62 protein-coding genes and 1 tRNA gene (2 of these 63 running past the window's edge) are annotated in these 54,767 nt (G+C 63.5%); 33 read left to right on the top strand and 30 right to left on the bottom strand.

Annotation, left to right across the window (positions count from 1 at the left end; all coding sequences use genetic code 11):
• Positions 1–26, bottom strand: partial view of a hypothetical protein gene (locus FGL95_RS06795; protein WP_169585462.1) — the 5' end (the start) only. The gene continues 973 nt to the left of window position 1, outside the view; 26 of the gene's 999 nt are visible here — the first part of the coding sequence; its start codon is at positions 24–26; its stop codon lies beyond the left edge, outside the window.
• A gap of 174 nt (positions 27–200) precedes the next feature.
• Here FGL95_RS06795 and FGL95_RS06790 point away from each other — a divergent pair, with 174 nt between their 5' ends.
• Complete coding sequence (locus tag FGL95_RS06790; protein WP_169585461.1) at positions 201–1,481, top strand: ATP-binding protein; 1,281 nt, start codon at positions 201–203, stop codon at positions 1,479–1,481.
• On the opposite strand, the gene FGL95_RS06785 is transcribed toward FGL95_RS06790, so the two are convergent.
• The 6 genes from FGL95_RS06785 to FGL95_RS32210 are packed head-to-tail and all read right to left on the bottom strand — an operon-like array spanning position 1,466 to position 8,631.
• Positions 1,466–2,326 carry a hypothetical protein gene (locus FGL95_RS06785; protein WP_169585460.1) on the bottom strand — a complete coding sequence of 287 codons (861 nt, stop codon included), beginning with the start codon at positions 2,324–2,326 and terminating at the stop codon, positions 1,466–1,468. The genes FGL95_RS06790 and FGL95_RS06785 overlap by 16 nt on opposite strands.
• Positions 2,327–2,340: 14 nt before the next feature.
• The gene (locus FGL95_RS06780; RefSeq protein WP_169585459.1) at positions 2,341–2,490 is read right to left on the bottom strand and encodes a hypothetical protein; all 150 of its coding nucleotides are present in this window, start codon (positions 2,488–2,490) and stop codon (positions 2,341–2,343) included.
• 28 nt (positions 2,491–2,518) lie between these two features.
• Complete coding sequence (locus tag FGL95_RS06775) at positions 2,519–3,526, bottom strand: alpha/beta hydrolase (RefSeq protein WP_169585458.1); 1,008 nt, start codon at positions 3,524–3,526, stop codon at positions 2,519–2,521.
• Positions 3,523–5,316, bottom strand: a complete 1,794-nt coding sequence (locus FGL95_RS06770) for a flavin-containing monooxygenase (protein ID WP_169585457.1) — start codon at positions 5,314–5,316, stop codon at positions 3,523–3,525. Before FGL95_RS06770 ends, FGL95_RS06775 begins: the two co-directional genes overlap by 4 nt.
• Positions 5,313–6,140, bottom strand: a complete 828-nt coding sequence (locus FGL95_RS06765) for a hypothetical protein (protein WP_169585456.1) — start codon at positions 6,138–6,140, stop codon at positions 5,313–5,315. The genes FGL95_RS06770 and FGL95_RS06765 overlap by 4 nt, the downstream gene beginning before the upstream one ends.
• Before the next feature lie 28 nt (positions 6,141–6,168).
• Positions 6,169–8,631, bottom strand: a complete 2,463-nt coding sequence (locus FGL95_RS32210) for an NAD(P)-binding domain-containing protein (RefSeq protein ID WP_240962808.1) — start codon at positions 8,629–8,631, stop codon at positions 6,169–6,171.
• A gap of 90 nt (positions 8,632–8,721) precedes the next feature.
• Here FGL95_RS32210 and FGL95_RS06750 point away from each other — a divergent pair, with 90 nt between their 5' ends.
• A complete protein-coding gene (locus tag FGL95_RS06750; RefSeq protein ID WP_169585454.1) occupies positions 8,722–9,354 on the top strand; it encodes a TetR/AcrR family transcriptional regulator in 633 nt (210 codons plus the stop codon).
• 4 nt (positions 9,355–9,358) lie between these two features.
• On the opposite strand, the gene FGL95_RS06745 is transcribed toward FGL95_RS06750, so the two are convergent.
• The 3 genes from FGL95_RS06745 to FGL95_RS06735 are packed head-to-tail and all read right to left on the bottom strand — an operon-like array spanning position 9,359 to position 12,295.
• Positions 9,359–10,537, bottom strand: a complete 1,179-nt coding sequence (locus FGL95_RS06745) for a serine hydrolase domain-containing protein (RefSeq protein ID WP_169585453.1) — start codon at positions 10,535–10,537, stop codon at positions 9,359–9,361.
• Positions 10,534–11,142, bottom strand: a complete 609-nt coding sequence (locus FGL95_RS06740) for a TetR family transcriptional regulator (RefSeq protein WP_169585452.1) — start codon at positions 11,140–11,142, stop codon at positions 10,534–10,536. Before FGL95_RS06740 ends, FGL95_RS06745 begins: the two co-directional genes overlap by 4 nt.
• The gene (locus FGL95_RS06735) at positions 11,135–12,295 is read right to left on the bottom strand and encodes a lactate 2-monooxygenase (protein WP_338079740.1); all 1,161 of its coding nucleotides are present in this window, start codon (positions 12,293–12,295) and stop codon (positions 11,135–11,137) included. Before FGL95_RS06735 ends, FGL95_RS06740 begins: the two co-directional genes overlap by 8 nt.
• Positions 12,296–12,366: 71 nt before the next feature.
• On the opposite strand from FGL95_RS06735, the gene FGL95_RS06730 reads away from it, so the two are divergent.
• The 5 genes from FGL95_RS06730 to FGL95_RS06715 all read left to right on the top strand — a co-directional run bounded on the left by FGL95_RS06730 (position 12,367) and on the right by FGL95_RS06715 (position 14,562).
• Positions 12,367–12,930 carry an FKBP-type peptidyl-prolyl cis-trans isomerase gene (locus tag FGL95_RS06730; RefSeq protein WP_338079739.1) on the top strand — a complete coding sequence of 188 codons (564 nt, stop codon included), beginning with the start codon at positions 12,367–12,369 and terminating at the stop codon, positions 12,928–12,930.
• Positions 12,930–13,280 (top strand): SRPBCC family protein, encoded by a 351-nt coding sequence (locus tag FGL95_RS06725; RefSeq protein ID WP_240962807.1) that lies wholly within the window; start codon positions 12,930–12,932, stop codon positions 13,278–13,280. Before FGL95_RS06730 ends, FGL95_RS06725 begins: the two co-directional genes overlap by 1 nt.
• Entirely contained in the window at positions 13,196–13,438 is a 243-nt protein-coding gene (locus FGL95_RS32205) for an SRPBCC family protein (protein WP_240962902.1), read from the top strand. Before FGL95_RS06725 ends, FGL95_RS32205 begins: the two co-directional genes overlap by 85 nt.
• Entirely contained in the window at positions 13,438–14,127 is a 690-nt protein-coding gene (locus tag FGL95_RS06720) for a YoaK family protein (protein ID WP_169585450.1), read from the top strand. Before FGL95_RS32205 ends, FGL95_RS06720 begins: the two co-directional genes overlap by 1 nt.
• A gap of 69 nt (positions 14,128–14,196) precedes the next feature.
• Positions 14,197–14,562, top strand: coding sequence for a DUF5313 family protein (locus FGL95_RS06715; RefSeq protein WP_169585449.1), 366 nt, complete (start codon positions 14,197–14,199; stop codon positions 14,560–14,562).
• On the opposite strand, the gene FGL95_RS06710 is transcribed toward FGL95_RS06715, so the two are convergent.
• Positions 14,556–15,923, bottom strand: coding sequence for an FAD-linked oxidase C-terminal domain-containing protein (locus tag FGL95_RS06710; RefSeq protein ID WP_169585448.1), 1,368 nt, complete (start codon positions 15,921–15,923; stop codon positions 14,556–14,558). The two genes, FGL95_RS06715 and FGL95_RS06710, sit on opposite strands and share 7 nt — an antisense overlap.
• 163 nt (positions 15,924–16,086) lie before the next feature.
• Here FGL95_RS06710 and FGL95_RS06705 point away from each other — a divergent pair, with 163 nt between their 5' ends.
• Positions 16,087–16,365, top strand: coding sequence for a hypothetical protein (locus FGL95_RS06705; protein ID WP_169585447.1), 279 nt, complete (start codon positions 16,087–16,089; stop codon positions 16,363–16,365).
• Positions 16,366–16,374: 9 nt separating this feature from the next.
• Here the strand turns inward: FGL95_RS06705 and FGL95_RS06700 are convergent, their stop codons facing one another.
• On the bottom strand, positions 16,375–16,671 hold the full coding sequence (locus FGL95_RS06700; protein WP_169585446.1) for a putative quinol monooxygenase: 297 nt from the start codon (positions 16,669–16,671) through the stop codon (positions 16,375–16,377).
• Between the two features lie 69 nt (positions 16,672–16,740).
• Here FGL95_RS06700 and FGL95_RS06695 point away from each other — a divergent pair, with 69 nt between their 5' ends.
• Positions 16,741–17,547 (top strand): GNAT family N-acetyltransferase, encoded by an 807-nt coding sequence (locus FGL95_RS06695; RefSeq protein WP_169585445.1) that lies wholly within the window; start codon positions 16,741–16,743, stop codon positions 17,545–17,547.
• Here FGL95_RS06695 and FGL95_RS06690 read toward each other — a convergent pair.
• Positions 17,544–18,527, bottom strand: a complete 984-nt coding sequence (locus tag FGL95_RS06690) for an alpha/beta hydrolase (RefSeq protein ID WP_169585444.1) — start codon at positions 18,525–18,527, stop codon at positions 17,544–17,546. The genes FGL95_RS06695 and FGL95_RS06690 overlap by 4 nt on opposite strands.
• A 146-nt stretch (positions 18,528–18,673) precedes the next feature.
• Between FGL95_RS06690 and FGL95_RS06685 the strand changes: the two genes are divergently transcribed.
• Genes FGL95_RS06685 through FGL95_RS06660 form a run of 6 tightly spaced genes read left to right on the top strand, consistent with a single transcriptional unit; the run spans position 18,674 to position 24,045 of the window.
• A complete protein-coding gene (locus tag FGL95_RS06685; protein WP_169585443.1) occupies positions 18,674–19,822 on the top strand; it encodes a polyprenyl synthetase family protein in 1,149 nt (382 codons plus the stop codon).
• A 15-nt stretch (positions 19,823–19,837) separates the two neighbouring features.
• A complete protein-coding gene (locus tag FGL95_RS06680) occupies positions 19,838–20,797 on the top strand; it encodes a phytoene/squalene synthase family protein (RefSeq protein WP_169585442.1) in 960 nt (319 codons plus the stop codon).
• Positions 20,794–21,135, top strand: coding sequence for a lycopene cyclase domain-containing protein (locus FGL95_RS06675; RefSeq protein WP_169585441.1), 342 nt, complete (start codon positions 20,794–20,796; stop codon positions 21,133–21,135). The genes FGL95_RS06680 and FGL95_RS06675 overlap by 4 nt, the downstream gene beginning before the upstream one ends.
• Positions 21,132–21,479: a lycopene cyclase domain-containing protein gene (locus FGL95_RS06670; RefSeq protein WP_169585440.1), complete on the top strand. Its 348-nt coding sequence runs from the start codon at positions 21,132–21,134 to the stop codon at positions 21,477–21,479. Before FGL95_RS06675 ends, FGL95_RS06670 begins: the two co-directional genes overlap by 4 nt.
• Entirely contained in the window at positions 21,476–23,029 is a 1,554-nt protein-coding gene (locus FGL95_RS06665) for an FAD-dependent oxidoreductase (protein ID WP_169585439.1), read from the top strand. The genes FGL95_RS06670 and FGL95_RS06665 overlap by 4 nt, the downstream gene beginning before the upstream one ends.
• On the top strand, positions 23,026–24,045 hold the full coding sequence (locus tag FGL95_RS06660) for a Rieske (2Fe-2S) protein (RefSeq protein WP_169585438.1): 1,020 nt from the start codon (positions 23,026–23,028) through the stop codon (positions 24,043–24,045). The genes FGL95_RS06665 and FGL95_RS06660 overlap by 4 nt, the downstream gene beginning before the upstream one ends.
• On the opposite strand, the gene FGL95_RS06655 is transcribed toward FGL95_RS06660, so the two are convergent.
• Genes FGL95_RS06655 through FGL95_RS06645 form a run of 3 tightly spaced genes read right to left on the bottom strand, consistent with a single transcriptional unit; the run spans position 24,016 to position 30,674 of the window.
• Positions 24,016–25,290, bottom strand: coding sequence for a glycosyltransferase (locus FGL95_RS06655; RefSeq protein WP_338079738.1), 1,275 nt, complete (start codon positions 25,288–25,290; stop codon positions 24,016–24,018). The genes FGL95_RS06660 and FGL95_RS06655 overlap by 30 nt on opposite strands.
• 15 nt (positions 25,291–25,305) lie before the next feature.
• Positions 25,306–26,226 carry an alpha/beta hydrolase gene (locus FGL95_RS06650; RefSeq protein WP_338079737.1) on the bottom strand — a complete coding sequence of 307 codons (921 nt, stop codon included), beginning with the start codon at positions 26,224–26,226 and terminating at the stop codon, positions 25,306–25,308.
• 26 nt (positions 26,227–26,252) lie between these two features.
• Positions 26,253–30,674 (bottom strand): amino acid adenylation domain-containing protein, encoded by a 4,422-nt coding sequence (locus FGL95_RS06645; protein ID WP_338079736.1) that lies wholly within the window; start codon positions 30,672–30,674, stop codon positions 26,253–26,255.
• A gap of 269 nt (positions 30,675–30,943) precedes the next feature.
• On the opposite strand from FGL95_RS06645, the gene FGL95_RS06640 reads away from it, so the two are divergent.
• From FGL95_RS06640 to FGL95_RS06630, 3 genes are read left to right on the top strand one after another with little or no spacing between them, the layout of a single operon-like run.
• Positions 30,944–31,717, top strand: coding sequence for an enoyl-CoA hydratase (locus tag FGL95_RS06640; RefSeq protein ID WP_169585437.1), 774 nt, complete (start codon positions 30,944–30,946; stop codon positions 31,715–31,717).
• Between the two features lie 44 nt (positions 31,718–31,761).
• On the top strand, positions 31,762–32,955 hold the full coding sequence (locus FGL95_RS06635; RefSeq protein WP_169585436.1) for a serine hydrolase domain-containing protein: 1,194 nt from the start codon (positions 31,762–31,764) through the stop codon (positions 32,953–32,955).
• Positions 32,956–32,975: 20 nt separating this feature from the next.
• Positions 32,976–33,221, top strand: a complete 246-nt coding sequence (locus FGL95_RS06630) for a DUF2630 family protein (protein ID WP_169585435.1) — start codon at positions 32,976–32,978, stop codon at positions 33,219–33,221.
• 1 nt (position 33,222) lies between these two features.
• Here FGL95_RS06630 and FGL95_RS06625 read toward each other — a convergent pair whose 3' ends face one another.
• Both FGL95_RS06625 and FGL95_RS06620 read right to left on the bottom strand, forming a co-directional pair.
• Entirely contained in the window at positions 33,223–34,713 is a 1,491-nt protein-coding gene (locus tag FGL95_RS06625) for a flavin-containing monooxygenase (RefSeq protein WP_169585434.1), read from the bottom strand.
• A 30-nt stretch (positions 34,714–34,743) separates the two neighbouring features.
• Entirely contained in the window at positions 34,744–35,346 is a 603-nt protein-coding gene (locus tag FGL95_RS06620; RefSeq protein ID WP_206071587.1) for a hypothetical protein, read from the bottom strand.
• A gap of 308 nt (positions 35,347–35,654) precedes the next feature.
• Between FGL95_RS06620 and FGL95_RS06615 the strand changes: the two genes are divergently transcribed.
• Positions 35,655–37,184 carry a phytoene desaturase family protein gene (locus FGL95_RS06615; RefSeq protein WP_169585433.1) on the top strand — a complete coding sequence of 510 codons (1,530 nt, stop codon included), beginning with the start codon at positions 35,655–35,657 and terminating at the stop codon, positions 37,182–37,184.
• 52 nt (positions 37,185–37,236) lie between these two features.
• Positions 37,237–38,109 (top strand): aldo/keto reductase, encoded by an 873-nt coding sequence (locus tag FGL95_RS06610; RefSeq protein WP_169585432.1) that lies wholly within the window; start codon positions 37,237–37,239, stop codon positions 38,107–38,109.
• Here the strand turns inward: FGL95_RS06610 and FGL95_RS06605 are convergent.
• From FGL95_RS06605 to mbp1, 3 genes are all read right to left on the bottom strand, one after another.
• Entirely contained in the window at positions 38,099–38,530 is a 432-nt protein-coding gene (locus FGL95_RS06605) for a hypothetical protein (protein ID WP_169585431.1), read from the bottom strand. The two genes, FGL95_RS06610 and FGL95_RS06605, sit on opposite strands and share 11 nt — an antisense overlap.
• Before the next feature lie 28 nt (positions 38,531–38,558).
• On the bottom strand, positions 38,559–39,248 hold the full coding sequence (locus FGL95_RS06600) for an enoyl-CoA hydratase/isomerase family protein (protein WP_169585430.1): 690 nt from the start codon (positions 39,246–39,248) through the stop codon (positions 38,559–38,561).
• A gap of 99 nt (positions 39,249–39,347) precedes the next feature.
• Positions 39,348–39,593, bottom strand: a complete 246-nt coding sequence (gene mbp1 / locus FGL95_RS06595) for a microaggregate-binding protein 1 (protein WP_169585429.1) — start codon at positions 39,591–39,593, stop codon at positions 39,348–39,350.
• A gap of 218 nt (positions 39,594–39,811) precedes the next feature.
• On the opposite strand from mbp1, the gene FGL95_RS06590 reads away from it, so the two are divergent.
• Positions 39,812–40,465 (top strand): TetR/AcrR family transcriptional regulator, encoded by a 654-nt coding sequence (locus tag FGL95_RS06590; protein WP_338079775.1) that lies wholly within the window; start codon positions 39,812–39,814, stop codon positions 40,463–40,465.
• Positions 40,466–40,489: 24 nt separating this feature from the next.
• Here the strand turns inward: FGL95_RS06590 and FGL95_RS06585 are convergent, their stop codons facing one another.
• From FGL95_RS06585 to FGL95_RS06575, 3 genes are all read right to left on the bottom strand, one after another.
• Entirely contained in the window at positions 40,490–41,221 is a 732-nt protein-coding gene (locus FGL95_RS06585; RefSeq protein ID WP_338079735.1) for a TetR/AcrR family transcriptional regulator, read from the bottom strand.
• A gap of 39 nt (positions 41,222–41,260) precedes the next feature.
• A complete protein-coding gene (locus FGL95_RS06580; RefSeq protein WP_169585427.1) occupies positions 41,261–41,680 on the bottom strand; it encodes an STAS domain-containing protein in 420 nt (139 codons plus the stop codon).
• A gap of 199 nt (positions 41,681–41,879) precedes the next feature.
• Positions 41,880–42,395, bottom strand: coding sequence for a hypothetical protein (locus tag FGL95_RS06575; RefSeq protein ID WP_169585426.1), 516 nt, complete (start codon positions 42,393–42,395; stop codon positions 41,880–41,882).
• 80 nt (positions 42,396–42,475) lie between these two features.
• Here FGL95_RS06575 and FGL95_RS06570 point away from each other — a divergent pair, with 80 nt between their 5' ends.
• Entirely contained in the window at positions 42,476–43,240 is a 765-nt protein-coding gene (locus FGL95_RS06570) for a DUF899 domain-containing protein (protein ID WP_169585425.1), read from the top strand.
• Here the strand turns inward: FGL95_RS06570 and FGL95_RS06565 are convergent.
• The 4 genes from FGL95_RS06565 to FGL95_RS06550 all read right to left on the bottom strand — a co-directional run bounded on the left by FGL95_RS06565 (position 43,227) and on the right by FGL95_RS06550 (position 44,778).
• A complete protein-coding gene (locus tag FGL95_RS06565) occupies positions 43,227–43,736 on the bottom strand; it encodes a DUF4232 domain-containing protein (protein WP_169585424.1) in 510 nt (169 codons plus the stop codon). The two genes, FGL95_RS06570 and FGL95_RS06565, sit on opposite strands and share 14 nt — an antisense overlap.
• A gap of 25 nt (positions 43,737–43,761) precedes the next feature.
• Positions 43,762–44,223 carry an SRPBCC family protein gene (locus FGL95_RS06560; protein WP_169585423.1) on the bottom strand — a complete coding sequence of 154 codons (462 nt, stop codon included), beginning with the start codon at positions 44,221–44,223 and terminating at the stop codon, positions 43,762–43,764.
• Between the two features lie 74 nt (positions 44,224–44,297).
• Positions 44,298–44,371, bottom strand: a tRNA-Ile gene (locus FGL95_RS06555).
• An 86-nt stretch (positions 44,372–44,457) separates the two neighbouring features.
• Positions 44,458–44,778 carry a hypothetical protein gene (locus FGL95_RS06550; RefSeq protein WP_169585422.1) on the bottom strand — a complete coding sequence of 107 codons (321 nt, stop codon included), beginning with the start codon at positions 44,776–44,778 and terminating at the stop codon, positions 44,458–44,460.
• Between the two features lie 378 nt (positions 44,779–45,156).
• On the opposite strand from FGL95_RS06550, the gene FGL95_RS06545 reads away from it, so the two are divergent.
• Together FGL95_RS06545 and FGL95_RS32730 are read left to right on the top strand one after the other, a co-directional pair.
• Positions 45,157–45,588, top strand: a complete 432-nt coding sequence (locus FGL95_RS06545) for a nitroreductase family deazaflavin-dependent oxidoreductase (protein WP_169585421.1) — start codon at positions 45,157–45,159, stop codon at positions 45,586–45,588.
• A 235-nt stretch (positions 45,589–45,823) separates the two neighbouring features.
• The gene (locus FGL95_RS32730) at positions 45,824–45,952 is read left to right on the top strand and encodes a hypothetical protein (protein ID WP_277351749.1); all 129 of its coding nucleotides are present in this window, start codon (positions 45,824–45,826) and stop codon (positions 45,950–45,952) included.
• 66 nt (positions 45,953–46,018) lie between these two features.
• On the opposite strand, the gene FGL95_RS06535 is transcribed toward FGL95_RS32730, so the two are convergent.
• Positions 46,019–46,261, bottom strand: a complete 243-nt coding sequence (locus FGL95_RS06535; RefSeq protein WP_169585420.1) for a serine hydrolase domain-containing protein — start codon at positions 46,259–46,261, stop codon at positions 46,019–46,021.
• Positions 46,262–46,276: 15 nt separating this feature from the next.
• Positions 46,277–47,173, bottom strand: a complete 897-nt coding sequence (locus FGL95_RS06530; RefSeq protein WP_169585419.1) for a serine hydrolase domain-containing protein — start codon at positions 47,171–47,173, stop codon at positions 46,277–46,279.
• 54 nt (positions 47,174–47,227) lie between these two features.
• On the opposite strand from FGL95_RS06530, the gene FGL95_RS06525 reads away from it, so the two are divergent.
• From FGL95_RS06525 to FGL95_RS06485, 9 genes are all read left to right on the top strand, one after another.
• Positions 47,228–48,076, top strand: a complete 849-nt coding sequence (locus FGL95_RS06525) for a DUF3159 domain-containing protein (protein WP_240962804.1) — start codon at positions 47,228–47,230, stop codon at positions 48,074–48,076.
• An 88-nt stretch (positions 48,077–48,164) separates the two neighbouring features.
• Positions 48,165–48,560 (top strand): DUF4189 domain-containing protein, encoded by a 396-nt coding sequence (locus FGL95_RS06520; protein ID WP_169585418.1) that lies wholly within the window; start codon positions 48,165–48,167, stop codon positions 48,558–48,560.
• Positions 48,561–48,637: 77 nt separating this feature from the next.
• Positions 48,638–49,795, top strand: coding sequence for an acyl-CoA dehydrogenase family protein (locus FGL95_RS06515; RefSeq protein WP_169585417.1), 1,158 nt, complete (start codon positions 48,638–48,640; stop codon positions 49,793–49,795).
• Positions 49,792–50,763: an LLM class F420-dependent oxidoreductase gene (locus FGL95_RS06510; RefSeq protein WP_169585416.1), complete on the top strand. Its 972-nt coding sequence runs from the start codon at positions 49,792–49,794 to the stop codon at positions 50,761–50,763. The genes FGL95_RS06515 and FGL95_RS06510 overlap by 4 nt, the downstream gene beginning before the upstream one ends.
• A complete protein-coding gene (locus tag FGL95_RS06505; protein WP_240962803.1) occupies positions 50,760–51,224 on the top strand; it encodes a winged helix-turn-helix transcriptional regulator in 465 nt (154 codons plus the stop codon). The genes FGL95_RS06510 and FGL95_RS06505 overlap by 4 nt, the downstream gene beginning before the upstream one ends.
• Positions 51,225–51,427: 203 nt before the next feature.
• Positions 51,428–52,072: an ABC transporter permease gene (locus FGL95_RS06500; RefSeq protein WP_169585415.1), complete on the top strand. Its 645-nt coding sequence runs from the start codon at positions 51,428–51,430 to the stop codon at positions 52,070–52,072.
• Positions 52,069–53,253, top strand: a complete 1,185-nt coding sequence (locus FGL95_RS06495) for an ABC transporter ATP-binding protein (RefSeq protein WP_169585414.1) — start codon at positions 52,069–52,071, stop codon at positions 53,251–53,253. The genes FGL95_RS06500 and FGL95_RS06495 overlap by 4 nt, the downstream gene beginning before the upstream one ends.
• A complete protein-coding gene (locus FGL95_RS06490) occupies positions 53,250–53,987 on the top strand; it encodes an ABC transporter permease (protein ID WP_169585413.1) in 738 nt (245 codons plus the stop codon). The genes FGL95_RS06495 and FGL95_RS06490 overlap by 4 nt, the downstream gene beginning before the upstream one ends.
• Positions 53,984–54,767: the 5' portion of a glycine betaine ABC transporter substrate-binding protein gene (locus FGL95_RS06485; protein WP_169585412.1), read on the top strand. Its footprint extends 185 nt past the window's final position; the window shows 784 of its 969 coding nt (coding positions 1–784); its start codon is at positions 53,984–53,986; its stop codon lies off the right edge, out of view. Before FGL95_RS06490 ends, FGL95_RS06485 begins: the two co-directional genes overlap by 4 nt.

Here is a 54,767-nt window from a genome sequence, read left to right as displayed (position 1 = left end):
AGGATCGTCGCGACGGCGATGATCATGAACGATTCTGCCGAGACGCTCCCATATGGCGCCCGTGTCAAACGGATTCGTCCGACCCTGTTCTTCCAAGTCACCGCAGCATTATGCGCCGATTGTCCCGTTCACCTGTGCCGGATCCGGGTGTTTACTGAAACGAGCGACGCAGCGCGTGCGTCGTTGAGTAGAGGTGTGCGATGTCGGTCTGGCGATTGCGTGATTACCACGATGACGACCTGGATCAGGCGATTCGAATCTGGGACGAAAGTCGCGAGCCCGGGTCGCTCGAACCGGTGTTTCCGGTAGCCGAGGTCGTTGCGGCAGCGCGAAGCGGCCAACCGGCGGTGGTCGCGGAAGTGGGCGACGAAATTGTCGGCATGACCGTTGCCCAGACCCAAGGCGATCGCGCGTGGGTGTTGCTCGTCGCGCTCGGATCGCACTGGCGCCAACGCGGCATCGGCAGCGCACTGGTGGCGGAGTTGGAGCGCCGGTTGCGATCCGTCGGAGTTCGGCGCATCAGTGCGATCATCGCCGACGGCGCGACCGGGTCGGCGGCGTTCGAGAACTCCGGCTACCTGCGACGGGACGGTCTCGTCTACTACGAAATGGTCGATCGTTTGGGTCCCGATCAGACGAATGCACTCACCGAACTCGGCGGCCGTCTCTTACCGCACGGCCTGTGGCAAGCCCTGGCAGGCATGGAGCGCGAGAAGGACATCATCGAACGCCGGATCGTGCTTCCACTCGCGCACCCTGACGTCGCAGACCGCTACGGCGTACGTCCACCCAAGGCCGTCATCCTCTTCGGGCCACCCGGTACCGGTAAGACCAGCTTCGCCAAGGCGGTGGCCTCACGTCTCGGCTGGCCGTTCGTCGAACTGTTTCCATCAAGATTGGCAGCGACAGCAACGGGCGGACTTGCGGCGTCGCTTCGCGAAACTTTCGCCGAGTTCGCCGAGCTCGATGAGCTGGTCCTCTTCATCGACGAGGTCGAAGAAATCGCGGCCGCGCGGTCCGGGACGGCGACCAACGTCGAACTGGGCGTAACGAACGAGCTGCTCAAGCTGATTCCCGCCTTCCGCGAGTACGACAGCCGGCTACTGGTCTGTGCGACCAATTCGATTCGATCACTCGACTCGGCGTTCATGCGGCCAGGACGCTTCGACTACATTCTCCCGATCGGTCCGCCCGATCCGCCTGCACGAAAAGCGATCTGGGCACGCTACCTGAGCCCGGTCCATGACGCGATCGACCTCGTGCGGCTGGTCGCAGCAACCGAACTGTTCACCCCAGCCGATATCGAGTTCGCGGCAAGAAAAGGAGCGCAAGCCGCGTTCGAGCGAGAAGTGTTGCACAACAAGGGCCAGCCAGCGAACACCGATGACTTCATCGCCGCGATTTCGGATACCCGCCCGACTCTGACTACCGAGATTCTCACCCAGTTCGAACAGGACAACGAGCGCTACACACGAATGTAGCTCGCCTCGACTGCTGCTATACGTTCGGAGACGTCGACGCTGGACAACTCGACGATCTGCCGCAAGTCGGCATCGGCGCCGCCGTCGCGGACGACGCGAAGCAACCGAGCAATTCCTTCGTCATCGAGACTGTCGATCAAGACGTCGGCGTAACGCTGGACGAGATCAGGATCCAGCCGGCCGAGCACCGACAATCCGGTAAGCACGAGATCATCGCTGCCGTCGGCAGTCTCGATGATGATCGAGCAAAGCCGATCGGCGGGAAACAGCCGCAGGATCTCGTTGAGCCGCTTCGCGTTCGGTGTCAGCGCAGCTGTTCGGAGCAAGCCTTCGTTGTCGGCGATTCCAGTTTCGAAAGCGGCAATGAGTTCGGCATTCGCATGCTCGACGAAGTTCGCCGCGGTCGCATACTGCCGCCGAACGAGCAGTTCCTCGGCCGCGGGTACCAACACCGCTGGATCCATCGAAGGTGCCAGTGTCGCAATGACCCGAGGATCGAGGTACGGCGCGGCGGCGGCGAGATAGGTAGGCGACATGCGGCCCATCACCGAATGGATCCGCCCCGGGTACGCGACGCCCAGGGCGCCCGCTGCGAGTCCGGAAACCATTGGCGGAACGATCTTCTCCGCCAGCTTGGCGACGAGCGCGTCGGGGATGAGCGGGGCGAGTTTGGCGACCCGCGCAAACGTCGACGCCAAAGAATCGAACAACGTCGCCGAGATTTCCGACCGGAGTTCGTGAATCGTTTCCGCACCCAGCCGCTCGTAATGCCGGATTCGTTCGGTCTCGACCGACAGCACGGTCGCGAGCATCTCCAATTGGCCCTGGGTGACAAGGTCGGTCATTGTTTCGATTCCGTTCAGTCGAAGAGGATTTTTCTAGCGGGCATCCTGACGAGTCGCGGCAGGTGGTTGAGCATTTCGCCGATCGAGTCATCGATTTGCTTGCGGCGCTGAGATTTCGCTTCTTTGATCCACGCCGTCAGCTCTGCGCATTCGGCGTCGGTCAAGTCGTCCGCTAAGGATCCGATCGGGCACTCACGTCGCAGCGCCGATCTCACATCGGTTGTCATTTTGGTCTCCTGTCATTCGACGAATGAAGCCGCCGAGTTCTTCGAGCGATGTCCGTCCCTCGGGGACCACATCGGCAGCCAACTGGAACACGTGAATCTGGCCGGGCCACAGTTTCAAGCCACTTCGAACCCCGCTGTCGAGCAACCGGTCATGCAGAGCCAGTGCGTCGATTGCCAGCACTTCGGTGTCGGCAGCGTGGATCAGAAACGGTGGGAGGCGTGACAAGTCGTGGTTGATGGGTGAAACCGCTCTGGCTTCGGAGACGCTGCGCGCCAAGACGTGTTCCGCCATGAGTCGGCCACCGCTCATCGGCCACGCGCCGGCGATCGGGATAGCCGCATCTTGCTTGGCTCGCGGATCGGCGAGCTTCTCGGTGGGGTCGAAATCGACCCACGGCGACATTATGACAACGCCGGCCGGAAGGGGCAGTCCGCCGTCCCTTATCGCGATCGCACTGCCAAGGGCGACGGCAGCTCCCCCCGAATCACCGCCCAACACAACCTTCGCCGGGTCGATGCCCGCGGCCAGGATCGCTCGATACGCAGCAATTCCGTCTCGCACAGCATCCGCGAATTCGTGCTCTATCAGCAGCCGATATTCGACGCTGTACACCGGCACGTGGGCATTCGCCGACAGTCGAGAGAGCAGTCGGCGATGCGAATTGAACCCACCGGCGACCAGTCCGCCGCCGTGGAAGAAGACCACCGCGGCATTCTCGTCGAGTTCACCCGGACCACTGACCTTTTCGATCCGCGGCCAGCCAGGAAGTACCTCGACCGTGCTGCCCCTCACCGCACGCAGCGGGTATGCCAGGTGATCGCTCGACGCCACCATGGTCTGGATCCACCGTGCCTTGGCCGTACCCGGCGGTCCGGCGGCGATCAACATCCCGTACACGCTTATCAGGGCGTTCAAGGAGGGCTTGATCACGATGCGACTCGTACGCATCAGAACTCGGGATTGCCAGCTCATGGTGCGATGCCTTCGCTATCGGGGTCCAGGTCGATCGACTCGACGTCGAAGCCCGATCTCGCTTCACGAAGCACCGCCAACAGGTCGCCGACGAGTCGTGCGCGCTCTGCTCGGTCTGTCGCGTTGTTGACTCGCTCGGTGGCTCCGGACGACAGGAGCGCGACGACCGTCTCGTCGACCTGCGCGTTCGCTTGGACCGCTCGACGGTCGGCGTTGCGGAAGAGCAGCCGATATCGATCGAGCCAATGTGTTTTCGCGGTCGCCGGTGCGGGCAAAGGTTCATCGCTTCCGACGGAAGCAAATCGGTAGTCGTTGACGACGTCGAAGGTGTGATTGTCGTACCACGCCTTCAGCGTCGAACTCGGCCGGATCAGTGGGACGTCGCCGTGCGGGTCGAAGAAGTACCCCTGGTTGACGTCGCAGTTGTTGTTGAAGAATGCCGTGTACTGCATATGGTCCAAGCAGTACTGGAAGTACCGCTCGTTGGCTTCAGAAGTCACTTGAATCTCGGTGGCGCCCCGTCTGCGGGCCTCGGCAATGCACCGAATCAGGTGGCGCGCACTGAAGTCGATCGAGAGTGCATACGAATGGCCGGTGAAGCTGTAGGGACCGATCGGCAGGAAAGCGTTCGGGGCGTGCGGCACGGTCGCGCCGTGGAATGCCCGAATTCGTTCTTCTCGGAACACTTGTCGGAGATCACGACCGTCGCGACCGCGCAGCGGCAGTGGCGGCTGGTCTTCGAAGCCCTTGAACCCGGTGGCCATGACAATCAGATCGACCGGTCGGTGAATCCCGTCGGTGGTCCAGATTCCTTCGGCGTCGATGCGTTCGATACCGTCGGTGATCAGCTCCACGTTGGCGCGGTTGAACGTTGGGTAGTACTTGTTCGACACGGTCGGGAATGTGCAGCCCCAGCCGGACCGGGGACGCAGCTTTGCTCGAACATCCTTGTCTCGCGCGCCGATTCGCATGTTCAGCAGGCAGATCCATTCGATGACGCGGACGACGAACGGCGCGCGGGTGTAGTAGACCAGCCCAAGTGTTTTCACCAGCTCTGCGGCACCGTGAACGACGAGGGCAATCAGTTTGAGCACGCCGGGGAACCGGCGGAAAAGCTTGCGCACCAACTCGGGAACGCGCGGGTCAGGTCTCGGCAAGACCCAGGAGGCGGTGCGCTGGTAGACATCGAGCTGGGCGACATCCGGAGCGATGGTGGGCACAACCTGAATTGCGGACGCACCCGTCCCGATCACGGCAACGCGCTTGCCTGCGTAGTCGTAGCTGTGGTCCCACCTCGCGGTGTGCATGACCTTTCCGGCGAACTCCTCCAGCCCGGAGATGTCGGCGTTCTTGGGCTTCTGCAGCAGGCCCCAACCGCCGATGACATAACGGCAGGTCACGGTGTGACCTGTGTCGAGATGCGCCCGCCAGAGATGGTGTCGTTCGTCGTAATCGGCGCTGAGAATTTCTACGCCGAAGATCGCGTGGCGGCGAAGGTTGTACTTATCGACGCAATGGTCGATGTAGCCCTTGATCTCGTGCCCAAGTGGGAAGGTTTTCTGCCACTCCGGGTATTGCTCTTCGTGGAAGGTGTACAGCACGCCTGGCAGATCGACGGCCACACCTGGATAGGTGTTGACGTGCCAGGTTCCGCCGAATTCGGAGTCCTTGTCCACCATGACGAAGTCTTCGATTCCTGCTTGCTTCAATGCGATCGCGGTGCCGATACCCGCATAGCCCGCGCCGAGAATTGCGAACTCGAAATCCGGAGTTTCGAATTGTTCGGTCATTGCGTCGCGCCTCCAGTCAACTGCGCGTTGCGTCGTGCCAGCCCGGCGGGAAGCTCCCGCATGACCAGATGGACGGCCAAGATGACGATGAATGGGACCGGCCCGATCGTCGGACCACCGAGCGAGACAAGGCCGTTCATCGCATTGAGTGGTCCCGTCAAGGTGAGGAAGCCGAACCAGGCAAGTCCGTTCGTCACGCAGGTGTAAGCGGCAAACCAGTTGAGCCAGGACGGAAAGACGTTGCCGCGCTTAGAGATCACAATGAACGAGATGAAAAACGGAATCCACAGCGGTCCGAGCAGATACGCGGACGCGAGGGTGACGACGTGTAGAGCGTGCACGATCTCGTCGCTGACATGGTCGACGAGCAGGATGTTCGCGGCGAAGATTCCCACTTCGAACGCGAAGAAGATGATGAGCGCGAGATCGCTGGCGAAGCCGATCCAGCTCATGCGGTGCCCGGGGCTCTTGTCCGCCGGATACAGCAGGCTCGCGACCGCGCCGCTGATCACCAACAGGGCGAGGAACATCAGTCCAGCAAGGCCCATGGCGACTTTGAGGAGCAACTGGTGATCGCGGATGAAATCCGCTATGGCTGTGGTCGATTCGCCGTCGGGCAAGATCGTGACGTAGAGGGTCAACAAGCCGGCCACCGCCAGGACCGCGGTACCGCCGAACACCAGGTAGCTCAGTCGTTGTAGGCGCCCAGTTTGCGCCCAGCGGTCGAGAATTCCGATGATCGCGGGAATCGGCGGGATGCGCCACAGCGATGAAGTCGGTTGATCTTGCAGGTGACTGACGGGTTCGAGAGTGCGAGTAGACATACTTCTCCAATTTTCGTTTCGCGTGGGATCAGCTGACGTCAGCGATGAGAACCGGCATGAGCCGGGAAAGGCGTTGCACGCGAGCCGACATCGCGTAGGTCTGAGTGGCATCGACAATTCGCGGCTGGGTGATCTCTAGGATTCTGTCGGCAAGAGCGATCTGTGCGGACCCTGCAGCGAGCAGGTCGGTGATCCACAGCCTGGCCTTGCCGTAGGCGAGCGGGATCGCGATCTGGGACCCTTCGTCGAGGACGACGGCCCGGACTCGTCGGGCACCCACCACAATGTCGCCGTACGGAAGCACGCCCGTCAACAGCGGCTCGACTCGACGAAGAGCGTCTGGCAGCAGCGCGTCACCGTCGTCGGGCCGACGGGTCAGCATCAACGGCGCCCAGTTGTACCGCTTCGGCTCCGGTTGCAGGCCAACGGAATTGAACAGCATCGCAAGATGGTCGTAGAGCCCGATCACGAAGAACAATTCCGCGATGCGGCGGTTGTCGAGGAAGGGCTCCAGCTCTTTCCAGGTGACATCGCTGATCTGGTGATCGCGCTGAATGTCATCGACGGCCTGCAGTAGCGCTCGCTGCTCGTCGGTCCAGCCGGGTTCGTCGGGGCCCTTCGTCACCCGTTCGATCGTCTCCGGCGATACTCCACCCAGTCGCGACACATGGAAGTGCACGTACCACTCGTAGCGCCCGTGGGCATTCCAGACGGTGCGAAGGATGACGAGCTGGATGTTGGGATCGCGGCGCCGCCGTAACGGGGTGATCGCCGCCGAATGCACTAACCAGGTCCACAGCAGCCAGGGATTGAGCGACAACGCTTCCGCGCCTTTCACCGAAGGCGTCCCCAGGACAAGTCCGGCTGCGCGATGCGCCAACCAATTGAGCGGACCGACCTCGCTCAATTTCCCCAATTCGATTCGTCCCTCCGGGATCTCGAACTGACCGGAGTTGAGCGTGCGCTCCAGGATGCGCGAGCCGTCGGCGGTCATGCGGACAGCTCCGCACAAGTGTCGAACGAGTAGTCTTTCCAACTGAAGTAGCGGACGCTGAACCAGCTGAACACACCGAGACTGGGGCGCAGGAACGGCGCGTCGCCATGTTCGTCGGTGTAGTAGCTGTTGGACCCTGCACAGCTCGGGCTCTTGAACACCTCGCGCTCGACCTTGCGCAACGTGTCGTCGAGGAACCGGCGGTGTGCGTCCATCGTGGGAGCGACGCGCGTTGCGCCGCGCTTCCTGGCTTCCTGCAACACCTTTACCGCGTGGGTGACGCCCAGATCGATCGTGCCGAACCACGAGGCGCCGGATACCCCGTACGGACCTGGGACCAGGAACAAGTTGGGGAACTGCGGCAGCGTCGAACCTTTGGTATGCCTGTTTGCGATCACGCGCCCACACGTCCGAGAGGTCCGCGCCGTCGACACCGCGGATCGTGTACGGCACGTCGAAGACCTTGAATCCGGTGGCGAGCACGATTGCGTCGACCTCGCGGACCTGGCCGTCGACCGTCCTGATTCCGTTGGCAGTGACCTGTTCGATCGAATCGGTGACCAACTCGACGTCGTCCCGGTTGAATGCACGCAGGTAGGCATTGGAGAACGACGGGCGCTTGCAGCCGAAGGCGTAGGCAGGTGTCAGCTTCGCTCGAGTGTCTTTGTCCTTCACCTGAACTCGCAGTTGCGCGCGGCACACGGCTTCCATGGATTTCGCAATCAGCGGCAGTTGCCGGTTGTAGACCGCACCGAGAATCACCGTGCCGTCGCTACCTGCAGTAGTTGCGAGCCGGACCGCTCGTTGGGCGAGCGGTACGTTCGCGAATACCCGTTGCACAACGGGCGAAATCGACGGATTCACCTTGGGGATCACCCAGATCGGCGTGCGCTGATACACGTCGAGACGTGCTGTCTCCGGGGCGATCGTCGGAATGATCTGCAGGGCACTGGCTCCCGTCCCGATGACGGCCACGCGTTTGCCGGCGACGTCGTAGTCGTGGTCCCAACTCGCCGAGCGCAGGATCTTGCCCTCGAATCTGTCCAGACCTGCGATGTTCGGCTGCACCGGAGTGACCAGCACGCCGTGGCACGATATGAGGAACCGCGCGGTCATCTCGTCACCGGTATCGAACGTCAAGCGCCATAGATGATTTCCCTCGTCGAACTCTGCCGTGTCGACCGACGTGTTGAGTCTGAGGTGCCTGCGCAATCCGTACTTGTCTGCGATGTCGGTGGCGTACTTCATCAGCTCCGCACCAGGCGCGAAGACGCGCGACCAGTTCGGGTTCTGCTCGAAGTGATACGAGTACGTGAACGACGGGATATCTACGCCGACACCTGGGTAGGTGTTATCGCGCCAGGTGCCACCGACGTCGGCGCGACGTTCGATGATGACGAAGTCGTCGATCCCGTCGTCCTTCAGCTTGATCGCTGCACCCATGCCGGCGAACCCCGCGCCGATGATCGCTACCTCGTGGTCTGGTTCCTTCTTCATGTCGCTGACGGTACTTTTATATGGCTGACACGTCAACCATGTTATTAATTGCAGGTCAAACGCTCACGCTCAACATGTAGACTTGCCGACATGACACGCCGCGCTGGTCCGGGCCGTCCGGCCGACCCCGCCCTGACCGAGCGACGCAAGCGGCAGATCGTGGAAGCGGCGTACAAGGAATTTGCCGAGCGCGGCTATCACGACACAGGGATCACGGAGATCATGCAATCCGCCGAACTAGGGCGCGGCACGTTCTACCTGTATTTCGACAACAAGCGCGAAGTCCTCGACGGCGTCATCGATTTCATCATCGAGCAGATCATGGCTGCCATCGGCGCAGACGTGGCACCGACCAACCTCTCGTCGATCGACGATTTCGCCGACTACCTACGCAGAGTCGGCGACAATCTGTTCACGCTGCTCGATGAGCACCCGACCTTGTCGACAGTCCTGATCCGCAGCGGAATGATCGACGAGGCAGTCAGTGCGCGAATCTTCGGACTCGCCGACATGTTCACTGCGGTGACGACGATGTACGTGGCTCGAGCCAAGCAACAGGGAATTCTGGATCCGACATTCGACACCGCGGCAATAGCGAACGCGCTCACCGGTTTTGCGATCGGCGGACTCGCCAGGGGCCTGCGCGGCAATTTCGCAGTCGATGAACGAAAGACCTACGTCGAGACGGCCGTGGAACTGATGCGGTCCTTCGCTACCAAGTGACCTGCTAGGACGCGCGCCGCTCCCCTGCTCGTGCGGGCCGGGAGGCGCGGACCGCCTTGGCGATCGACGGCATCAGCCGCGGCAACAGCACCTGATCGGCGGGCAGGGTCCGCAGGTCCATCCGGTTGTGGACGAAGCCGATGGCCAGGCCGTGTTGGGGTACGACCCACCCTGTCGTTCCGGACAAACCTACGTGGCCGAATCCGCGCATGCCGGGCAGGTGGTGGAAGCCGAGTCCCCAAAGCTGGCCCAGAATTCGATCGCGCTGCCGCGACTGGAGGACGCCGATCTGCGCGTTGAGTTCCGGGCTCAGCAGAGTTCCGCTCACGATCGCCGCGTAGAAGTTCGCCAGGGCGGGTGCAGTGAAGATGCCCGACGCCGCACCGAGATTCGCGCCGATCACCAGCGGCGGGTCACCCTTGGTGAGCGGTCCGAGCACGTCGCCGAACGCATTCGGCACCAACCCGACGTAGGGAGCGCGGCCCGCGACCGACGCAACTGACAGTGCGACGCGTGAGCCCAGCGACCCGAACCGCTTGCCGACCATCTCGGCGATCACGGTCTTCGAACCTGCAGCCGGCGCACCCAGGTGCAGTCCGTCGACACCGAGCGGTTCAGCCAGTTCGGTGCGGAAGAGGTCCGGCAGCGACGAGCCGGTAACCGAGCGCGCCAGTCCGCCGAGGACCCAGCCGTAGGTCAGGCCGTGGTACGCGGGGACCCCGTGGAGACGCGGACGAGCGGCCGCAATGCGCGACTCCATGAGCTCCAGGTCGAGGAAATCCGCTGGCCGAGTTGTCAATCCGACGACCGAAGACAAGCCGGCACGATGTGTGAGAGCGTCGCGGACCGTAATCGTGCCCTTGCCTTGCTGCGCGAACTCAGGCCAGTACCGTGCGACGGGTTCGTCATAGTCGAGGAGGCCGCGATCGACCAGCCGGTGGATGACCATCGCCGTCGGACCTTTGGTTGCCGACCATGCGACCGCGCCGGTGTTCTCGGTCCAGGGCGTGGTCCGGGCGGCGTCGGCGTATCCGGTCCACAGATTCACGACCGGCTCACCGTGCACACTGATCGTGAGTGCTCCACCGCCGGGCCGACCCGGTCCGATGAGCTTCGCGAATGACGCACCGACCGATTCGAATCCGTCTGCGGTCCAGCCGTTGATACGAGCGTCGTTGCTCATTTTCGGTCCTCCGAGTAGGCGGTGATGACGTGCGTGAGCAGAGTGATGCGGCGCGCACGAACGACTGCATCGTCCGGCTCGAGCAGCACTTGTACAGTGGTGCCGTCGTGGACGGCGACGAGCGCTTGCCCCATCGCAACATGGTCGGGAATCGTGCGCCCGATCCGATTGAGCAAGGTCTCTAGAACGGGTGTGAGCGCTGCGCTGATCGCAGCTTCGCGCGCCGCCATCACCCGTCGTAACGACGGATGGCGCAACGCATGTGCGGTGAACTCGGCAGTGATGCGGTACCAGACGTCGTCGATCGGAACGACGCCGGCGAAGTGCTCGACGATATCGCCGACAGACCGCACCGCCGGGGCATCGTCGTCCAACGCAGCGCGCACGCCGGTCAGCAGTTCGGCCGATTTCCGTTCCCACATCGCGAGGAACAACTCGTCGAGCGAAGTGAAGTTCGAATAGAACGCACCCCGCGTGTAGCCGGCGCGCTCGCACACCTGCTCGACCGTCGAGCGACCGAACCCGATATCGGCGAAAGCTTCGTAGGCCGCATCGACGAGTCGTTCGCGAGTTTCTGTGCGCCGCTTGGTGACCGGCTTAGCCACGTCGAATTGCTTCGGGATTCAGGTCCGCGATGGTCGGATAGCCGTCGACCGCCATCAGCAGGTCCGCCTCCGCGAGCAACGACCGCAGCACGTGGACAAGACCGTCGACGCCACCGAGCGCCAGCCCGTAGGCGTACGGACGCCCGATGCCGACCGCCGTCGCACCGAGTGCCAGCGCCTTGACGATGTCGCTGCCGTTGCGAATTCCGGAATCGAACAACACCGGCAGACCGTCGACCGCCTCCACAACATCGGAGAGATGATCGATCGCGGCGATGCCGCCGTTCGCCTGCCGTCCACCGTGATTGCTGCAGTAGATGCCGTCGACGCCCGCGTCCTTGGCGCGTCGCGCGTCCTCGGGATGACAGATCCCTTTGAGCACGATCGGCAACTTTGTCAGCGAACGCAACCAGTCGAGGTCGTCCCACGTCAGCGAATTGCCGAACATCGAGATCCACGTCAGGATTGCGGTTTTCGGGTCGTCTTCGGGCGACTTGGCCAGCAGTCCACGGAATACCGGGTCGGAGAAGTAGTTGGCCAGGCAATGGCCCCGCAGTTGGGGGAAGTTCGACGTGGACAGGTCGCGCGGTCGCCAGCCCGGCACCCAGGTATCGAGCGTGACGACGATCGCCTTGAACCCCGACGCCTCGGCCCGGCTGACGAAGCTCTGCGCCACGTCCTTGTTGGTAGGCGTGTAGAGCTGGAACATGCCGGGCGTGTTGCCGAAATGGGCGGCGACGTCTTCCATCGGGTCGACGGTCAGCGTCGACATCACCATCGGAACGCCCGTCCTCGCGGCAGCCTTGGCCGTAGCGATATCGCCGTGACCGTCTTGCGAGCACAGCCCGATGACGCCGACCGGCGACATGAAGATCGGTGACGGCAGCGTCATACCGAACAGCTCGATCGAGAGGTCGCGCTCCTTCGACGCACGGAGCATCCGCGGAATCAGTCCGTACTTCTCGAATGCCGTGACGTTCACCCGTTGCGTGAGCTCGTCACCCGCTCCCCCAGCGACATACGACCAGATGCCCGGCGGCAGCGCATACTTCGCGCGCTCTTCCAACTCGCTGTACGTCATCGGCATGGTCGGCAGCACGCCACCCAAACCACCGAAGTAGATCTCCAGTTGAAAGTCACCGAAGTTGGGCACGAAACCTCCATTGGTCGCCGAGCACATCGATACAAAAATGTATCAGAGCCCACCGGCTACGCTGGCCAACCGTGCGCAATTCGATCAAGATCATGACTGTCGCGACGGTGCTTCTCACTGGCGCGGGCGTGGCGGGATGCAGCTCGAACGAGAGCGCATCGAACTCTTCGCCGACAACTACCGGCAGCCCAGCAACCTCCAGCGCTACCACGCCGCTTGCGGCGTGCACCGCCGACGCGATCACCGTCAGCGGGGCGGCGAACGCGAGGCCGGAAATCACGATCCCCGACAACTGCGCACCGCCGAGCGAGCTGTTGATCAAAGACATCACGCCCGGCACCGGAACCGAAGTCAAGGCAGGTGACGACGCGACCGTGCAGTACGACCTTGTGACCTGGTCGGACAAGGCCGAAAAGGACGCCTCCTGGAACCGCGGCGAGCCGTTCACCGTCGAGAACGTCGGAAAAGCGCGCGTCATCGAAGGCTGGAACCAGGGCCTCATCGGGCTCAAGGAAGGCGGGCGCAGGCTGCTGGTCGTGCCTGCCTCGCTCGGATACGGCAAGGGCGGCAACGGAATCAAGCCCAACGAGACTCTCGTGTTCGTCATCGACGCGGTCGCGGTCAAGCAGCACTGATGCCCCGCACCTTCACGGTTTCCGAAAGCATCGACATCGCAGCGGATCCGCTGACGGTGTACGCGAAGGTCAGCGACCCGACCCTGACGAGGCACTGGAGTCCCGAAAATCGCGGCGCGACGATGCAGCCATCGGCCGACAGCGCGAACACGCAGGTAGGAACGGTGTTCGACGGCCACAACGAGCGATTTGGCTTTCGCTGGACCACCGAATGCGTCGTCACCGCAGCCGAACCCGGCGAACGATTCGCATTCGAGGTCCGCGCGTGGGAGTTTTCAAGCCTCTCATCAAGGTCTCCGTCGCGTCGTGGGACTACACGTTCGAGGCGACCGACGGCGGCACCAGGGTGACCGAGACCTGGACCGACGGGCGACGTTCGTGGCCCGATGCGCTCACCGCCGTCGTCGATCCATTCCTGACCGGCACACCCAGCTTCAGCGTGTTCAATCGCCGAAATATCCGAATCACACTGAAAAACCTCAAGGCGGCGATAGAGAATGCACCTTGATGGAATCCCAGACGTCGACAACACTTCGGTTCGCGCTGCTGCTCACCGCTTCCAGCGCATTTCTTGACGGCTACACCTTCGTCAGCCGTGACGGCGTGTTCGCAAACGCCCAGACCGGCAACGTGATCCTCCTCGGCGTCAACCTCGCTGCAGCGGAATGGCAAGCCGCCGTGGGTCATCTATGGCCGATCTTGGCATTTCTGGTCGGCGTGGCCTTTGCGAATCTGCTCAAAAGTGAGCGCTCCCATCGCCTCACAGCGCATCCGATTCGATTGGCGATCGTGGCGCAAATCCTGGTCCTCGTTGCGGTTGCTTTCGTTCCACTCAGTTGGAACAACGCGTTGGTCACCGTGCCGGTCTCCTTCGTGGCGGCTATCCAGATGGGGTTGTTCCGAACGGTCGGGTCGCTGTCCTACATGGCGATTGCCACCACTGGCAACCTGCTGCGTTTCACCGAGGCGCTCTACGCCGGCGTCGTCGATCACAAACCCGAGTCCCGCAAGGTCGCCGGTGTCTATGCGCGGATCATCAGCGCATTCGCGGTCGGAGCGGTCATAGGTGCAGTCTCGACGCAGGCGCTGAGCCACTACGCGGCATTCATCCCGGCGGGGATACTCGCCGCGACTTTGGTGCTCTTCTACGTCGATGAGCGCGAGGGCCGCGGGCCCTTGCCGTTGGAAAAAGACTAGCCGTGGCGACAACAGCGAAAAGTGCCTCTGACCTCTGGACAAAGCGCCGCAGAGACGTAGCGTTAAGTCATGAATACTCCGACGCCTTCACAATTTGTCGGTTACGCGATCGGCCGCACGCTTCCTGAGTCACTGCACCCCTGGGTCGAGAACGATCTGGTCGGGCCCGGGGCTGAGCGGCGGTGGCTGTTGCGGTTCTTCGTACCGACGCTGCCCTTCTTCCTGCTCGTTTTCCTGCTACCAGGAGAGCTGTGGATCAAGGTCGCAATGCTCGCCATGATGGTCGTTCCATTCGTCATTTTCACCATTGCGCTCAGCTATGTGTGGCGGCGATTTCGGATGGAAGCTCACGGACTCGACCCGCATCTGGTCGACCGGGCAAAGCACTCCGACAACGAACGGATGAGGTACCAGCTGCGCTTCGGGCATCAATAGACGACCTTGCCCGGGTTCAAAATGCCGTACGGATCCAGGCCGCGCTTGATGCTCTGATGCATGTCGAGCACGGCGGGCTGCAATTCCTTGGCCAGTCCCGCCATCTTGAGCAGCCCGACGCCGTGCTCGCCGGTCACGGTTCCGCCGAGTTCCAGTGCGGCATCGATGATGTCGCTGAATGCGGCCTGCGCGCGGGCGCGAGCCGCGTCGTCCTCGCGCGGAGCGATAAGGAGTGGATGCAAGTTCCCGTCGCCGGCGTGTGCGATATTCGCGATCGTCGTATCACGCAGCGCGGCAACCTGTTCGATGCGCGCAAGCATGTCCGGGACGGCACGGATCGGCACACAGATGTCTTCGGTCAGTACCGGACCCAGCCGCTCCATCGCGGGGTAGGCCAATCGTCGTGCTGCGAACAACGCATCGGATTCGGCCTGATCCGTTGATTGCGCGCTCCACGTAGCGCCAGCCTCGTCGAACGCCGCTCGGACCGCGCGGGCCTCGTCGTCGCCGACGCTGCCCGCAGTATCGACTCGACCCAGCAGGACGACGTTCGCGTCGACCGACAGGCCCATGTTCTTCCACGCATCGACAGCGAGCAGGCACTGCCGGTCCACCAACTCGAGGGCTGACGGTGTAATTCCCCTCGATGCCACCGCCGCGACTGCGCGACCGGCGTCGACGAGTGTGTCGAAATATCCCGCGATGGTGCGCTCAGGCTCGCGCCTCGGCCGCAGGCGCACAGTGATTTCGGTGATCAGACCAAGAGTGCCTTCGGATCCGACCATCAGCCCCGTGAGGTCGTAGCCGGCGACGCCCTTGCGTGTTCGACGGCCGAGCCGCACAAGCTCGCCTCCTCCTGTCACGACTTGCATGCCGAGGACGTAGTCGCCGGTGACGCCGTACTTCACGCAGCACACGCCGCCCGCGTTTGTCGCGACGTTGCCGCCGATCGTCGACCACGGTGAACTCGCCGGGTCCGGCGGATACCAGAGACCCAGGTCGGCGCACGCGCGCCGAAGGTCGTCGTTGACGACACCCGGCTCTACGACGGCGAGCCGTTCCAGAGGGTCGATCTCCTTGATCGCCGTCATCGCGTCGAACGCGACGACCAGACAGTCACGGCTGGAATTAGCCCCACCGGACAGACCGGTACCGGCGCCGCGCGGGACGATCGGGGTGCCATAGCGGGCGCACAGTTGCACCGCGACCTGCACTTCTTCCGCGGTTCGAGGGCGCAAGACCGCGAGCGGGCTTTCGAAGGGTGCCCACTCGGCCTCGTCGTGCAGGTAGCGCTCGATGACCGCGGGATCGACGACAAGTCGGTCGGCTGGGAGGTTCGCTCTCAGGTCGGCAACGAGCACGAGGAAACCTCTTTCGGCCGACCGGTCCGGACGAGGTCGACTCTAGTGGCGCGCTTCGTCAGTCGCGGTTCGGTCTCGAATGGGTCCGGCTCAGGCGTGTCTTCACGACTTCACGATCTGGCGCGGCCTAACCTCGGAACTCCGCGTTCGCTGAGGGGTACCGATGGCAGTACGAATCGAAGTTGGTCTGGGACCGCTCAAGTGGTCGCGACCTCTTCGGCTCCCCCGCGCGCAGCGCACCGCGCTGAATCTCATCGGCAGCATGGCCTACCTTGCTCTGCTGACCGGGCTGTGGTTCGGCTACGCGTTCGCACTGATTTACCAATGGCGCTATGCGATCGTCGTCTTCCTTGCAATCGGCGTCGTACTCATGGCCGGCCTGTGGTGGCTCGGCCGCAATTACAGAACCCCTGGAATCAGTACGCGGCGGTCGCGCGGATAGGCGAGGGGATCAGATGTCGACGGGGGTGAGCGGGTGGACCGCAGGTGCGGCCGCGAGTCGATCGCCGACCGCCGACAACGCGGCTCGCATGTGCTGCGACTTCGCGTGCTCGGCCAAGTCTTCCTGACTACGCCACGATTCGATCGCAACGAAAGTACCGGGCGCCGCGAGAGACTCGTTCAGGTCGTACGACACGCAGCCCGGCTCGGCGCGTGATGCACGGACCAAGTCGGCCAACACGGCCCGGACTTCCTCGATCGTGTCCGGCTTGGCCTGGATGACTGCGACGACGTTCAGATTGGTCATGCTCGGACCCTACTGTGCGAATCGCAGAATTCGGTGGCACCACCGTGTCGCATCGGGGATTGTTGCCCCATGCCATTTTCCGACCTTGCCCTTGCCCGGCGGCTCGAGCTCGCCGAAGGACGCGGCTGTACCGCCTTTGCCGATGCGCATCACCGCATCGACCCGGAGTGTGGCGCCGAATGGATCGAGTCCGCGGGCGCGTACGCCATCTTCGACGGCGTCGATTCGCCTGTGACGCAGAGCTTCGGACTCGGCGTCTTCGAGACCCTGACCGCCGAGGGGCTCACCTCGATCGAGCAGTTCTTCGCCGATCGCGGCGCGGTCGCCGATCACGAGGTATGCCCGCTCGCCGGTGTCGAGGCGTTGCAGTTGCTCACCGAGCGCGGCTACTCCCCGATCGAGATCAGCCACGTGGTCTATCAGCCCATCGAGGCGCCGTCGCGCGAACCGAATTCGGGCATAACGGTACGCGCGATCGGCAAAGACGAGGCAGACGTATGGAGCAACGTCAGCGGGCGAGGATGGTCGCTCGAACACCCTGAGCTGGTCGAATTTCTGCAGCAGGTCGGCGCCATCACTGTCGAACGAGACGACAGCGTCTGCTTCCTCGCCGAGATCGATGGGGTGCCGGGTGCCGCGGGTGTGCTGACGATCAACGACGGAGTCGCGCTGTTCGCAGGCTCATCCACGGTTCCCGAAATGCGTCGCCGCGGACTGCAATCCGCGCTGCTCATCGAGCGGATGCGCTACGCCGCCGATCATGGCTGCGACCTGGCGATGATGGTTGCGGAGGCAGGGAGCGGCTCGCAGCGCAACGCGGAGCGCCAGGGTTTCCGCGTCGCCTACACGCGGATCAAGTGGCGGCGCACGCTCTAGGCGCCAATTGCACCTGCGGCGATCGGCCAGAAGTTGTGCAGGTCGTCCTGCCAGTAGGGCCACGAATGCGTGCCTGCCGGTCGCAGAGTGACCGCGGCGGGTATTCCGAGCGAACGAAGCCGGTCCACGAGCTGGCCGGTGCACTGGCTGACGACCGATTCCAACACACCGCCGACCGTTTCTCGATCGAGCAGCGCGCCGACGTTCCAGTTGATGCTCGGATCGTTGAGCGCCTCGTGCTGTCCCGGTAGTCCGTTACCGGCCGTGATGTAGAGCGCGGTGCCGCGCAAGCGGTCGGCGTGCAAGGTCGGGTCGTGATCCGCCCAACCCGGTGCGCCGGGAGGTCCCCACATATTCGCGGCGTTGCCGCCGAAGGTTGCGACCTGGGAGTACACGAGCGCCTGAGCCATCGGGTCGCTGGTTCGTGCGCACCCGCTGAACGACCCCACGGCCTGGTACCGACCTGGCTGCTCGATCGCAAGATTCAACACCGACGTTGCCGACATCGATAGTCCCGCAATCGCGCTTCTGCCGTTCGTGTTGAACGTCGAATCGATGAAAGCCGACAACTCGCGTGTGAGGAAGGTTGCCCACTTGTTCCGGCCGAGGATCGGATCGTCGGCAATCCAGTCCGTGTAGTAACTGCTTCGCCCAGCGAGCGGCACGACGACGGTGACGTCTTTGTCTGCGAAGAAACTCGCGACGTCGCTGCGACCGGCCCACGAACCCCCGCTGTCACCGCCGTCGACACCGTTGAGCAGATATACGACAGGTCGGCCAGGATCGGCCGCGCGCAACACCCAGACCGGAATCGACTTGGCCATAGCCGGCGAAAACACCGAGAGGACTTGCTCGCGGCCACCAGGAGCTGCGGACGCGCTCTGGACGAGTGCCTTCGGGATCAACGTCGTCGAAAACAGCCCGAGAGCCATGAATAGCGCCACAACTGTCGTCTTGCGCCACCGGCTCGGTTCGATCATGGGGCTGATCTTCTCCTATCGTTCGAGAATTTGTGCGAGATCGACACGAGTGCAGGACCTTTCGGTCTTGCATCGCTTTTGCATCGTTTCGGCGCTAACGTGTTGGGGTAGACGGAGACATCCGCAAAGCACGCTGGAGGGCGACGATGTCGGAAATAACCGAAGCATTTCGACCGAGCAACAACACCTTGGCTGTGTCGGGTGGAGCCGCTCGGTCGCGCGCCAACTCTCCCACAGCCATGGACTTCGACGTGTGGCGCGCTGGCTTTCGTGCCACCGTCCAGCAGCACATCGACGGTTTCGTGCGCGCGCGTTGCGAAGAGCATCTGCATGGACCAGGCGGCGAGGCCGCAGCCTCCGTCCTCACCGAGTTCGTCCGCGATGGCAAGTCTCTGCGGTCGACCTTTGCGTATCTCGGCTGGCGGTGCGGTAGCGGCGAGAACGGAGTCGCGGTGCGCGCGGCGGCGAGCTTGGAACTGCTGCATGCGTTCGCTCTTCTGCAGGACGACGTCATGGACGATTCGCAGCAACGCCGCGGCCGACCCGCTGCGCATGTGCAGCTCGCCGAGTGGCATCGCCGCCAGGGCCTCTTCGGGTCCGCGCGATTCGGCGAAGCTGCAGCGGTCCTGCTCGGCGACTTGTGCCTCGTCTGGGCCGAACAGATGCTTCGCGAATGCGGGCTCGACGAACATGCGCTGGCGCGCGCATGGTCGTCCTACGACGGGATGCGGAGCGAACTCGCTGCGGGACAGCTCGCCGATCTGCTCAACGACGTCGCAGGCACACCCCCGCTGCAGCAGGTGCTCGACATCGCGCGCCGCAAATCGGGCAACTACACGGTTCGGCGCCCGCTGGAGCTTGGCGCACACCTGGCTGGCTGCACCCCTTCGGTGCTCGCGATCCTCGGCGAATACGGAACCCTCATCGGCGAGGCATTCCAGATTCGTGACGACGTACTCGGCGTCTTCGGCCACCCTTCGGTGACCGGCAAACCCATCGGCGACGACGTCCGCGAGCGCAAAGCGACCACCGTCGTCACGCTCGCTCAGCAGTCTGCGGCACCGGGAGTAGGGGCGAAGTTGCGTGCGGTCTGGCACGAGCAAACCCTCGACGACGCCGCGGTCGAGCACGCGTGCGCGTTGATCGAGTCCACAGGAGCACGTACGCGTGCCGAGCAGATGATCGACGAGCGCGTCGACCGAGCGTTGCATCTGTTGAACGGACCCGATTTCGAACCGTGGACCCGGCACGCCCTGACCGAGATGGCGCTCATCTGCAGCGACCGAGCCAGCTGAGCGCGAGGGGAGACAATGCGCACCGAACTCGACGCGGCCGATATCACTGATGCCCGACTGCGGACCGCCTACCAAGAATGCAAGCGCCTCAACGCCACGCACGGTCGCACGTTCTTCTTGGCGACTCGATTGCTGGCGCCCGCGCAACGACCGGCCATCCACGCCTTGTACGGATTCGCCCGCCTTGCTGACGATCTCGTCGACACCCCCGCGCCCGGTTCCTCGCCCGAGGAGCGGCTCGCCGCACTCGCAGACCAGCTGAGCGACGGATTGACTCGCGGATTCAGCGACGACCCGGTCGTTGCCGCCGTGATCGACACCGCGCAGCGCTACCACATCGACGGCGCACTGTTCGACGATTTCCTGGCGTCGATGCGGATGGATCTGACCGTCACCGACTATCCCGACCGTGCCGCGCTGGACCGCTATGTGTATGGCTCAGCGGACGTGATCGGGTTGCAGGTGCTGCCGATCCTCGGCACCGTCGTCGACCCTGCGACGGCTGCGCCGTTCGCCGCCGCGCTCGGAAAAGCGTTCCAGCTCACCAACTTCCTGCGCGATGTCGCCGAGGACATCGACCGCGGACGTATCTACCTACCGGCAGACGAACTCGCGGCATTCGGCGTGGACCGCGCCCTGCTGGAGTGGTGCCGCACCAATCGGCGCACCGATGCCAGGGTCCGCGCCGCGTTGGCCGACCAGCACGAGAAGACCCGCGAGATCTATCGCTACGCGTCCCAAGGTGTCGCACTGCTGCATCCGGTTTCACGTCCCTGCGTTCAGACCGCACTGCTGTTGTACCGGGAGATCCTCGACCGCATCGAAGCTGACGACTTCGCGGTGTTCACCCGCCGCGCCACCGTCGGCCAGGGTCGTCGCGTCGCGGTCGCCGGACCGGCCTATGCGAGGGCGGTCTGGGCGCGGCGGGGGCCGCGCGCCGCCGAGCTGCAGGTCGCCCGAAAGGTCCGGCGATGAACCTGGACCGATGGCAGTACCTGATCGTGATGGCGGCCTGTCTGGTGATCACGCTTCCCCTGGAGGTGATCGGCGCACGGGTCTATCGGCGACCGATGTTGCTCGTCCGGGCCGTGCTGCCGGTGGCTCTGGTGTTTCTGCTGTGGGACGCCATCGCTATCGCGGCAGGTGCGTGGACCTACAGCCCCCAATACCTCACCGGAGTGCTGCTGCCGTTCGACATCCCGCTCGAAGAGGTCGCGTTCTTTCTCGTCATCCCGATTTGCGCGCTGCTCACCTACGGTGCAGTCGAATCGCTCCTGTCGCGCGTACGCCGGAAAGCGAAGCAGCCGCAGTGACCGGGCTCGGCTACACGGTTCCCGCGGTCCTGGCCGTGGTTGTGGTCTGCGCGTGGGAATTGGCGTTCTTGCGAACCGGACTATTCCGTCGCCCCGCCTACTGGATCGCGATGGTCATCGTTCTTGCTTTCCAGATCCCGGTCGATGGGTGGCTGACCAAACTGACCGCCCCGCTCGTCCTCTACAACCCTGACCACATCACTGGATTGCGAGCACCGTGGGACATCCCGATCGAAGACTTCTTGTTCGGCTTCGCGCTGGTCACCGCGGTGCTGCTGCGCTGGGAACGGCTGCGGACCTCCGAAGCGCCGCGGACCTCGGACAAGCAGCGAGACCCCGCATGACCGATCGCGTCGGCACCGATCGCCGCGTCGTGACCCATCGCGCCGTTCGCGGCTACCCCGATACCGAGCATCTGCCGCAGCGGCCACGGGTCGGGATTGTCGGCGCCGGCATAGCAGGACTTGCGGCGGCGACCGGCTTGGCCGAACGCGGCGTCGAGGTTGTGGTCTACGAAAAGGAACCGCATCTCGGCGGCCGAGTGGCCGGCTGGACGGAGCACGACGCCCACGGCACGCCATTGGCGCTCAACCGCGGCTTTCACGCGTTCTTCCGCCAGTACTACAACCTGCGAGCCTTGCTCGCCCGGACCGACCCGAAACTGCGCCGCTTCCACAGCGTCGAGGACTACCCGTTACGCGACGAGGACGGCCGCAGCGACAGCTTCCGCGGTCTGCCCCGCACTCCCCCGTGGAACGCCCTTGCCTTCGCGATGCGCAGCCACACCTTCCGGCTCCGAGACTTCCCGCGCCTCGATGCGCGGGCCGCGGCTCCGCTGGCGGCAGTATCGGTGCCGCGGATCTATCAGCAACTCGATCACATCGATGCCGACACCTGGCTTCAGTCGATCCGTTTTCCTTCGGCCGCAAGACATTTGGCGTTCGAGGTATTTTCCCGCAGCTTCTTCGCCAAACCTGATCGGATGTCGGCGGCCGAGCTGGCGATGATGTTCCACGTCTACTTCCTCGGCTCGTCGGAAGGGCTGCTGTTCGACGTTCCGACGGCCAACTACGACACAGCCTTGTGGACCCCACTGCAGCAGTACTTGGCCGCGCGCACCACTGAAATTCGCACGTCCACCAGCGTCACCGGAATCGAAGCAGGCGGCGAGCGCACGTTCCGCATCCACGACCACACCGGTGACAGTATCGACACCGACGGCGTCGTCGTGGCACTCGATACGGGCGGCCTGCGCACCCTCGTCGACGCCTCGCCCGACCTCGGCGACTCGAGCTGGCGCGCACGTGTCGCAGCGCTCGGATCCGCGCCGGGGTTTCTCGTCGTACGCCTGTGGCTGGACCGTGCCGTCGACGCTGACCGACCGGCGTTCCTTGCAAACGGCGGCACTCCTCCACTGGACAACATCAGCGTGCTGGACCGGTACGAGGCCGAGGCGCAGGACTGGGTCCGCAACCGGGGCGGCGAGGGCGCGGTAGTCGAGTTGCACGCGTACGCCCTCGACACCGACGACATCCCACACATCCGGACCCAGTTGCTGACCAGGCTGCAAGAGATCTATCCGGAGACGGCCCGGGCAGGCATCGTGGCCGAACGCACCCAACTCCGCGCCGATTGCCCCCTGTTCAGCGTTGGGAGCCATGCCGAACGTCCCACCGTCACCACTCCGCATCCGAGGCTCATGCTCGCAGGCGATTCGGTCCGGATCGATCTGCCAGTCGCCCTGATGGAACGCGCAGCGACAACCGGCATGCAGGCGGCGAACAATCTGCTCGCGCAATGGCAGATCAGCGGGCACGACCTGCACACCGTTCCTACCCGCGGTCGCAACATGGTGTTGCGGCGTCTCGCCGAACGACAGGACTCGCGATCATGACCCTGCGCGACCTTGTGACCCGTCATTGGCCTGCGACGCTGCCGCTTCAGCCCGTGCCACCCCATCCGTGGAAACAGCAAACTCCGACTTACCAGGACGCAGATCCCGGCCTGATCGGCGAAGCGCTGCGCCGCAGCCAACACCGCCCTTCAGGAAACTGGTACGTATTGGCAGCGAGCCGCGACGTCCGCAACGACCGTCCGTACGGCGGCACCATCGGCGGCATCGAGCTCGTCGCATGGCGCGACCGCGACGGCGAGTTGCACGTCGGTCCCGGCGCCTGCCCGCATCTCGGCGCACCGCTGAGCACAGCCGTCGTCGACTGCGACGGACTCCGCTGCCGCTGGCACGGGCTGCTCCTCGAGCCGCAAGGGCGACGCGGCTGGTCGCCGTTTCCCTGCTACGACGACGGGGTTCTTGCCTGGGTTCGGCTCGACGGCGTCGGCGGTGAAACGCCGCTCGACCGACCGGTCATGCCCGCTCGTCCTCCGCACCCGAGAATCAGCGCCGTGGCGACCGTTATCGGCGTGTGCGAACCCGTCGACATCATCGCCAACCGCCTCGACCCGTGGCACGGAGCTTGGTTCCACCCCTACTCGTTCACGCACCTCGACGTCGTCTCGACCCCGGACGACACCGACGACCGGTTCGTTGTCACCGTCACCTTCCGCGTCGTGGGTAGCTTGGGCGCCCCGAGCACGGCGGAGTTCACCAGTCCGGACCCCCGCACGATCGTGATGCGCATCATCGAGGGCGAAGGCACCGGCAGCGTCGTCGAAACCCATGCCACCCCAATGGGTCTCGGACCTGACGGCAGACCCCGCACCGCTATCGTCGAAGCAGTCGTCGCACATTCACCCCGCCCTGGATTTCGCTTCGCACGACGCGCCGAGCCCGCGTTCCGCCCACTCATGCGGCACGCAGCCGCGCGCTTGTGGCGCGACGACCTCGCCTACGCCGAGCGCCGCTACCAGCGACGCTGTGGACTAACCGGTGGTGTCGGCCGCCTGGCCTAGCGTCTCGGCGATCGTGTCGAGCGCATGCGAGGCGGCGATGTTCTTGCTCAGTCGTCGCGCTGCAGCGCGGTACTCCGGCGTGTTCAGCACGGTGCGCACCGCGGCGGCGATTGCACCTTCACTGGGCTTGCCGGTTTTGAGATCGATGCCTGCGCCGGTGTAGGCGACTCTCGCCGCGATCTCGGGCTTGTCTGCGGTATCGCCTGCGACGATCAGCGGTACACCGTTGGCCAGCGCGTAGTGCACGCCGCCGTAGCCGCCGTTGGTGATCATCACGTCGACGTACGGCATGAGCAGCGAGTACGGCACGTAATCCACGACACGAGCGTTGCCAGCTTGCACTTCTCGCCCGAGCGCTGCCTGTCGGCCCGTCGTCGCGATCACGAGACAATCCTGGTCGGCCAAGGCGCGGACCGTCGGGCCGATCAGCTGATCGAGATCGCTGTTGTCCCAGGTCCCCTGGGTGACGAGTACGACAGCACGCGCACCGTCGAGGTCATTCCACCAGTCCGGGAGCCGTGGCGTCTGAGCTGGACCGGGCAGCACCGGACCGGTGAAGACCACCGTCTCGGCCAGATCGCGACGCGGGTACTCGAATTCGGGAACGGTCAACTGCAGCAGCCGATCGGCAAGGAGCGGCCAGTCGGTGACGAACACCGGCAAACTGCGCGGCGCAGCGGCGCGCAACGTTCGATTCAGCTCCCGCTGGACATCGGCGAAGAGCACGCGATGCACGGCCCGATTCATCATGCGGTAGGTCAGGAACGTTCGCGGCTGCCAGCCGACTCCGAAAGGCGGGGAATCGGCGCTCGACAACATCAATGGGCCGACGCCGCACACCAACACTGGTGGACGCGCATCGTCGCCGAGCAACAGCGGAATCGCACCGACGAACGCGATGTCGACCAACACCGCGTCGACCGGGTCACCGCCCAGTGCCGCCCGCAATGCCTTGTGCTGCGCGAGAAGTGGTGCGATGAAGACGGACCGAATATCTGCGCGCCCTGTCAGCCAGTTCCGCAACAGGTGCGGCAAGCCGCGCGGGAAGGACAGGTCTGGAGGGTGCGCCACCGCGGCGGTAGGCAACGCGATCGCCTCGAGTCCGGCGTCGCGGATTGCGTCGCAGTAGTCGGCGCCGGACAACATGCGCACGTCATGGCCGCGACGGCGCAAATCCGCGCCGATTTGCAGCATCGGCGCGACGTGACCGGTCAGCGGACTTGCTGCGAGCAGGTATCGCCCCACGAGTTCGACCTCGGCCTACGCGCCGACCGCGGCGGCGAGAGTCGGCCATGCGTTGTGGATGTCGTCTTGCCAGTACGGCCACAAATGCGATCCGGTCGGATGCAGGTTCACTGTGGCAGGCACTCCCAGAGCACGGAGTCGATCCACGAATGGTGTGGTGCACCGATTGACGATTGCTTCGAAGAGGCCGCCGACTGTTATCCGATCGACGAGCGCCTGGAAGTTTCCGTTGATCTCGGCGGCATTGAGGTTTTCATGCGGTCCGGGTAATCCCGTTCCGGCGCTGATGTAGAGGGTGGTGCCGCGCAATCGGTCGGCGTGCAGCCACGCATCGTGATCCGCCCACGCCGGAGCACCCGGCGGACCCCACATGTTCAGGGCGTTGCCGCCGTAGTTGGCGACTTGCGAGAAGACGAGCGCTTGCGCGAGCGGGTCGCTCGTTTGGGCGCAGCCGCTGAAGGATCCGACTGCTTGATACAGCCCTGGCGACTCGATGGCGAGATTCAGCACCGAAAGGGCTGACATCGACAGTCCTGCAATCGCATTTCGGCCACTGGTGTCCAACGTCGAATCGATGACGGGCGGTAGCTCGCGAGTCAGAAAGGTCGCCCATTTGTTTCGGCCGAGGACGGGATCGTCGGCGATCCAGTCGGTGTAGTAGCTGCTCCGTCCAGCCAGTGGCACAACGACATTGACGTTCTTGTCGGCAAAGAACGACGCGATGTCACTGCGCTGGGTCCACGAACCGCCAAGCTCTCCGCCATCGACACCACTGAGCAGGTAGACGACGGGCCGCCCCGCAGTCGTCGCGGGCAGCACCCAGATCGGAATCGAGCGGCCCATCGCCGGCGAATACACGCTGATGACGTGCTCGCGACCAATCGGAACATCCGCAGAAGCAACCGGATTCAGCCCGAGCACCAGAATCAACGCCACCACTGTCCGCAATGCCCAGCGCGTACTCAGGACGCGCCGTCCCGGATGGCGCTGGTGATCTTTTCGTACCGGTCGACGATGTGCGCGACGTCGGCACCGTCGAACACGTCGGTCGAATACACGATTTCGCAGGCCACTCCCCTATCGTCGTCGGTCTCGGCGAAGTGAAAGTGCAGGTCGCATTTGGCAACGCCGAGCGGGTGTGGCTCTAGTTCGAAGCCGAGACCGTCCGCGGACAGTGTTGCGGCCGTAAAATTGTCGAACGAGACCGCAACTTGGAAAAACGGATGCCGGACAGCGCTGCGCGGGGGATCGAGTACCTGCACCAGTCGGTCGAACGGGATGTCGGCATTCGCCAGTCCACGCAAGTGCGCGGCTCGAGCCGTGTCGACGACGTCGTCGAACGATGCTGTCGGATCGACATGAACGCGCAGGACCAGCGTGTTCACGAACATGCCCACAACTCCGTCGAGTGCGCTCTCGCTGCGTCCAGCGATCGGGGTGCCGATTGCAATATCGGTGCGGCGGGTGACGTCGGCGAGCAGCATCGCGACCGACGCGAGTAGTGCGACGTACAGGCTGCTTCGGTGCTTGCTCGCGGTTGCCCGCAACGCGCCACCCAGCCCGGCGGCAAGCTTCGTGAGCCGCACGCGACCCGCACCGTAGGTCCATCGGTCAGGTCGAGAACGATTGCTGTCCAGCTCCAACGGCGCCGCGAGATCGGCTAATTCGTGACGCCAATAGCCGATTTGCCGCGCAGCAAGGCTGTTTGGATCGTTCTCGTCGCCGAGTCGAGCGTGGTGCCAGACGGTGTAGTCCGTGTAATCGACTGCCAAGGGCGCCCAGTCGGGTGCGCGATCTCCGGCCCGTGCCAGGTACGCGGCGATGAGGTCTTGGGCCATCGGGTGCAACGACCAACCGTCGGCTGCGATGTGGTGGATCGCGCAGGCGAGGAGATGGTCGTCGGGGGCTAGCTCGAACAATTGCGCACGGATCGGCGCAACGATGCGGACGTCGAACGGCGCGCTCAGAACGGGCTCGGCCAACTCCCAGACCGCAGACGCTTCACCTTGCAGAACAACAAGTTTCGGAGCGACATCGACGGCGTCGAGAATGCGTTGCACCGGACCGTCCGCAGAATCGGGATAGATCGTGCGCAACGGCGTATGCCGATTCAGGACGTCGACCAGCGCACGTCGCAGCGCGTCGATGTCGAGCGGGCCTCGCACTCGAATCGTGAACGGCAAGTTGTACAGAGCAGGGGCGTGCGCAGAACGATCGATGAACGATTGCGCAGGAGCGAGTGGAATATGTTCCGGCACCGGCACACTGCCGAGTTTCGGACCATCGTTCGAGGTGCCCTTCGGGTGTCGTCGGACGCCGTCGATCAGGTCCGCGAGCACGGGGGCGTCGAAGATGTCCCGCACGGTCAGCTCGATGTCGAATGCGTTGTTGACGAGTTCGACCAACCGTGTCGCCGACAGTGAGTCACCGCCGAGATCGAAGAACGAGTCGTCGACCGATACATCGCCGACGTGCAGGCACTCGCCGACTATTCGGATCAGCTTCTGCTCGACCTCGTCGGCGGGTTCTCGGCCAGGGCCTGAGCGTGATCCGAACGTCGGTGGCGGCAGCGCCGACACGTCGAGTTTGTTCGTCGGCGTCAGTGGGACAGTGGCAATTTCGACCACGCTCGCGGGCACCATGTACGCCGGAAGTCGGCGTCGAACCAGTTGCCGAAGGTGGCCCGGATCGAACGACTTCCCACGAGCGGGGAGCACGTAGGAAACAAGGAGCCGATCGTTCGCATCGTTCTCGTGCACGATCGTCACCGCGAACTGGACCGACGGGTCTTCGGTGAGAACGCCGTCGATCTCACCGAGTTCGATCCGGAATCCCCTGATCTTCACCTGGGTATCCCGACGACCGTGAAACTCCAATTGCCCGTCGCCGGTGAAACTGACGATGTCACCGGTGTAGAACATCCGCGTGCCTTCGTCGGCGAACGGCGCGGCGACGAACCGGGTTGCCGTCAGGTCGGCTCGGTGGTGGTAGCCACGTGCGATACCCGACGTCGCAAGGTAGAGATCGCCTGATTTGTGCGGCGGACACGGCTGCAGCCGGTGGTCGAGGACTACGGCACTGACACCACGCATCAGATGACCGATCGAGACGGAAGCCGCCGGATCCAGCGGATCGGTGAGGGTCACGCTGCACGTTGTCTCGGTGGGGCCGTAGGCATTTCGCATCGTCCGCGTACCGGCCCAGCGTCGCGCAAGCAACGGCGGGCATGCCTCGCCGCCGACGAGCACGAGTCGTAGGTGATCGGTTTCGCTGTGATCGAGAGTCGCGAGCACAGACGGCGTGCACAGCAGGTGCGTGACGCGCTCCGCGCACAACAGATCGTGCAGCTCGGTGCCGCCGTACGTCGTCGAGCCGGCGACGACGAGACAGGCAGTCGCCAGACTCGCAGCGAGGATCTCGACCAGAGCAGTGTCGAAGATCGGCGCCGCGAAATGCAGCACGCGCGACATCTCGTCGATCGCGTACTTCTCGCGGATGTCGCAGGCGAGATTGGCGAGGCCGCGGTGAGTGACCACCACACCTTTCGGCGTGCCCGTGGTGCCGGACGTGTAGATCATGTAGGCGGGATGGTCGACGCGTAGCGACGCGAGTCGGTCTAAGTCGGTGATCGTCGTGGCATCGCCGTCAGCGTCGAGATCGTCGACGAACAACCACTCCACCGAATCCGGCAGCCGGTCACTGCCGCCGCGGACAGCCAAACCAAGTCGCGCACCGGAATCCGTGATCATGAACTGCAACCGATCGAGCGGATGCGTCGGATCGACCGGGGCGAACGCGGCCCCTGCCTTGGCGACCGCCCAGACCGCGGTCACCGATTCGATCGAGCGCGGAATCGCCACGACGACAAACGATTCCGGCCCTATCCCGCGCGAGATGAGGGCGCGGGCCAGCCGGTTGCTTGCCTTGTCGAGCTCGTCGTAAGTCAGGCTGGTTCGGTCGTCGGACACTGCCGTGCGGTTTTCGTTCCCCGCGAGGCGGGACGCGAACAGGTCCGGCAGCAATTCGGGTTCGACGCCGGGCTCGCCGGACGCGGGTACGAACCGTCGGCGTTCGCCCGCCTGAAACAGCTCCAACTCGCCGACCGGGACGTCCGAGCCCAAACTCTGGGCGAAACTGCCCAGAAACGACAGGAAGCGTCGGTGGTGATCGACGAGGACGTCCTGGCTGTAGGGGTCGGCGTTCGCCTCGAAATCGATGCGCCAGGCTGATTCGTCGTAACCGGGATAGATATTGACCGACAGGTCCACCGTCGGGCCAGTGGTGAGCACGTGGACGTAACCGCGCACGCCGTCGATCGATACCTCGTTGCGAAACATCATCAGGTTGACGACCGGCCCGAAATGGACGAGTCGGTCGTCGGATGCCGAGATTTCGTGGCGCGGAAAGCGTTGGTGGCGTAGCGCATCCAGGATTTCAGTGCTGCACAACTGCACGACGTCGTCGGCGGTAGCGTCGCAGACGCCACGCAGCACGAGGGGAACGACATTCGCTGTCGAGCCCGCACCGCGTCGTAGAACGGCCGTGGTCCGGGCGGCGACAGGAAGTCCGAGGACGAGGTCGTCCACGTCCAGCATGCGCGATAGATAGGTTGCGAAGGCGGCGATCAGGGTCGCGGCAATGCGGTTGTCGCCGATCGCTTGCAGAACATTCGACGCCTCGTCCGGCAACGCGGCGCTCACGACACGAGCGTGCGCGGTCGGGCGTCCGATCGTTCCCGCGAGGCTGTTCGGCGGCGGCAGCCGGTCCGCCTGCGTCCGCCAATAATCGCCGTCGGTTTCGTACCGGCGTGACGCGCGGTAGGTCGTCTCCGCTTCGATCACGCCGTCCAACCCGGACGACTTCACCTCCGCAACGTCGTCACCGCTCACGAGACATCGGTAGACCTCGGTGGTGCGCCGCATGAGCTGCATCGCCGCATACCCGTCGAGGACAGCGTGATGGGCCCGTGCGTACCACCAGTAGTGATCGTCGGCGATGCGCAAGAGGAAGGATGCGAACATCGCATAATCCGGATCGGTCACCGGCCGCGTGTAGTCCGCCAACATGATTCGACGCGCGGCTGCCACGGGATCGGACTCGCGCTGCACATCGACGACCGGGACGTCGGCCTCGGCGCCGCCGAGAACTTGATGCGGCGCTCCTCCGATGTCGACCAAAGGCCCCGTCGCGACGTCGAATTCCCTCAGCGCACACCGAGCAGCGTCGGCCAGCGCTCCGGTATCGACCGGTCCCTTGAGGTCTGCGTACTGTGCGACGACGAAGGGGACGTCAGGATTCAACCTTTGCGCGAGCCACAACGCGGCCTGTTGCGGGCTGAGCGGCACCACCCGCTGACCCTCGTATCCCGTCGTCGACTCAATCACTCCTTATAGCTCAGTTGATAGCTCATCTGCATCAATGCTTCTGACTACTACAAAACGACCTGCATTAAACATCAAACTGCGAACGAGTCCGATTTGTCGGGCGTTTTCTCTGCCATCGACATGATCACGACGCAGCGGCGGTTCCGGTTCAATCGCAGCTACCGCGAATCCCGTCGCCGCCCCTCGTGAGTCTTTTTGGAGTCCAGGGACTCCAAAAAGACTCACGAGGGGTGGATGTGGCGTGCGTCGGCGGTGGTAGACAAGGACCTATGAGCAGCTACGTCATCAGCGAACAGTATGGGGCAATCGGCTACCTGACGCTCGATCGTCCAAAGCAGCGGAATCCGTTGTCGGTGGCGATGATGACGGAGTTCGCGGCCGCGCTGCGGGCTCTTGCGCAGCAACCTGACGTCTCGGTGATCGTCGTCCGCGCGCAGGGTCCGGTGTTCTCGGCAGGTCACGACCTGCGCGAAATGGTGGACCGCACGCTCGACGAGGAACGTGAGGTGTTCCGAGTGTGCACCGACATGATGGAAGCAGTGCAGGCGATTCGGCAGCCGGTGATTGCGTCCGTCCAGGGTCCGGCGGTCGCTGCCGGGTGCCAACTGGTCGCGACTTGCGATCTGGCGATCGCGTCGTCGAACGCTGTCTTCGGCACACCCGGTGTGAAGATCGGCTTGTTCTGTTCGACGCCGATGGTGGCCGTCAGCCGCGCGATCGGCCGAAAGCGTGCGCTGCAACTGCTACTCACCGGCGTACCGATCGACGCCGCGACCGCTGCGGACTGGGGTCTGATCAACGAGGTCGTCGCTCCCGAGGCGCTGGCAGCTCGAACCACCGAGGTTGCCGAATCCATCGCGGCGGCAAGCTCTTCGACGCTGGCGATCGGCAAGCAGGCGTTCTACCGGCAGATCGATCTCCCACAGGCCGCGGCATATGTGGAGATGAGCGAAGTGATGGCGACGAATGCGGTCACCTGCGATGCCCAGGAAGGAATGAGCGCCTTCGTCCAGAAGCGCGAACCGGTGTGGCAAGGACGTTGAGCATTCGCAGAAAGTGAACACCCGATTCCGATAGGTTCGGGTTCATGAAAATTGCCGGTTCCCAGCTGCCGCGCAGAGCTGCAGTTATTTCGATCGCGGTGGTTCTCGCCGTCGCTAGTGCGGGCTGCGGATCGGATAAGAGCAGCGACGCGAAACCGTCGGCGGCAGCGAAGGTTCCCGACATCGTGCAGTCCGACGATCCCAATGCCGCGAAAATCGTCGAGATCGTGCGCAACAGCATGAAGGACCTCGACCTGACCTCCGCGGTGTTCGGCGTGTGGCAAGGCGACAAGGAAATCGTCACCGGTGCACTCGGCGGATCTCCCGTTGGCGTACCCGCAACACGTGACATGCAGCTGCGGATCGGGCAACCGATGGAGCCGATGCTGTCGCGAGTTCTATTGGAGCTCAACGAATCCAAGACGCTGAATATCGACGAGCCGATCGCCAAGTGGCTGCCCGACTTCCCGCGTGCGGACAAGATCACGCCGCGAATGCTCGCCAACAGCACGACCGGAATCTCGGACTACGTCACCGACCCCGAGTTCTTGAAGCAGTTCTACGCGAACCCGATCAAGGGATTTACCGCCGAGGAACTTTTCGCATTGGCCAACTCGCGCCCACCGCTATTCGAGCCGGGAACCAGTTGGGCCTACGCGCACAGCGATTTGGTCCTTCTCGGCGTGGTGCTGGAAAAGGCAAGCGGTAAGTCGCTGGGTGACCTCCTCGCCGAGCACATTCTGAAGCCGCTCGGTATGGATGCGAGCAAAGTCCAGGTGACGCCGGAAATGGTGGAACCGATCCTGCATGGCTATACCAACGAACGCGGCGTGTTCGAAGATTCGACGTTCTGGAATCCGACCGCGTTCCGCAACAGCGGCAACATGAATACAACGGTCGCCGATGTCGCGAAGTGGGTCTCCGCGATGGCCGGCGGCAAAGAGGTCTCCGCTGCGGTGGACGAAGAATTGATGGCGCCGAAGACGGCCGGACTGGGCCCGCTGACGAAGGACAAGTACTTCGCATTCGGACTGTTCCACCTGGGCAGCTGGCTGATCATGAACCCGGCTTACGGCGGCTATCACGGCGTCGCGCTCTACGAGGAGAAGACGAAGACGATGATCATCGCCTACGTCACGCTCGGACCGACGTCGAACGCCAACGTCGACAACGCCATACCCATCGGGAACCAGGTCGGCGAGCTGCTCCTGCCGGACAACAAGCCGAACATCCCCTGACCGCTCCGTAAGGTGGAAGCATGAGCGAATCCGACATCCTCGCGCGCATCAAGGAATTGGTCGACAGCGAGCACGATCTCCGCACGAAAACCGAAGCAGGCGAACTCGACCCGGCGACCGAGCACAAGCAGCTAGCGCAGCTCGAGGTACTTCTCGATCAGTGCTGGGACCTGCTGCGGCAGCGTCGCGCACGCATCGACGCCGGCCTCGCTCCCGACGATGCGAAGGTGCAATCAGCAATTCAGGTCGAGGGGTACTTGCAGTGAGTCACGCGAGCCGGACGTCGTAGTCGTCGAAATCCGGTTTCGCGCGCAGTCGATCGCGGTGCCTATCCGGTGTCCACGGCCAGAGCTCGGGTAGACCGTCCTTGCCGAGGTACCAACTTGTGCAACCGGTTGCCCACACTGTGTTCGGCATCGCTTCGCGCATCTCTGCGTTGAATCGCTCGGTTGCTTCCGGAGTCGGTGCGACAGTGTCGATCACGCCGTCGCGCCAGCGCTGCACCCAACCGAGGATGTGATCGGCCTGCGTCTCGGCGATCGCCGTCAGCGCGTAATTGCCGACCGGGCTGTGTGGGCCTATCAACATGAAGAAGTTCGGGAAACCCGGCAGCCCGACGGTGAGGTGCGCCTTCGGGCCGGCGGCCCACAACGTGTCGATACTGAGCCCGTTCCGGCCGGTGAGGTTCATCGGCCGCATGAACGCGTGTGCGTCGAAGCCTGTTGCGAGAACGATCGCGTCGAGTTCGTGCAGCCTTCCGTCGACGGTGACGATGCCACGCTTCTCGACGTGGTCGATCGCAAGATCGACGAGATCGACATTGTCGCGTTGCATTGCGCGGTAGAAGCCGGCGGACACGACCAATCTGCGGCACATCGGTTGATAGTCGGGAGTGAGCTTGCGCCGCAACTCGGGATCGCGCACCGTTCGCAGATTCGCCCGGCACACCTGCTGAACAAAGGACCGCCGCCATCCCGGGCGCACCAATCCCTTTGCCAACTCCTCGAATACGTGCCTGTTGCCGTCGTAACCGAGCTGGTTCATCAAGGGCAACAGACGATGAATCGGTCCGTCGATCGCCGTGTGCGCAAGATTCGGAACCGGCAGAATCCATTGCGCGCTGCGCTGGAACAGTTCCAGCCGCCCGACGCTCTTTGCGAGTCCGCACACGATCTGCACTCCGGTGGACCCGGTGCCGATCACTGCGACCCGCTTGCCCACCATGTCGACGCTGTGGTCCCAACGTGCCGAATGCATGACTGCCCCAGCGAAGTCGGTGAGCCCGTTGATTTTCGGGTAGCGCGGCTCTCGCAGGATGCCGGTTGCGGAGATCAGGAAGTCGACGGTCTGTTCTTTGCCCGCACTGGTACGGATTCGCCACCGGGGATCATCGAACGTCGCCTGCGTGATCTCGGTGCCGAAGCGAATGCGTTCGCGCAGCCCATATCTGTCGGCAACACCCGTGAAGTACGCCTGAATTTCGGCGCCCGGCGAGAACAGGTGTGTCCAGTCCGGCTTCTTGGCGAACGTGAACTGATAGAACCGCGACGGCACGTCACAGCTCAGGCCCGGATAGGTGTTGTCGCGCCATGTTCCACCGACGTCGTCGGCCTTTTCATAGACCGTGACGTCGGTGACGCCTGCCTCGAGAAGCGTGATGGCCATACAGATTCCCGACATCCCGGCGCCGACGATCGCGACCGAGGGCATCCGCATCGTCTTCTTGCGGTCGGTGGTGGTGGATGACTCCGTTGTCATGTGCTCGACGGTACGGAGGGAGCCAGCTCATCACCAGCCGCCGTCGAAGAAAGCCGCCAACGCCGGCTCCGGGTCCGCGGCGGTCAGCACGTTCGCCACGACGACAACGATCAGGAGCAGCGAGATCACCGCAGAGAGAACACCGAACGAGGCCAACACGCGCCTCGTCAGCCAATCGGACGACGCTGTGCTCGCAAACTTCTTCCACAACCACACTGTTGTGGAGGCAATGAGGACGGCGACGACCGCACCGATAACCGCCATCGCCGCGTGATACCGAGCGAAGTCGCTGATCATCGCGTCGAGCGGCGGTGTTGTGTGCGAACCACTCAGTTGCGCTCGGACCTGATCGAGCGCTTCGGCGAGTCGGCCGTCCGCTGCACCGAAGGGAACCATCGGAAGTAACGACGAGAACGGCGCGATCACGCCCTGGACGTTGGCCATCACAAGGACCAGCGCGGTCAACGCAAATACGGTGACGAGAACGCCACCGGACGCGAGTGCGACTCCCCCGGACCGCAGGAACGCCCGCCACACGGCAAGGCCGAGTGCGACGAGCACGACCAGTAACAGGGCAGCGAATACAGCCTTGGCGGCGTGGTAGTCGCGCCAGTAATCGACAGCTCTCGCCATGCCTGGGGTCAAAGTCCGCTCGCCGGAACCCCAGTACTCCACGAACGCCGCGCGGACCGCTGCTCTGAGGTCGCGCTAATTGGCAAAGTCGCTGCTCGAGAACTGCGACGCCACTGGGCGCGGCGCGGCGACGAAGGCGACAGCAAACGCCACGGCGAGGGCGGCGAGCCCGGCAATTTTGCGAGTGGGCACGAAAAGGGTCCTTCGGCTCGATCGAGTCGGAGTACGTCGCTGCGAGCGTACTCAATAGGTCCGATGGCCAGGTGCCCGCCGTTGACACCTGTCGACGGAGGCTTCACGCTGGCGGCATGACCGAGGACGTCGTGATCGTCGGCGGCGGGCATAACGGGCTCGTCGCGGCGGCATACCTGGCCCGTGCGGGTCGCTCGGTGCTCGTCCTGGAGCGACGAAGCGAATTAGGTGGTGCCGCAGTGTCTTTCCGGGCCTTCCCGGGGATCGACGTTCGGCTGTCCCGCTATTCATATCTCGTAAGTCTGCTGCCTGCAAAGATCGCGGCAGACCTCGGCATCGACGTGGAACTACGGCAACGACACATCTCGTCCTACACCCCGTGCGGTGACGGTGGACTGCTGGTCGACACGGCAGATCGCGACCGCACCGCGCGGTCGTTCCGTAAGTTGACCGGCTCGGCGCGAGACTTTGCTGCATGGGAACGGTTCTACGACTTGACGACTCGCGTAGCAGGTCCGATCTTCGATTCGCTGACCGAACCGCTCGTCGACCGGTCCACCCTCGAAGCGATGGTCGCCGACAAGGATGCGTGGTCGGTCCTCTTCGACCGCCCGCTCGGCGAGACACTGCGAGACTGGTTCACCGACGACGTCGTACGCGGAATTGTGTTGACCGATGCGCTGATCGGCACGTTCGCCGCCGCCGATGACGCCGACCTGACCCAGAATCGGTGCCTGCTCTACCACGTCATCGGACGTGGGACCGGTCAGTGGAACGTCCCGGTCGGTGGGATGGGTGCGGTGACGGCTTCGCTCGCATCGACGGCGCAACGGGCAGGTGCAACATTGCTCACCGATGCGGAAGTACTTGCCGTCTCCCCTGACGGCGAGGTCCGGTATCGGCGGGGCGACGCCGAGCACACGGTCCATGGCCGACACATTCTGTCCAACGTCGCGCCCACCCGGCTTGCCGACCTACTCGGCGAAACGCCGACCGAGCCGCCCGAGGGAGCGCAACTCAAGGTCAACATGGTGCTGGACCGCCTACCCCGGCTCCGCGACACCACCGTCTCTCCTGCCGACGCGTTCGGCGGAACCTTGCACGTCAACGAGAGTTTCGGGCAGCTGGAAATTGCTCACCGAGAGGCGGCAGCCGGCCGCATTCCGACGGTGCCGCCGTGTGAGATCTACTGCCATTCCCTGACCGACCCGTCGATTCTGGGCGAGGCCGAACGCAGCGCCGGGTTTCAGACGCTCACGTTGTTCGGATTGCACATGCCGGCGCGGTTGTTCAAGGGCGACAACGACATCGCCCGCACGGAAGCGCTTCGCGCCACCCTCGCCTCACTCGATAGTGTGCTCGCCGAGCCGATCGAAGATCGAATCGTGCGGGCCCCGGACGGCGCGATGTGCATCGAGGCGAAGACGCCGCTCGACCTCGAAGCCGAGCTCGGTCTGCCTGCCGGACACATCTTCCATCGCGCCCTGCAATGGCCCTACGCCGGCGATCCCGTCGAGCTCGGCCGGTGGGGCGTCGAAACCGAGCACGACCGAATCCTGCTATGCGGCGCGGGAGCGCGACGCGGCGGCGGGGTAAGCGGAATTCCTGGACACAACGCGGCGATGGCCGTGCTCGATTCGGAATAACGAAGGGTGTAACGCCGGTTGTACTCCCCTGTTCAACAACAAGGGAGTCGACATGGCAGTGAACACAGTTTCCGCCGCACTTTCGGGATCGTTCTCGATCGGTGGCACCACACCCGTCGTCAGACTCGGCTACGGCACGATGCAGCTCACCGGCGAGGGCGTATGGGGTGATCCGAAAGATCCAGACGAAGCCGTCCGCGTATTACAAAGAGCGGTCGAGCGTGGTGTGACATTCTTCGACACCGCAGATTCGTACGGTCCGGTAGTTGCCGAACAGCTGTTGAAGAAGGCACTTCACCCCTACAACGACGACGTCGTGATCGCGACCAAAGCTGGACTGACACGGTCCGGGCCTGGCGACTGGCGCCCCGTCGGTCGCCCCGAATATCTGCGGCAGCAAGCCGAGCTGAGCCTGAGAAATCTTGGCTTGGAACAGATCCCGCTCTTTCAGCTACACCGCATCGACCCCAAGGTGCCACTGGCCGATCAGGTCGGCGAGCTTGCGCTCCTGCAGCAGGAAGGCAAGATCAAGCACATCGGGCTGAGTGAAGTCAGCGTCGCCGAGCTCCAAGCGGCCGCAGAGTTCGCGACCATCGCGTCCGTGCAGAACCTGTACAACCTCGCGAACCGCAGCGCCGAAGACGTGCTCGACTACGCAGAGCGCAACTCGATCGCGTTCATTCCGTGGTTCCCGCTTGCCACCGGACAGCTTGCGGCGCAAGGCGGTCCGCTGGACACGCTCGCCAAGGAACATGGCAAGTCTCCGTCCCAGCTCGCGTTGGCGTGGCTGCTGCGGCGCTCGCCGGTCATGCTTCCCATCCCTGGGACGTCGTCGGTGTCGCATCTCGACGACAACGTCGACGCTGCTGAGATCACGCTGACAGACGAGGAATTCGCGGCGCTGGAAAAAGCGGTCAGCGGTTAGCCTCGTCCGGGCGCGATGAGTGCCCTGACCGGCCGTGGGTGCGTCGTTTCTCCTTGAGTTCCGACTCGTAGACGTGCCTGCGGCCATCCATCAGGGTGTCCCGAATTTTCTTCTCGACGCTTTTGAAATTCGCGTAGTAGCCGTCGTCGTACTCTTCGACGATCTGGAATGTCCATCGACCGGCTAGTACGTTCCTGCCGATCAGTTCGGTGGTCACCAGGTCGGCGAGTTCGTCCTCGCCTTCCTCCCGGAGCAGCGACACCGCTTTGTCGAGAGTGAAGTCGGCTCCACCCGTCAGCTGATGAAACGCGTACAAGTGCCCGCGCGCTTGCTCGGTCGCTTCGAGTGCTTCCGATACCTTTCCGGCAGCAGCGACAAGCCGGTCGCTCGCTCCGGCCGGTCGCGCATGATCTGGTTCCATCCCTCTACTTACCCAAATATGGGGCAGTTCAGCGGTTGTATCCGGTGACGGGTGTGCGCAACGCCGCGACAACCGGTTCGTACAGGCCGACTTTGATTTCGCCCAGCACGGGGCCGCGAGTCTGAGCAACACCGTGCGCGTATTCGACGGCGGACTCCAGCACGCGCGAATCGGATTCGACGGCGTCGACCAAACCCGCCCGCTCAGCGTCGATTCCGCCGTAGCGACGGCCGGTCATCAACGCCTCATGCCCGGCGCGTGCCGGGAGCCGCGCAGCCGCCAGCGCAAGCACGCCCGGCGCATACGAGCCACCGAGCGTGATCCCTGGCAGGCAGAAGTATCCGCGGTCCGCGCGCATCACGGTGCGATCGTGCGCCATCGCCAAGAACGCGCCAGCGCCGAATGTGTGCCCTTGCATCGCTGCGACGGTCGGTACGGGCAAAACCAGAATGCGGGCGAGAACTGCCTGAATCTCGGTGAGCAGCCAGTCGATCCGGCCGGGATTGGCTGCACCCCAAGCCAAATCGGCACCTGTCGAATAGAACTTGCCGCGCGCGGTGGTGACCAATGCCCGCGGACCTTGCGACGCCTCGACCTCATCGAGCAGAGCGTTGACCGATGCCAACCATTCCGGGTTGAACCGATTTTCCGAATCCGACGCATCGGGTTCATCGAGGTACAGGATCGACACATCGCCGTCGTTGGTCAGGGAGGGCATGGAGCACCTTTCGGTTGAATGCAACCACTGGATTATGGGGCCCCAGGATGGCCGAGCGGTACGGGAAGCATCGTCGGTTCCCGTACCACGGGCTATGGACTAGCTGTCCTGCTCGGCTTTCTGACGCGCTTCGTGTGCTGCAGCCTCGCCGCGAGCCTTCTCGGCCTGAGCCTCTTTTGCCGCGACGTCACGCTGCGCCTCGGCCTTGTCCTGCTGCGCATCGCCCTCACGCTTGAGCGAATCGTCACCGACGACGTTGCCTGCGGCTTCCTTCACCTTTCCCTTGACGTCCTCGACGACGCCCTTGATTCCGGCTTCTACTCCGCTGTCGTTGCTCAATTGCATTCCTTCCACCAGTTGGCAGCGCGGGTTCACGCCGCTGCGGTGGAGTTACCCCGCCAGTTTACTTTGTAAACAGGCTCCATCCGATGTCGCTCTGGTTGGCATCCACCCGGTCTGGGTATTCCCAATTCACACCATCGACAAAGAGGATTTCCGTGGGTGACCCTGAGCGTTACAGCGCTCGAACGACCGACGTCCGTGCCGACGACACCGCACACCGGATCGCGGGCGACCATCGACGACAGTTGAGTCGCGACTTGATCCTCGATACCGCAATACAATTGGTGGATCAGGGCGGCCTTCACCATCTGAATATGCGTCGCCTCGGGACGGCATGCGGGGTGGAGGCTATGGCGCTCTACAGGTATGTGTCCGGTCGCGACGATCTGCTGAACGGAATCGTCGACCGAATGATGGAGACGTTGCATGCCGATCATCTCCGTACCCGCGATGCCGAAGACGGCTGGCAAGATTTCATGGTCCGCGTCGCAGACAACGTCCGAAAGGCCGCGCACGCGCATCCGCAGTTGTTCCCACTGATAGCCACCAACCCACCTCGCGAGCCGTGGGTACGCCCACCGTTGCGCAGCCTCCGGTGGTTGGACACATTTCTCGATACGCTCATTGCCCACGACTTCGACGACGAATCCGCTGCGTCGGCATACCGCTCGTTCACCACATTCCTGTTGGGTCACCTGCTCCTCGAGGTGGCTGGCGCCGACGTGCGAAGCGACACTGTGAATCTGGACGGCTATGAGCATCTGAAGCGACTGAAGGCGACTCTGTCCCGCGATCGCTCGACCGACGACTTCGACGACGATCTCGAGCAACTTCTGGCCCGCATCGATTCGACCGGACCTACTACTGAGCAGTGACGTTCGGTTGTCACGCAGTCGGCACTACGGCGTGTGCGTGTTCGTCTCGATTCGATCCAGCAGGTCCTCCAGCGCTTCCTCGAACTCGGCAAGCGAGTGATCTTCAGCGAGCATGGGGGCCAACTCGAGTAGGTTCGGGTACTGCTGCAAATCCAGCGGCAGAGGCGCTCCACCGTCGACAGCGTCCATCGCTGGGCTCAACGGAGCGCCGTGCGCAGCCACTTCGAGCAGCAATTGCCCTAAGAGGAACGTCGTGAACGACCGGTACACCCCGACAGCGGCTTCGCGATTGAACCCGAAGCCGCGCAAGGTCGCAAGAAACGTCTCCATCCATCGCAGGCTCCGCAGCGGGGGACGCACCCACGGCGCCTCCGGCGGACGTGTCGCTATGGCGGGGAACAATTGCGGGTGTTCGAGTGCGATGGCACGAACACCGTGCGCGACGCGCTGCAGATAGTCCTGCCAGCCACCGTCTTCGGCATCCCGGCTCGCGAGCTGATCCTCGTAGAGGTCGTCGATCAGATTGTCGACGACTCCATTGAGCAAATCCTCGCGACCGGAGACATACCGGTAGAGCGCCATAGCCTCTACTCCGCACCAGGTACCCAACCGACGCATCGTCAACTGCTGCAGACCGTGTTGGTCGATCATCTCGGTTGCTGCGTCGAGGATCGCGCGACGACTCAAGGCACCGGCGCGCCGCTCTATGCCCTGCCCGGAAGCGACCCGGTCACCATCGTCCACGTCCTGGCTCACATCGGGCCCCCATCCTCGGTTCGCGATCTTCGCGCTACGTCACCGCATACCCTCGCAGACTCGCAACATTCTAGGGCCGTTGGCCGGTGGCAGGCTATACGCCGACTCGGGTCCGAGCCCCTTACGGCGAGCGACTCGTCGCTGCGCTTCGTGGTGGTCGTGCACGATCGGCACGACGTGCTCGAAGCCGACCAGAGTCATGATCCGAAGGATTTGTGCTGGTACGGCGGTCAAGCAACATGACCCGCCTGCGGCCGTGGCGTCACAATGCAAGGTCTGGACGAGCGTCATCGCTGCCGCTCCGAACATCGTCACTCCGGCCAGATCGATCACGAGGTGACGCCCCGCGAGTGCCCTCGTGCCGAGTTGTTCCAGCACTTCGGGGCACGACGCCAAGTCCAGATCCCCTTGCAACGCAATAACATCCAGCGCATTGTCGCTGGCTAGTCGAATACTCACCGACATGGATTCTCCTTAGCGGACCGCAGCGTCCGTGACTGCCTCGTCGCACGACGCGAAATGCGAAACCTGCGGAGGCCACATCCGGTGGGTGCGCTCGCGTGGCGCGGACCCACCGAAATGAGGTAGACCCCAAGGGTAGCCCTGCCCGTTTACAATGTAAACAGCAAAGCGCTTACAATGTAAACGAGCTGCTGGCCTAGCCGAGACCGACGATGTCGTAGATCTCCTCGGGCCGCGCAGCCAGCACGAGCGCCGACATCTTCTGAATCTCTGCGAGGAATCGCTCTCGCTCGTCGGGCGTCGCCTTGCGCCCCAACAGCGCGAAATGCATCAGCGCCTCGGGAACGAACTCCTCGCGCGCATGCGCCGTGACGATCTTGTCGCGGTAGGTGAACTCGAACACCCACCACGACATCCGCTGCCCACCGTCCGTTCGGGCGAACGCAGGGTCGTACCGGAAGCGATCCTCGGTGACCGCTCGCGTCACCAATTCGACACCATCGCGAAGACCCGGCCCGGGATGAGCCGTCCGCACCTGGATCTCTCGTCGCGCAGGCGGACCGTCCGGCGACAGCAACGGGAACACCCGCTGCATGACTCTGAACGAATGCGCCAGTCCACCAACCGATCTGGGCCCGCTGTAGCGTCGCAGGTCGTCGAACGTGAACTGCAGCGATGTCGCGAAATCAACGACCTCGATCGTGTCGGTCACACCGACAGACTAGTAGTCGCAGCACCCAGGTTTACGGCATCGGGCGACAGGAAATCCGCACGATGAGAGGAGACGAAACCATGACATCGTCCGATCCGCAGGTCGTTACCCGGGAACAATGGCTCGTTGCGCGCCGCGAACTACTCGTCGAGGAGAAGAAGCTTTCCCGCCACCTCGACGAAGTCAACGCCGCACGACGCGCGCTACCGATGGTCGAGGTCACCAAGAATTACGAGTTCGACGGTCCCGACGGCAGGGTCACGCTGCCGGATCTCTTCGGCTCGGACAGCCAGCTCCTGATTTACCACTTCATGTTCGAACCCGACGCCGACGAAGGTTGCCCGTCGTGCTCGTTCACGATGGACAACGTCGGCCCCCTCCAACACCTGCACGCCCGAGACACCGCCTTCGCGGCCGTGTCGCGCGCTCCCCTACCCGAACTCGAGCACTACCGCCGCCGCATGGGCTGGACGTTCCCCTGGTACTCCTCGCTCGGCAGCGACTTCAACTACGACTTCCACGTCACCCTCGACGCGGGCGTCGCACCCGTCGAATACAACTACAAGGACGAGGCGGAGCTGGTCGCGCTCGACCCCGCATGGAGAGGGTGGTCCGGCGAAGAGCACGGCGTCAGCGCCTTCCTACGCCAGGGCGACCGCATCTTCCACACCTACTCCGCGTACGCGCGCGGCACCGAATCCGTTGTCGGCACTTACCACTGGCTCGACCTCACGGCCCGCGGCCGCCAGGAAGACTGGGAGTTGGAGCCGCGCCGCGGCGACGACCCCATGATGAGTTGGCTTCGCCGCCACGACGAATACGGACCAGACATCAGCTCGCACTGACCGGATGGACCTGCAACGCGCAGGTGTCTATGGTCGCCGAGACCGTCGCCACGTCAGTTGTGTTCGGTGGAGTGACGCGAAGATCGGTGTACGTCGGGCATTGGTCACCTTGGGAGTTCGTCGCCAGTCCCTCGACAACGGCGTGTGCGTCGTGGCCAGGCGAGACTGTGACCACCGGCAATTCGTCTGCGCCCGATGGCAGTCCGCCGAGATAGCCGCGAAGAGTGCGGGCGGCGTGCAACAACGGTCCGCCCGCGCCCGAGTCGACGCCGGGATAACCCGTCAGCACACAGGAATTGCCTTCCGGCAGGCTGAAATTCAGCCGCACCCCGCGATGCATCGAGCCTGGCGACATTGTCGACGCGGTCACTGTCAGTTGCCCCGACGCGCACGCCGAGTCCTTACTCGCCGGCGGGTCCGCCTGCCCGCTCGAACACGCAACAGCGCTGACGAACAGCGCGCCGGCCAACAAGGAAACCGACACCGCGGCCTTCATGCTGCACTCCTCGCGAAATACTTACCTATGCAGTAGCGGTGGCAAGCCGACCGAGCGTGTCAGCCAGCTGATCCTTCGTGACGAGCGGGAACTTCACCTTTTCGAGCAGGTTCTTATCAGTGACCTTCGACCAGTCGTAGGTGTGGCGAACCAAAGTTTCGTTCGGCCCCTGAGACTCCAACTCCCACAACCACTCCCACCCGGGCGGCTCTGTGCCCGCCGGCGCGGTCTTCCATGCCAGCAGCTTGTCCTTCGCGTAACCGGAGACGTGGTTGTCGGTTTTGTACTCGCCGCCCATGTGATCGCCCTGCATGTTCATCGTGAACACTTCGCCGACATTCTGGATCCGATCGGCATGCTCCACGCCGCGGATAAACCCCGAACCATCGAGCTCCTGATGCCGCTCGGGGTTGGAGAGGACGTCGAAAATCGCGTCGACGGGCGCCGTGATGGTGCGTTCGACTATGACTTTTGTGTTGTCGCTCATTCCTCCACAGTGTCGGAGTTTGGTCAACTGTGCAATGTTGGCCCACGCCGAGGGGTGAGCTCGAAGCTCGAAAGTGGGGCGGGCGGGGCTCGAACCCGCGACCAATGGATTATGAGTCCACGGCTCTAACCGACTGAGCTACCGCCCCTGGTCTCCGACCGAATGTCGATGACGCGAAGAGCCTACGCAAAAACGCCTCCGACCAAGCGGCCGGGGCCATAGATGTCGCGACGATCAGGGCAAGAGAATGGCTCCAGTCCCACCCAGGGCACCACCGATAGCCGCGCCGCTGACGCCGCCGATGACTGCTCCGGCAATACCGAGGCCAACACACCCGACGCCGGCGGCCGGCACGCCGATCGCACAGCCGATTGCTCCACCGATCGCAGCTCCGACAGCCGCGCCTACAACGGCTCCTGCCACAGCACCAGCGCCCTGCCCGAGCGGCGTGCTCACCGGAGTCGGCTGGGGAACATAAACCTCGGCCTGAGCGGTCGGAGCTGCGAGCGCAATCCCACCCGCAACGAGAACGGCAATAATCAGCGACTTGAGCATTGTGTGCTCCTTCGTGAGCTGGGGTGACGATCTCAATCTACGACTGGCTGCCCCTTTCCGATACGGCATCTTCCTGCGCAGAAAGGGGTGCCAGCCGGCGCCCGCCGAGAGTGCAGTTATGCAGCCTGATTTGGGCTTTTCGACCTGAACAAGTACACGCTCGACGGCAACGATAGACAACGAGCGCCGCACCCGAGCAACACACCACCTGCCCCGCGACGGCCGTCGAGCGCATAGTTTTGGTTGCGGATTCGGCTAGATTTGCCACCATTTCTATGCGCTCGATGACCTCGCCTCGGCGAGAGTGCACCTGAACAAGTACACGTTCGACGGCAGCGTGCGCCCCACGTTGCTGCGAAACTTGGGTAGGTTTCAGGGATGGCTGATCCCTTCGTGAAATTGCTCGAAGTCCAACAAGCGATCTATGAGCGCAGCGGTGGGCTGTTCGGCCACCGCCTGCTTTTCGGGATGCCGTGCCTCCTGCTGCACACGGTCGGGCGGAAGACTGGCGAGCCGCGCACTGCAGCGTTGATCTACGGCCGCGATGGCGACGAGTACCTCGTCGTTGCGTCGAAAGGCGGTTCCCCTCGCCCGCCCGCGTGGTGGCACAACCTCAATGCCAAGCCTGAGTGCGAGATCCAGATCGGACGGACCCGACGTAAGGTGATCGCGCGGTCCGTCTTGCCGGGCGACCCCGACTACGACCGCATGTGGAAAAAGATGAACAAAATCAACCACGGAACGTACGACAAGTACCAAGAAAAGACGAAGCGGGAGATCCCTGTCGTCGCGCTGCGACCGGTGAGTTGAGCCAGATGGCAGCGAGGGCCGCTCGGGTCACCCAGGTCAGGGAGGGTACGGGTTGCCGGACTATCTCCCCGTAGCGAACGGCATTGTTGTCAACGTGATTCCGGGCTTCGGTCTCGGGCAAATCTGTCCGCTTTGGAATTTCTTCGCGTCACATTCCCATAACGGTGACATCACGGGCATATAACGTGTAGCCTTCGCGGGCAAGGTTGGGAAACAACGAGAAGAGGAATCACAAATGTTGGGTGACATCGGCTTGCTTGACGGCTTGCTCGGCGGACTTCTCGGTGGGGGAACCACCGGCGGACTCCTCACCGGCCTGCTCGGAACTCTCCTCGGCACTGGCGGCGCAGCAGGCAGCAGCTAGTTCGACACGCGAAAAAGCCCCCTCGCCAACGCTTTCTACTGAAAGCTGGCGAGGGGGCCTTTTTGCTTATTTGACTTGCTCCGGATACAGCTGCTTGATCAGCTCGAGCACGATTTCGGTGGTGGGAGTCGTCTCGTTGGTCGACGAGTTACCGATAGCGACGAACGTCGCGTCTGCTTCTGGCAGCCGCAGCGCAACGGACGAGTAGCCGACGATCGCACCGTTGTGGCCGACGAGATCATTGATGGTCATCACGCCCAGTCCGTACCCCAAGTTGAGCGGCACCCCGTCGATCCGGTTGGTACGCAAGCGTTCTGCCTGCAGCTAAGGCGAGAGCAGCTTCCCGTCGGTGAGTTCTCGTGTCCAGACTTTCAAGTCGTCGACGGTCGAGGTCATCGCGCCTGCAGTCCAGCCGACCGCCGGATTGACCTCGTTCACGACGGTAGGCGGCCTACTCGGATCGTTCTCGTCGGGCAGGTAAGCGGTCGGATGTGGTTCCGGGACAGTAAATCCCGTTGGAAAATTCGTGTGTGACAAGCCCGGCAGCTTGGCCACGACGTCGTTGTTGATGACGTCGTCCGCTTTACGCCCCGTCACCTTCTCCAGAATCAATCCGAGCAGGATGTAATTGCTGTCGCAGTAGACGGTTTTTGCGCCCGGTTCGAAGTCGGCCGGATGGGCTCTTACGATGTCGACTGCTTGTTCAGGCGTCCACGCAATCGTGGGATTCGCGTCGAAAGCGTTCACGAACGCGTCGTCTGCGGTGAAGTCGTAAAGACCCGATCGCATGTCGAGCAGATCCCGAATCGAAATCTTTGCGCCGTTCACGATGCCGGGAACGAACGACTCCAGCTTGTCGTCGAGTGAGAGCTTCTTCTGGTCGACGAGTTGAAGGATCGCCGTTGCGGTAAATGTCTTGCTGATACTCGCGATTCGACCGTAGTCGTCGATTTTGTAGGGCGCCTTCGTGGTCAGGTCCGCGACGCCGAGCGATTTGACCCATTGATGGTCGCCGATCCAGATCGAGACGACAACACCCGGCATGCCGGACTTGGCAAACGCGGCGTCCAACGTCTGGTCCAGCTTCGCTCGCGTTGCGTCGTCGAGCTTCACGCCCGCCGTCTCGCTGTCGGATCCGCATGAGGCAACCACGAACAACGCGACAACGAGACTGATCAACCAACGCAGGGACGTCGTAGTTCGTCCGTTCGAAGTGCTCATAGCCCAGATACCATACGCTGGTCGGGACAGCACATCGAGCTCGTGGAGGCCGCGATGAACGAGACGAACGCAGGACCGTCCGACGACGACAATGCGAAGGCGGGCAGCACATTCGGCGGCTCCCGGATCGTGGACGCTTTCTTGCGTTCGCCGCTGGCGGGCATAGCGCCCTGGATCCTGATGTCGCTGTTCTCGGGTCCCGGCAGATTCGAAGAGGCCGTCGCGGGCGCGTTCGGACTCTCCCTGCTGTTCTTCCTTGCGGCCCGCAGCAAACATCATTCGATCAAGCTGCTCGAGGTCTTCGACGTCGTCTTCTTCGGCGTCCTGGTGATCGTCGGACTGGTCGCGAACGATGGAACACTCAGCTGGCTGGAGCTGTGGGCAGGTGAGCTGTCCAATATTGCGCTCGCGCTGTTCGCGATCGTGTCCATCGCCATCCGCGTTCCGTTCACCCTGCAGTACGCGAAAGAGCAAACACCGCAAGAATATTGGGACAGCCCGATCTTCATTCGAGTGAACTACATGATCACCTCGGTGTGGGCAGGTGCCTTCACGTTCAACGCCCTCGCGGGCCTGTACGGCGACGCTGTCCTGCACAGCTCGGACAACTTCTGGACCGGTTGGATTCTGCAACTCGGGGCCACGATCTTCGCGATCTCGTTCACCGAGTGGTACCCGGACTACGCGCCCAACAAGGCATTACAAGCCGCCGGCGAACCCACCGATCCCCCGCTGCCGGTGACCAAACTCTTCGACTGGGTGCCGACCTTCGTCACCGCGGTCGGCGTTGCCGGACTGGTCACCGATGCCACACCGGCCTCCGTCGGCATCGCGCTGATCGTGGTCGGCATAGCGGGCACTGTCGGGATGCGCCGCGTGTCTGCGCAATCGATCGCGAGCTGACGAAACCTATTCGATTCGACGCTCACCAGCGTATTCTCTGATTTGCGGCGTCGGGGATGTCAGTTCTCCCATGCGAAAGCCGAAAACAATGAAGAGGTTCACCAACTCCGTCGTCAAATCCGCGTTGGTCTCGGTGGTCGTAGCTGCCGGGTTGACCACGGGCACGGCGGGTACAGCGAACGCGGCCACCGACTACTTCGGGTCGATCGCGATCTCGGTCAAGACGGGCAACATCGGCTGGGCGTACGACACCACGACGCGCGCCGACGCTGAGGCTACGGCCGTCCAAAAATGCAATGCCGCCGATTGCGAGTCGGTCGTGTGGTTCCAGAACGGCTGTGGCGCCGTAGCGCAAGCCGACAACCTTGCCTGGGGTTGGGGCTACGGAGCGTCTCGCGCTGATGCCGAAGCCCAGGCGCTGTCACACACCAATGGCCCCAACGCCAAAGTCCTGCGATGGGTGTGCACCACGAACCATCTGTGAGCCTTGCCCGACCCACGGGCGGGTGGTAGGAAGACTGCACCGGTAAGAAAAATGAACCGTGCAGTTAGGAGCCACTTATGCCCGCTTCTGTCGTTAGCGATGCCGTAACGACTGAGGAGTTCGCGGAACTGCGAGGAGCCGCGCTGGAGTGCGCCGAGCTTGCCCGCAGTCTTGCCGACACCACCGAGCAGAACAGGGCCCTTCCACCGGAATTGGTGGAGAAGCTGGCGAAGCCGGGTTTGTTGCGGTCTGGGGTGCCGACGCGGTTGGGTGGGCCCGAGGCGCCGCCCGCCGTGGGCCTGGAGACCGCCGAAATGATCGCGCGCGGAGACGGTTCGGCGGGTTGGTGCACGTCCATCGCCATCACGAGCAGCCTGCTGTCTGGATACATCTCGCAGGCGGGCGCCGAAGAGGTCTTCGGCGACCCGATGACCGTCGCCGCGGGAGTGTGGGCGCCGCGAGGCAAAGGCCGCAGGGAAAGCGGTGGAGTCGTCTTGACTGGACGATGGGGTTTCTGTAGCGGAATCCCGCATGCGGATTGGCTTTTCGCAGGGTTCGTGTTGGATGACGAACTGAAGGTTGCCGCAATTCCCAAGGCCGACCTCGAGGTGCTGGACACCTGGCACACGGGCGGACTGCGCGGGACCGGCAGCCATGACTGCGTCGCCAAGGACGTCTACGTTCCCGAGCACCGGATCTTCGCTGTTGTCGGCGGTCCCCCACCGGGAGCCACTGCGTTGCATCGGTTTCCGATCTTCGGCTATTTCGCGCTCTCGATCGCAGCTGCTGCACTCGGGAACGCGAGAGGCGCGATCGACGACCTCGTCGAACTGGCCGCTGGACGCAAGACACTCGGGTCAAGCCGAACGCTCGCCGAGCGATCGCAGACTCAGTCCGTCGTCGCAGAGTCGGAGGCCGCGCTCCGGGCGGCTCGGGTGCTGATGTTTCAATCGATCGACGATGCATGGCAAGCCGCGCAGGGCCTCGAGCCTGTGCCGGAGAAGTTGCGGATGGGCATTCGGTTGGCGGCCACGCACACCGTGCGGACGTCCGCGAAGGTTGCCGAAGCGATGTACGAACTCGGCGGCGGCGCGGCGATCTACGAGTCGTCGCCGTTGCAGCGGCGGTTCCGGGACGCGCACACCGCCACAGCGCATTTCCAGGTGAACCCGGCAAGCTTCGAGCTGCCGGGCAAACTCTTGCTGGGACTCCCGGCCAGGACCGAGCAGCTGTGAGCGAGATCGGCGTTGTCACGCCATTCTGGCTGGACCGCCCGGACACCGAAGCCCTCGACATCGCCACCCAAGCCGACCAGTCGGGCTTCGAGACGCTGTGGGTCGGCGAGATGGTCACCTTCGACGCCTTCGTGGCGGCAACGGCAATCGCTTTGCGTACCAAGCAGATCGGCTTGCGAGTCGGTCCGTTGGCGATCGGTGTGCGCAGCCCGGTCGCGATGGCCCTCGGCCTCTCGTCTGTGGCACGCCTGAGCGACCGCCGGGTGGATATCGCATTGGGTGCGTCCAGCCCGGCGATCGTCAGCGGCTGGCACGACCGTCCGTGGGGCCATGCCGCACCGCGGATGCGGGAGACCGTGGGCGCATTGCGGCCGATCCTCGGTGGCGAGCGCGGCTCCTTCGAGGGGCAATACATTCGCACGCGCGGATTTCGCCTCCGTAACCCGTTACCCTCGCCGGCGATTTCGGTCGCCGCCTTCGGCCCGGCGATGACGAAGGTTGCCGCGGAGGTGGCCGACGAGGTCGTGCTCAACCTGGTCACCCCGGCGCACGTGGCCAGCGTTCGCGAGACTGTCGACAAACACGCGCGCAACGCCGGAGTCGCGCCGCCACGGATTGCGGTCTGGGTAACGGTCGCGCTCGATCCGGGCGTGGCGAGCATTCGGCAGATGCTGAACCAGATCGCTGTCTATTTCAGGCCGCCCGGTTACGGCGAGATGTTTGCTGCGCTCGGCTACGGCGGCCTGGTCGCCAAGGCGAGGGCAGGTACTCCCCCTTCGCAGCTCGCGACCGACATTCCCGCCCAGTTGCTTACGCAGGTCTGCGCGGTCGGGTCCGCACGCGAGATCGCCGACCAGATCGCGAAATACCACGCTGCCGGCGCCGATCACGTCGGCGTCGTACCCAGCACCGCCGAGGATCCCGGCGGCCGCGCCGTCCTGCGCGCACTCCGGGAGGCCACGGCATGACCTCGCCGAACATGGACCTCAGCCATCGCTTCGAAGGCGAATCGGTCGGCCGCGCCCTTGCACTCGTCGGTGAGCGGTGGAGCCTGTTGATCCTGCGTGAGACCTTCTTCGGAGTGCGGCGTTACAGCGAGTTCGCGCGAAATCTGTCCATCCCGAGGCCCACGTTGTCGGCACGGCTCACCACGCTCGTCGATGCCGGTTTGCTGGACCGTGTGCTCTACGCGACAGATCCGGACCGGCACGAGTATCGGCTGACCGACGCTGGGCGAGAACTGTTTCCGGCGATCGTGGTTCTGATGCGCTGGGGTGACCGCTACCTCGCCGGTCCGGATGGTCCGCCGATCCTGCTGCGACACAACGAGTGTGGAGAGATCGCCGATCCATACCTGGCCTGCCGCAGCTGTGGCGGTGAGATCAGCGCAGACAAGGTGACCCCGGAACCGGGCCCCGCGTTTCGCTGAGTCGATATTTAGAATCGCCCAGAATTAAAGTGCAGTGCGAAATTCGGCACCGACCGAAAACCTGCGTTTTCGCAGTTAACAGTTCTGGGTAGTCTCTCGCAAATGATCGGGCATCGTGACGATCGAGACCGAAATACCGTCATGGTCGATATCTGGACGGTATCGTCGCCGGTCCGGCGCTTTGTGGCTGCGAGAGGGGTTTCATGCACATCTGGGATTACCTGCAGGGACGAGGTGGGTTCCTTACGTTCCTGACGTATCAGCATGCGTCGCTTGCGTTTCAAACCGTTCTGGTCGGAACCATCGTCGCCATTGCCATTGCAATTGCGGTGTATCGACTCCCCCTGATTGCCGCGCTGACCCTTACGTCCAGCCGAGTCGCGCTGACCATCCCGTCGCTCGCATTGCTCGCGTTGCTGATCGTCCCGTTCGGCTTGGGAGTAATTCCGTCGTTCATCATGCTGGCCTTTTTCGCCGCGATGCCGGTAATCGGAAATGCGATCGTCGGACTGCGTTCGGTTCCCGAATCGGTGATCGAGTCCGCGCGTGGGATCGGACTATCCCGCAGACGCATTCTCTTCTCGGTCGAGCTGCCGATCGCGTGGCCGGTAATCCTCACCGGAATTCGCGTTTCGACGCAGATGGTCGTCGGCGTTGCCGCGATCGTCGCCTACGTGCTCGGCCCGGGCCTCGGTTCGCTGATCTTCAACGGTCTGTCCCGGTTGGGCGGCACCAACTCCGTAGAAATGGCCATCACCGGCACCGTGCTCATCGTCGTCATCGCCTTGGTGTTCGACGCCCTGCTCGTCCTACTCGGGCGCCTCACCATTGCGAAGGGACTGTCATGACAGACATCACCGGTGCCTCCATTCGGCTCGACGGCGTCGTCAAGCAGTACAAAGGCACTGCGAAGCCCGCTGTGCAGAAGATCGATCTCGATATCGAAGCCGGCCACATCGTGGCGTTCGTCGGTCCGTCCGGTTGCGGCAAGACGACGACCTTGAAGATGATCAACCGCCTGATCGAGCCGACCGAGGGTCGCATTTTCATCGGCGACCGCGACGTCACCGGCGAGGACCCGGACAAGCTGCGCCAGTCGATCGGCTACGTCATCCAGTCGGGCGGATTGTTCCCCCACTGGTCGGTGAGCAAGAACATCGGCGCAATCCCGCGCGTGCTCGGCTGGGACAAAGCCCGCATCGCCGAACGCACCGAGTACCTCCTCGATCTCGTCGGCCTCGATGCCGACACCTTCCGCGATCGGTTACCGAAGGACATGTCCGGCGGACAGCAGCAGCGCGTCGGTGTCGCACGCGCCCTCGCCGCGGATCCGCCGGTACTCCTGATGGACGAGCCATTCGGAGCGGTCGATCCGATCACCCGAGTTCGGTTGCAGGACAGTTTGATCGCCATTCAGCACGAGCTGGCGAAAACGATCGTGATCGTAACGCACGATTTCGAAGAGGCGACGAAGCTCGGCGACAAAGTCCTCATCCTGTCCGAGGGCGGGAAGATCGAGCAGTACGGGACACCTGAGGAGATCCTCGCGAAACCCGCCAACGCGTTCGTCGAGGAGTTCATCGGATCGGGCGCCACGCTCGCTCACCTGACGCTCACGCGAGTCAAGGACGTCGACCACAACCCGGTCGTGACGGCGCGCGTCGGCGATTCGTCGCGAGAGGTCATCAATCGGGCGAAGGCGGCAGGCGCGACGTGGATCGTCGTCGTCGACGACCAAGGCCGGGGTCGGGCATGGCCGTCGCTCGACGAGGTGGCGACCAAAGAACGCATCTCCGACTACGTCGATCCGCGACTCCCCACCGTGGCGCCGTCGTCGACGCTCAACGACGCTCTCGACTCGATGCTGGCAGCGAGCCAGGGTGGCGTGCTGGTCACCGACGGCAGAGGTGCCGTCACCGGCGCGCTCACCATCGCGACCGTGATGGCGGTCATCCGCGGGCAACTCTCCGACGCACGGGCTGACGAGGAGCAAGTCACCTACAGCGACCACACCGAGGGCACGGCATGAAAACACTTCGGCGCACCCCGATCGATGTGTGGTTCGAGCCGCTCATCATCCTGATTCTCGGCGTCGGCTACATCCTGTGGTACCGATCGGCGACATTCACGTCGACCGAGGCAGCATCGCTGGGTTGGGACAACCTCCGCACCACGATTCTCGACCACATCACCCTGACCTTGACTGCGACGGCGATCGTCGTGGCGATCGCGATCCCACTGGGCATTCTCCTCACTCGGGAGAAGGCAAAGCCCTTCAAGGCGATCGTCGTGAACATCGCCAACGTAGGCCAGGCAGCGCCCGCAGTCGGTTTGATCGTGCTGCTCACGATGTGGCTCGGCACCGGATTCCGCACTGCTGTAGTCGGTCTCGTGGTCTATGCAATCCTGCCGATCCTGCAGAACACCATCACCGGCATAGACCAGGTCGACAAACGAACCATCGAGGCATCGCGCGGAATCGGCTACTCAGGCACGCGCACGCTGTTGCAGGTGGAATTGCCACTCGCAGTTCCGGTCATTCTCAACGGCGTACGGACCGCACTCGTCATCTTGGTCGGCACAGCAACGCTCAGCACCTTCATCGGCGCCACCAGCTTGGGCACGCTCATCACGACCGGAGTGACCCTGTTCTTGCCGAAACTGCTCATCTCGGGCGCCATTCTGGTCGGGCTGCTTGCATTGACGATCGATTGGCTCGGACGGTTGGTCGAGCTGGTCGCAACCCCTCGAGGAGTGGCATGACCCGGCTTCGGCTCGCCGCAGGAGTACTCGCCGTCACGGCTGCAGCCGGCTGTGGGTTGGTCAGTTCGTCGGGCACCTTCCATGACGCGTCACTGCCCGGTGGCGAGCGTCCGTTGGCGGGTGCGTCGATCGTGGTGACGTCCAAGAGCTTCACCGAGGGCGTAATCCTCGGAAAGATCACCGCGACCTATCTCGCGGCGGCCGGCGCCAAGGTCACCGACCTCACGGGCGCACCCGGATCGGCGTCGTCACGGCAGGCGCAATTGAACGGTGATGCCGACATTCTGTGGGAGTACACGGGCACGGGGTGGGTGAACTACCACGGCGAGACCGAGACGATCTCCGATCCAGGGCAGCTGTGGCAGCGCGTCCACGACGTCGAAAAGCGCGATCACGACTTGGAGTGGTTGCCCCCGGCCAACTTCAACGACACCTACGCCTTCGCAGCGTCGGCGGCGACAGCAGAACGACTCGGCGTCAAGACGCTCTCCGATGTCGCCAAGTTGCCGCCAGCGGACCGGTCCTTCTGCGTCGACGACGAGTTCTTCAGTCGTGCAGACGGATTCGTTCCGATGCTGAAGACCTACGGCATCGAGCTCAACGCACCCAACGGCGTTCCGCAGGACAAAGTCACTCGAATGGACGCCGGCGTTGTATACACATCGACTGCGCGCAGCGCACCGTGCAATTTCGGCATGGTCTACACCACCGACGGTCGCATCAAGAACCTGAACCTCACTGTCCTCGAGGACGACCGAAAGTTCTTCCTGCCCTACAGCG

It is taken from the genome of Antrihabitans stalactiti (genome assembly GCF_012932915.1).
Lineage (GTDB): Bacteria > Actinomycetota > Actinomycetes > Mycobacteriales > Mycobacteriaceae > Antrihabitans > Antrihabitans stalactiti.
The sequence above is the reverse complement of the archived record's forward strand: the minus strand, read 5'-3'. Positions and strand labels throughout refer to the sequence as shown.

What these genes read in the sequence shown, in the direction of transcription:
- FGL95_RS06790 (WP_169585461.1), top strand. Translation starts at nt 201, where the DNA reads ATGTCGGTCTGGCGATTGCGTGATTACCACGATGACGACCTGGATCAG.
- FGL95_RS06785 (WP_169585460.1), bottom strand. Translation starts at nt 2,326, where the DNA reads ATGACCGACCTTGTCACCCAGGGCCAATTGGAGATGCTCGCGACCGTG.
- FGL95_RS06775 (WP_169585458.1), bottom strand. Translation starts at nt 3,526, where the DNA reads ATGAGCTGGCAATCCCGAGTTCTGATGCGTACGAGTCGCATCGTGATC.
- FGL95_RS06770 (WP_169585457.1), bottom strand. Translation starts at nt 5,316, where the DNA reads ATGACCGAACAATTCGAAACTCCGGATTTCGAGTTCGCAATTCTCGGC.
- FGL95_RS06765 (WP_169585456.1), bottom strand. Translation starts at nt 6,140, where the DNA reads ATGTCTACTCGCACTCTCGAACCCGTCAGTCACCTGCAAGATCAACCG.
- FGL95_RS32210 (WP_240962808.1), bottom strand. Translation starts at nt 8,631, where the DNA reads ATGAAGAAGGAACCAGACCACGAGGTAGCGATCATCGGCGCGGGGTTC.
- FGL95_RS06750 (WP_169585454.1), top strand. Translation starts at nt 8,722, where the DNA reads ATGACACGCCGCGCTGGTCCGGGCCGTCCGGCCGACCCCGCCCTGACC.
- FGL95_RS06745 (WP_169585453.1), bottom strand. Translation starts at nt 10,537, where the DNA reads ATGAGCAACGACGCTCGTATCAACGGCTGGACCGCAGACGGATTCGAA.
- FGL95_RS06725 (WP_240962807.1), top strand. Translation starts at nt 12,930, where the DNA reads ATGCCCCGCACCTTCACGGTTTCCGAAAGCATCGACATCGCAGCGGAT.
- FGL95_RS06720 (WP_169585450.1), top strand. Translation starts at nt 13,438, where the DNA reads ATGGAATCCCAGACGTCGACAACACTTCGGTTCGCGCTGCTGCTCACC.
- FGL95_RS06715 (WP_169585449.1), top strand. Translation starts at nt 14,197, where the DNA reads ATGAATACTCCGACGCCTTCACAATTTGTCGGTTACGCGATCGGCCGC.
- FGL95_RS06705 (WP_169585447.1), top strand. Translation starts at nt 16,087, where the DNA reads ATGGCAGTACGAATCGAAGTTGGTCTGGGACCGCTCAAGTGGTCGCGA.
- FGL95_RS06700 (WP_169585446.1), bottom strand. Translation starts at nt 16,671, where the DNA reads ATGACCAATCTGAACGTCGTCGCAGTCATCCAGGCCAAGCCGGACACG.
- FGL95_RS06695 (WP_169585445.1), top strand. Translation starts at nt 16,741, where the DNA reads ATGCCATTTTCCGACCTTGCCCTTGCCCGGCGGCTCGAGCTCGCCGAA.
- FGL95_RS06690 (WP_169585444.1), bottom strand. Translation starts at nt 18,527, where the DNA reads ATGATCGAACCGAGCCGGTGGCGCAAGACGACAGTTGTGGCGCTATTC.
- FGL95_RS06685 (WP_169585443.1), top strand. Translation starts at nt 18,674, where the DNA reads ATGTCGGAAATAACCGAAGCATTTCGACCGAGCAACAACACCTTGGCT.
- FGL95_RS06680 (WP_169585442.1), top strand. Translation starts at nt 19,838, where the DNA reads ATGCGCACCGAACTCGACGCGGCCGATATCACTGATGCCCGACTGCGG.
- FGL95_RS06675 (WP_169585441.1), top strand. Translation starts at nt 20,794, where the DNA reads ATGAACCTGGACCGATGGCAGTACCTGATCGTGATGGCGGCCTGTCTG.
- FGL95_RS06665 (WP_169585439.1), top strand. Translation starts at nt 21,476, where the DNA reads ATGACCGATCGCGTCGGCACCGATCGCCGCGTCGTGACCCATCGCGCC.
- FGL95_RS06660 (WP_169585438.1), top strand. Translation starts at nt 23,026, where the DNA reads ATGACCCTGCGCGACCTTGTGACCCGTCATTGGCCTGCGACGCTGCCG.
- FGL95_RS06640 (WP_169585437.1), top strand. Translation starts at nt 30,944, where the DNA reads ATGAGCAGCTACGTCATCAGCGAACAGTATGGGGCAATCGGCTACCTG.
- FGL95_RS06635 (WP_169585436.1), top strand. Translation starts at nt 31,762, where the DNA reads ATGAAAATTGCCGGTTCCCAGCTGCCGCGCAGAGCTGCAGTTATTTCG.
- FGL95_RS06630 (WP_169585435.1), top strand. Translation starts at nt 32,976, where the DNA reads ATGAGCGAATCCGACATCCTCGCGCGCATCAAGGAATTGGTCGACAGC.
- FGL95_RS06625 (WP_169585434.1), bottom strand. Translation starts at nt 34,713, where the DNA reads ATGACAACGGAGTCATCCACCACCACCGACCGCAAGAAGACGATGCGG.
- FGL95_RS06620 (WP_206071587.1), bottom strand. Translation starts at nt 35,346, where the DNA reads ATGGCGAGAGCTGTCGATTACTGGCGCGACTACCACGCCGCCAAGGCT.
- FGL95_RS06615 (WP_169585433.1), top strand. Translation starts at nt 35,655, where the DNA reads ATGACCGAGGACGTCGTGATCGTCGGCGGCGGGCATAACGGGCTCGTC.
- FGL95_RS06610 (WP_169585432.1), top strand. Translation starts at nt 37,237, where the DNA reads ATGGCAGTGAACACAGTTTCCGCCGCACTTTCGGGATCGTTCTCGATC.
- FGL95_RS06605 (WP_169585431.1), bottom strand. Translation starts at nt 38,530, where the DNA reads ATGGAACCAGATCATGCGCGACCGGCCGGAGCGAGCGACCGGCTTGTC.
- FGL95_RS06600 (WP_169585430.1), bottom strand. Translation starts at nt 39,248, where the DNA reads ATGCCCTCCCTGACCAACGACGGCGATGTGTCGATCCTGTACCTCGAT.
- mbp1 (WP_169585429.1), bottom strand. Translation starts at nt 39,593, where the DNA reads ATGCAATTGAGCAACGACAGCGGAGTAGAAGCCGGAATCAAGGGCGTC.
- FGL95_RS06570 (WP_169585425.1), top strand. Translation starts at nt 42,476, where the DNA reads ATGACATCGTCCGATCCGCAGGTCGTTACCCGGGAACAATGGCTCGTT.
- FGL95_RS06565 (WP_169585424.1), bottom strand. Translation starts at nt 43,736, where the DNA reads ATGAAGGCCGCGGTGTCGGTTTCCTTGTTGGCCGGCGCGCTGTTCGTC.
- FGL95_RS06560 (WP_169585423.1), bottom strand. Translation starts at nt 44,223, where the DNA reads ATGAGCGACAACACAAAAGTCATAGTCGAACGCACCATCACGGCGCCC.
- FGL95_RS06550 (WP_169585422.1), bottom strand. Translation starts at nt 44,778, where the DNA reads ATGCTCAAGTCGCTGATTATTGCCGTTCTCGTTGCGGGTGGGATTGCG.
- FGL95_RS06545 (WP_169585421.1), top strand. Translation starts at nt 45,157, where the DNA reads ATGGCTGATCCCTTCGTGAAATTGCTCGAAGTCCAACAAGCGATCTAT.
- FGL95_RS32730 (WP_277351749.1), top strand. Translation starts at nt 45,824, where the DNA reads ATGTTGGGTGACATCGGCTTGCTTGACGGCTTGCTCGGCGGACTTCTC.
- FGL95_RS06530 (WP_169585419.1), bottom strand. Translation starts at nt 47,173, where the DNA reads ATGAGCACTTCGAACGGACGAACTACGACGTCCCTGCGTTGGTTGATC.
- FGL95_RS06525 (WP_240962804.1), top strand. Translation starts at nt 47,228, where the DNA reads ATGAACGAGACGAACGCAGGACCGTCCGACGACGACAATGCGAAGGCG.
- FGL95_RS06520 (WP_169585418.1), top strand. Translation starts at nt 48,165, where the DNA reads ATGAAGAGGTTCACCAACTCCGTCGTCAAATCCGCGTTGGTCTCGGTG.
- FGL95_RS06515 (WP_169585417.1), top strand. Translation starts at nt 48,638, where the DNA reads ATGCCCGCTTCTGTCGTTAGCGATGCCGTAACGACTGAGGAGTTCGCG.
- FGL95_RS06505 (WP_240962803.1), top strand. Translation starts at nt 50,760, where the DNA reads ATGACCTCGCCGAACATGGACCTCAGCCATCGCTTCGAAGGCGAATCG.
- FGL95_RS06500 (WP_169585415.1), top strand. Translation starts at nt 51,428, where the DNA reads ATGCACATCTGGGATTACCTGCAGGGACGAGGTGGGTTCCTTACGTTC.
- FGL95_RS06495 (WP_169585414.1), top strand. Translation starts at nt 52,069, where the DNA reads ATGACAGACATCACCGGTGCCTCCATTCGGCTCGACGGCGTCGTCAAG.
- FGL95_RS06490 (WP_169585413.1), top strand. Translation starts at nt 53,250, where the DNA reads ATGAAAACACTTCGGCGCACCCCGATCGATGTGTGGTTCGAGCCGCTC.